Source organism: Bradyrhizobium sp. WSM1417 (genome assembly GCF_000515415.1).
In the GTDB taxonomy this organism is placed as follows: domain Bacteria; phylum Pseudomonadota; class Alphaproteobacteria; order Rhizobiales; family Xanthobacteraceae; genus Bradyrhizobium.
On record NZ_KI911783.1, the window covers coordinates 1956515 to 2013804 of the forward strand.

General features: G+C 58.1%; 50 protein-coding genes and 9 pseudogenes (1 of these 59 cut by a window edge). 42 read left to right on the top strand and 17 right to left on the bottom strand.

Annotated elements, in window-relative coordinates; all coding sequences use genetic code 11:
• Positions 1-364: 364 nt before the first annotated feature.
• Together BRA1417_RS45375 and BRA1417_RS0109430 are read right to left on the bottom strand one after the other, a co-directional pair.
• A pseudogene (locus tag BRA1417_RS45375) lies at positions 365-643 on the bottom strand (transposase); the annotation flags it as partial.
• Between the two features lie 103 nt (positions 644-746).
• A complete protein-coding gene (locus tag BRA1417_RS0109430) occupies positions 747-1337 on the bottom strand; it encodes a hypothetical protein (protein WP_027515609.1) in 591 nt (196 codons plus the stop codon).
• Positions 1338-1608: 271 nt separating this feature from the next.
• Between BRA1417_RS0109430 and BRA1417_RS0109435 the strand changes: the two genes are divergently transcribed.
• From BRA1417_RS0109435 to BRA1417_RS0109450, 5 genes and pseudogenes are all read left to right on the top strand, one after another.
• A complete protein-coding gene (locus BRA1417_RS0109435; protein WP_027515610.1) occupies positions 1609-1929 on the top strand; it encodes an iron-sulfur cluster assembly accessory protein in 321 nt (106 codons plus the stop codon).
• Between the two features lie 183 nt (positions 1930-2112).
• Positions 2113-2235 (top strand): annotated as a pseudogene (locus tag BRA1417_RS43720) (aminotransferase class V-fold PLP-dependent enzyme); the annotation flags it as partial.
• 536 nt (positions 2236-2771) lie between these two features.
• Positions 2772-4046 (top strand): pitrilysin family protein, encoded by a 1275-nt coding sequence (locus BRA1417_RS0109440; protein WP_156948650.1) that lies wholly within the window; start codon positions 2772-2774, stop codon positions 4044-4046.
• Positions 4043-5386 carry a pitrilysin family protein gene (locus BRA1417_RS0109445; protein WP_027515612.1) on the top strand — a complete coding sequence of 448 codons (1344 nt, stop codon included), beginning with the start codon at positions 4043-4045 and terminating at the stop codon, positions 5384-5386. Before BRA1417_RS0109440 ends, BRA1417_RS0109445 begins: the two co-directional genes overlap by 4 nt.
• Before the next feature lie 1294 nt (positions 5387-6680).
• Positions 6681-6872: pseudogene (locus BRA1417_RS0109450) on the top strand (TrbI/VirB10 family protein); the annotation flags it as partial.
• A gap of 47 nt (positions 6873-6919) precedes the next feature.
• On the opposite strand, the gene BRA1417_RS0109455 reads toward BRA1417_RS0109450, so the two are convergent.
• Positions 6920-7510 carry a hypothetical protein gene (locus BRA1417_RS0109455; RefSeq protein ID WP_027515614.1) on the bottom strand — a complete coding sequence of 197 codons (591 nt, stop codon included), beginning with the start codon at positions 7508-7510 and terminating at the stop codon, positions 6920-6922.
• Between the two features lie 271 nt (positions 7511-7781).
• Between BRA1417_RS0109455 and BRA1417_RS0109460 the strand changes: the two genes are divergently transcribed.
• From BRA1417_RS0109460 to BRA1417_RS46170, 10 genes are all read left to right on the top strand, one after another.
• The gene (locus BRA1417_RS0109460) at positions 7782-8102 is read left to right on the top strand and encodes an iron-sulfur cluster assembly accessory protein (RefSeq protein WP_027515615.1); all 321 of its coding nucleotides are present in this window, start codon (positions 7782-7784) and stop codon (positions 8100-8102) included.
• A gap of 347 nt (positions 8103-8449) precedes the next feature.
• Positions 8450-9643, top strand: a complete 1194-nt coding sequence (gene nifS / locus BRA1417_RS0109465) for a cysteine desulfurase NifS (protein WP_027515616.1) — start codon at positions 8450-8452, stop codon at positions 9641-9643.
• Positions 9640-9864 carry a putative nitrogen fixation protein NifT gene (gene nifT, locus BRA1417_RS0109470; protein ID WP_027515617.1) on the top strand — a complete coding sequence of 75 codons (225 nt, stop codon included), beginning with the start codon at positions 9640-9642 and terminating at the stop codon, positions 9862-9864. Before nifS ends, nifT begins: the two co-directional genes overlap by 4 nt.
• Positions 9865-10602: 738 nt before the next feature.
• Positions 10603-12159, top strand: a complete 1557-nt coding sequence (nifB, locus tag BRA1417_RS0109475) for a nitrogenase cofactor biosynthesis protein NifB (protein WP_027515618.1) — start codon at positions 10603-10605, stop codon at positions 12157-12159.
• 15 nt (positions 12160-12174) lie between these two features.
• On the top strand, positions 12175-12399 hold the full coding sequence (locus tag BRA1417_RS42330; protein WP_084462149.1) for a 4Fe-4S binding protein: 225 nt from the start codon (positions 12175-12177) through the stop codon (positions 12397-12399).
• Positions 12400-13476: 1077 nt separating this feature from the next.
• Positions 13477-13797, top strand: a complete 321-nt coding sequence (locus tag BRA1417_RS0109485) for a nitrogen fixation protein NifZ (protein WP_027515620.1) — start codon at positions 13477-13479, stop codon at positions 13795-13797.
• A complete protein-coding gene (locus BRA1417_RS0109490) occupies positions 13794-14048 on the top strand; it encodes a nitrogen fixation protein NifZ (protein WP_027515621.1) in 255 nt (84 codons plus the stop codon). The genes BRA1417_RS0109485 and BRA1417_RS0109490 overlap by 4 nt, the downstream gene beginning before the upstream one ends.
• On the top strand, positions 14045-14404 hold the full coding sequence (locus BRA1417_RS0109495) for a hypothetical protein (protein ID WP_027515622.1): 360 nt from the start codon (positions 14045-14047) through the stop codon (positions 14402-14404). Before BRA1417_RS0109490 ends, BRA1417_RS0109495 begins: the two co-directional genes overlap by 4 nt.
• A gap of 10 nt (positions 14405-14414) precedes the next feature.
• Positions 14415-14681: a DUF6129 family protein gene (locus tag BRA1417_RS0109500; protein ID WP_027515623.1), complete on the top strand. Its 267-nt coding sequence runs from the start codon at positions 14415-14417 to the stop codon at positions 14679-14681.
• A 764-nt stretch (positions 14682-15445) separates the two neighbouring features.
• The gene (locus tag BRA1417_RS46170; protein ID WP_035969187.1) at positions 15446-15634 is read left to right on the top strand and encodes a hypothetical protein; all 189 of its coding nucleotides are present in this window, start codon (positions 15446-15448) and stop codon (positions 15632-15634) included.
• A gap of 567 nt (positions 15635-16201) precedes the next feature.
• Here BRA1417_RS46170 and BRA1417_RS0109510 read toward each other — a convergent pair.
• Positions 16202-16756, bottom strand: coding sequence for a peroxiredoxin (locus tag BRA1417_RS0109510; protein WP_027515625.1), 555 nt, complete (start codon positions 16754-16756; stop codon positions 16202-16204).
• A gap of 513 nt (positions 16757-17269) precedes the next feature.
• Between BRA1417_RS0109510 and nifH the strand changes: the two genes are divergently transcribed.
• From nifH to nifW, 4 genes and pseudogenes are all read left to right on the top strand, one after another.
• Positions 17270-18160, top strand: coding sequence for a nitrogenase iron protein (gene nifH / locus BRA1417_RS0109520; protein WP_027515627.1), 891 nt, complete (start codon positions 17270-17272; stop codon positions 18158-18160).
• Positions 18161-18256: 96 nt separating this feature from the next.
• Positions 18257-18970: a nitrogen fixation protein NifQ gene (locus tag BRA1417_RS0109525; protein WP_084462150.1), complete on the top strand. Its 714-nt coding sequence runs from the start codon at positions 18257-18259 to the stop codon at positions 18968-18970.
• Between the two features lie 575 nt (positions 18971-19545).
• Positions 19546-19707, top strand: a pseudogene (locus BRA1417_RS44680) (homocitrate synthase); the annotation flags it as partial.
• A 9-nt stretch (positions 19708-19716) separates the two neighbouring features.
• Positions 19717-20049, top strand: a complete 333-nt coding sequence (gene nifW / locus BRA1417_RS0109535) for a nitrogenase stabilizing/protective protein NifW (protein ID WP_027515629.1) — start codon at positions 19717-19719, stop codon at positions 20047-20049.
• 294 nt (positions 20050-20343) lie between these two features.
• Here nifW and BRA1417_RS43725 read toward each other — a convergent pair whose 3' ends face one another.
• On the bottom strand, positions 20344-20823 hold the full coding sequence (locus BRA1417_RS43725; RefSeq protein ID WP_156948652.1) for a hypothetical protein: 480 nt from the start codon (positions 20821-20823) through the stop codon (positions 20344-20346).
• 369 nt (positions 20824-21192) lie between these two features.
• Between BRA1417_RS43725 and BRA1417_RS0109545 the strand changes: the two genes are divergently transcribed.
• The 4 genes from BRA1417_RS0109545 to BRA1417_RS0109565 all read left to right on the top strand — a co-directional run bounded on the left by BRA1417_RS0109545 (position 21193) and on the right by BRA1417_RS0109565 (position 25057).
• The gene (locus tag BRA1417_RS0109545; protein WP_371259984.1) at positions 21193-22308 is read left to right on the top strand and encodes an electron transfer flavoprotein subunit alpha/FixB family protein; all 1116 of its coding nucleotides are present in this window, start codon (positions 21193-21195) and stop codon (positions 22306-22308) included.
• 10 nt (positions 22309-22318) lie between these two features.
• Positions 22319-23626, top strand: a complete 1308-nt coding sequence (locus BRA1417_RS0109550; protein ID WP_027515632.1) for an FAD-binding protein — start codon at positions 22319-22321, stop codon at positions 23624-23626.
• Positions 23627-23643: 17 nt separating this feature from the next.
• The gene (locus BRA1417_RS0109555) at positions 23644-23961 is read left to right on the top strand and encodes a ferredoxin family protein (protein WP_371260015.1); all 318 of its coding nucleotides are present in this window, start codon (positions 23644-23646) and stop codon (positions 23959-23961) included.
• A 679-nt stretch (positions 23962-24640) separates the two neighbouring features.
• A complete protein-coding gene (locus BRA1417_RS0109565) occupies positions 24641-25057 on the top strand; it encodes a hypothetical protein (RefSeq protein WP_245286165.1) in 417 nt (138 codons plus the stop codon).
• Positions 25058-25651: 594 nt separating this feature from the next.
• Here BRA1417_RS0109565 and BRA1417_RS42335 read toward each other — a convergent pair.
• The 3 genes and pseudogenes from BRA1417_RS42335 to BRA1417_RS0109580 all read right to left on the bottom strand — a co-directional run.
• Positions 25652-26011: pseudogene (locus BRA1417_RS42335) on the bottom strand (RMD1 family protein); the annotation flags it as partial.
• A gap of 595 nt (positions 26012-26606) precedes the next feature.
• Positions 26607-26922 (bottom strand): annotated as a pseudogene (gene sugE, locus BRA1417_RS39775) (quaternary ammonium compound efflux SMR transporter SugE).
• A 109-nt stretch (positions 26923-27031) separates the two neighbouring features.
• Entirely contained in the window at positions 27032-27895 is an 864-nt protein-coding gene (locus BRA1417_RS0109580; RefSeq protein ID WP_027515637.1) for a radical SAM/SPASM domain-containing protein, read from the bottom strand.
• A 591-nt stretch (positions 27896-28486) separates the two neighbouring features.
• Between BRA1417_RS0109580 and BRA1417_RS42340 the strand changes: the two are divergent.
• The 5 genes and pseudogenes from BRA1417_RS42340 to BRA1417_RS45385 all read left to right on the top strand — a co-directional run bounded on the left by BRA1417_RS42340 (position 28487) and on the right by BRA1417_RS45385 (position 33176).
• A pseudogene (locus BRA1417_RS42340) lies at positions 28487-29261 on the top strand (IS5 family transposase).
• A 73-nt stretch (positions 29262-29334) separates the two neighbouring features.
• Complete coding sequence (locus tag BRA1417_RS0109595; protein WP_027515639.1) at positions 29335-30684, top strand: IS701 family transposase; 1350 nt, start codon at positions 29335-29337, stop codon at positions 30682-30684.
• A gap of 387 nt (positions 30685-31071) precedes the next feature.
• Positions 31072-31446: a DUF4189 domain-containing protein gene (locus tag BRA1417_RS46175; RefSeq protein WP_084462151.1), complete on the top strand. Its 375-nt coding sequence runs from the start codon at positions 31072-31074 to the stop codon at positions 31444-31446.
• A gap of 867 nt (positions 31447-32313) precedes the next feature.
• Entirely contained in the window at positions 32314-32592 is a 279-nt protein-coding gene (locus tag BRA1417_RS45380) for a hypothetical protein (protein WP_245286379.1), read from the top strand.
• Positions 32593-32699: 107 nt separating this feature from the next.
• A complete protein-coding gene (locus BRA1417_RS45385) occupies positions 32700-33176 on the top strand; it encodes an AAA family ATPase (RefSeq protein ID WP_245286344.1) in 477 nt (158 codons plus the stop codon).
• A gap of 641 nt (positions 33177-33817) precedes the next feature.
• On the opposite strand, the gene BRA1417_RS43730 is transcribed toward BRA1417_RS45385, so the two are convergent.
• Entirely contained in the window at positions 33818-33997 is a 180-nt protein-coding gene (locus BRA1417_RS43730) for a hypothetical protein (RefSeq protein WP_027515640.1), read from the bottom strand.
• A gap of 710 nt (positions 33998-34707) precedes the next feature.
• Here BRA1417_RS43730 and BRA1417_RS44685 point away from each other — a divergent pair.
• The 4 genes and pseudogenes from BRA1417_RS44685 to BRA1417_RS0109625 form a co-directional block, all read left to right on the top strand.
• A pseudogene (locus BRA1417_RS44685) lies at positions 34708-34839 on the top strand (Flp family type IVb pilin); the annotation flags it as partial.
• 183 nt (positions 34840-35022) lie between these two features.
• The gene (locus tag BRA1417_RS0109610) at positions 35023-37971 is read left to right on the top strand and encodes an EAL domain-containing protein (RefSeq protein ID WP_084462152.1); all 2949 of its coding nucleotides are present in this window, start codon (positions 35023-35025) and stop codon (positions 37969-37971) included.
• A gap of 379 nt (positions 37972-38350) precedes the next feature.
• The gene (locus BRA1417_RS0109615; RefSeq protein ID WP_027515642.1) at positions 38351-39373 is read left to right on the top strand and encodes a cytochrome-c peroxidase; all 1023 of its coding nucleotides are present in this window, start codon (positions 38351-38353) and stop codon (positions 39371-39373) included.
• Positions 39374-39808: 435 nt separating this feature from the next.
• On the top strand, positions 39809-40870 hold the full coding sequence (locus BRA1417_RS0109625) for a hypothetical protein (protein ID WP_156948653.1): 1062 nt from the start codon (positions 39809-39811) through the stop codon (positions 40868-40870).
• A gap of 5 nt (positions 40871-40875) precedes the next feature.
• Here the strand turns inward: BRA1417_RS0109625 and BRA1417_RS0109630 are convergent, their stop codons facing one another.
• On the bottom strand, positions 40876-41235 hold the full coding sequence (locus BRA1417_RS0109630) for a methylamine utilization protein (protein WP_027515644.1): 360 nt from the start codon (positions 41233-41235) through the stop codon (positions 40876-40878).
• A 553-nt stretch (positions 41236-41788) separates the two neighbouring features.
• Here BRA1417_RS0109630 and BRA1417_RS42360 point away from each other — a divergent pair.
• Positions 41789-42751, top strand: a complete 963-nt coding sequence (locus tag BRA1417_RS42360; RefSeq protein WP_245286166.1) for a Crp/Fnr family transcriptional regulator — start codon at positions 41789-41791, stop codon at positions 42749-42751.
• A gap of 289 nt (positions 42752-43040) precedes the next feature.
• Entirely contained in the window at positions 43041-43355 is a 315-nt protein-coding gene (locus tag BRA1417_RS0109640; protein WP_027515645.1) for a hypothetical protein, read from the top strand.
• A gap of 11 nt (positions 43356-43366) precedes the next feature.
• Here BRA1417_RS0109640 and BRA1417_RS0109645 read toward each other — a convergent pair whose 3' ends face one another.
• From BRA1417_RS0109645 to BRA1417_RS43740, 3 genes are all read right to left on the bottom strand, one after another.
• Positions 43367-43828: an RES family NAD+ phosphorylase gene (locus tag BRA1417_RS0109645; RefSeq protein WP_027515646.1), complete on the bottom strand. Its 462-nt coding sequence runs from the start codon at positions 43826-43828 to the stop codon at positions 43367-43369.
• Positions 43828-44259 (bottom strand): antitoxin Xre/MbcA/ParS toxin-binding domain-containing protein, encoded by a 432-nt coding sequence (locus tag BRA1417_RS0109650; RefSeq protein ID WP_027515647.1) that lies wholly within the window; start codon positions 44257-44259, stop codon positions 43828-43830. The genes BRA1417_RS0109645 and BRA1417_RS0109650 overlap by 1 nt, the downstream gene beginning before the upstream one ends.
• Before the next feature lie 310 nt (positions 44260-44569).
• The gene (locus BRA1417_RS43740; RefSeq protein ID WP_156948654.1) at positions 44570-44929 is read right to left on the bottom strand and encodes a hypothetical protein; all 360 of its coding nucleotides are present in this window, start codon (positions 44927-44929) and stop codon (positions 44570-44572) included.
• A 437-nt stretch (positions 44930-45366) separates the two neighbouring features.
• On the opposite strand from BRA1417_RS43740, the gene BRA1417_RS44690 reads away from it, so the two are divergent.
• The 4 genes from BRA1417_RS44690 to BRA1417_RS39790 all read left to right on the top strand — a co-directional run bounded on the left by BRA1417_RS44690 (position 45367) and on the right by BRA1417_RS39790 (position 48068).
• Positions 45367-46098: a hypothetical protein gene (locus tag BRA1417_RS44690; RefSeq protein WP_198034804.1), complete on the top strand. Its 732-nt coding sequence runs from the start codon at positions 45367-45369 to the stop codon at positions 46096-46098.
• Entirely contained in the window at positions 46088-47218 is a 1131-nt protein-coding gene (locus tag BRA1417_RS0109660) for a pentapeptide repeat-containing protein (protein ID WP_027515649.1), read from the top strand. Before BRA1417_RS44690 ends, BRA1417_RS0109660 begins: the two co-directional genes overlap by 11 nt.
• A 156-nt stretch (positions 47219-47374) precedes the next feature.
• Positions 47375-47605, top strand: a complete 231-nt coding sequence (locus BRA1417_RS0109665) for a hypothetical protein (protein ID WP_027515650.1) — start codon at positions 47375-47377, stop codon at positions 47603-47605.
• Positions 47592-48068, top strand: a complete 477-nt coding sequence (locus tag BRA1417_RS39790) for a hypothetical protein (protein ID WP_245286167.1) — start codon at positions 47592-47594, stop codon at positions 48066-48068. Before BRA1417_RS0109665 ends, BRA1417_RS39790 begins: the two co-directional genes overlap by 14 nt.
• 672 nt (positions 48069-48740) lie before the next feature.
• Here the strand turns inward: BRA1417_RS39790 and BRA1417_RS43745 are convergent.
• Positions 48741-50126, bottom strand: a complete 1386-nt coding sequence (locus BRA1417_RS43745) for a hypothetical protein (protein WP_156948655.1) — start codon at positions 50124-50126, stop codon at positions 48741-48743.
• 672 nt (positions 50127-50798) lie between these two features.
• Between BRA1417_RS43745 and BRA1417_RS41675 the strand changes: the two genes are divergently transcribed.
• Together BRA1417_RS41675 and BRA1417_RS42370 are read left to right on the top strand one after the other, a co-directional pair.
• Positions 50799-51728, top strand: a complete 930-nt coding sequence (locus tag BRA1417_RS41675; protein WP_084462156.1) for a GH25 family lysozyme — start codon at positions 50799-50801, stop codon at positions 51726-51728.
• A 10-nt stretch (positions 51729-51738) separates the two neighbouring features.
• On the top strand, positions 51739-52749 hold the full coding sequence (locus tag BRA1417_RS42370) for a serine protease (RefSeq protein ID WP_084462157.1): 1011 nt from the start codon (positions 51739-51741) through the stop codon (positions 52747-52749).
• Between the two features lie 388 nt (positions 52750-53137).
• Here BRA1417_RS42370 and BRA1417_RS0109680 read toward each other — a convergent pair whose 3' ends face one another.
• Both BRA1417_RS0109680 and BRA1417_RS45390 read right to left on the bottom strand, forming a co-directional pair.
• A complete protein-coding gene (locus BRA1417_RS0109680; RefSeq protein WP_245286168.1) occupies positions 53138-54208 on the bottom strand; it encodes an IS3 family transposase in 1071 nt (356 codons plus the stop codon).
• Positions 54175-54327: pseudogene (locus BRA1417_RS45390) on the bottom strand (transposase); the annotation flags it as partial. The gene BRA1417_RS0109680 and the pseudogene BRA1417_RS45390, both read right to left, overlap by 34 nt.
• Positions 54328-54567: 240 nt before the next feature.
• Here BRA1417_RS45390 and BRA1417_RS0109690 point away from each other — a divergent pair.
• Positions 54568-55710 (top strand): hypothetical protein, encoded by a 1143-nt coding sequence (locus BRA1417_RS0109690; RefSeq protein WP_156948657.1) that lies wholly within the window; start codon positions 54568-54570, stop codon positions 55708-55710.
• A 78-nt stretch (positions 55711-55788) separates the two neighbouring features.
• On the opposite strand, the gene BRA1417_RS0109695 is transcribed toward BRA1417_RS0109690, so the two are convergent.
• The gene (locus BRA1417_RS0109695; protein WP_027515654.1) at positions 55789-56043 is read right to left on the bottom strand and encodes a hypothetical protein; all 255 of its coding nucleotides are present in this window, start codon (positions 56041-56043) and stop codon (positions 55789-55791) included.
• Positions 56044-56299: 256 nt separating this feature from the next.
• Between BRA1417_RS0109695 and BRA1417_RS0109700 the strand changes: the two genes are divergently transcribed.
• Positions 56300-57290, top strand: partial view of a DUF3800 domain-containing protein gene (locus BRA1417_RS0109700; RefSeq protein ID WP_156948658.1) — the 5' portion only. 266 nt of this gene lie beyond the right edge of the window; 991 of the gene's 1257 nt are visible here — the first part of the coding sequence; the start codon lies at positions 56300-56302; its stop codon lies beyond the right edge, outside the window.

A 57290-nucleotide genomic window follows, 5' to 3' on the forward strand; every position in this document is an offset into this window, starting at 1 on the left:
CCGGAGATCGCCTCAAGGTCGGCTCTTTAAAGCCGCCGCGTAACGGCTTGACCTTGACAGGATCGAGCACACCATCAGGCTCGTGTGGTCGGGCGCACGCGGGGCGAACTACTCCTCATCGTCGGCGATCTCAGCGTCCAGCCGGTTCGACAATCTGGTTTGCATGCCAGATCAAACTCACATTCGATCGTCGCGCGATAGCGACAGCACCAACATTCCGCTTGCGGCGGGCAGGATCGAGAGGACGAAACCAGTCTTCGTTGCGGCGTTTTGAAGCCATGCAATCCATCGGTTCGTCCCCCGGACCGTCCAGGGCTGATCGGGTCCCGGCTGATTGGTTGTCAGCTACGGAAGGAGCTTGATCTCAGGCGGTATTCATCACGGCTCCCTCGATCACGACGGCGGCGGTCGCGTACTTTGAGGGCCACGAGCAGCTTGCGCACCAACGCCACAATCGCGCGCTGGCTGTTCGCCTTGAACAACTGGGTCAGAGCCGATTGAGGCTGGTGGCGCACCTACAACCACGCGAGCTGAATTATCGTGGTTCTCAGCCGCAGATTGCCACCCTTCGACACGCCCTGTTTCGCGCTCGACTGCGCCATGGCGTGGCGGCGACGCCGGCATAGGCAACCTGGCGGTGGTTTCCATCGCGAAGGTTTGTGCGAGCCAGTCCCGGGCGAGGCGGGTGCAGTGACTCTCTTTGCGGCACGCTCGTCGGCTGGCGAGAGACCGTCCGAGGCGCTTCCTCAGACGGGACGGTTTTCGCTTCTGTTCTTCACCGGCTGCATTTTAGCCAGGCCGTCCTCGTATGAGATCTCCGTGTATGATCCATCGATGTCCTTGGCCGCGTCGAGCAAGTAGTCGAGTCTACCGGCGGTACCCAGCTTCTTGATGTCATTCTTCTCGACGCCGGCGAGGTCCATCATCTCCTTCCATACAGTCGATTCGTCGCAAGGCAGAATGCGAAAGGTGATGTCGCCTATCTTGGTGCGGTACTTCGCGAGCAGATCAATGTTGTTGCAGAACATGAAATAGCTGCCTTCGGGGCTCAGCCTGCCGTCCAGCACCTTTGCAGCCTCAGGTAGATACGCGAACGAATGCAGATATCCGGCAAGAACTGCAATGGTCGGTTCTCCCTCCTGCGCGATTGCGAGAACTTGTTCGATAGAATAGTCGGGCGGTCGTTTTTCGTCGGCGAGCTGGGCTTGAAATTTCAGCGCGATGTCGCCTCGAAATCCAAATCGTCCCGACTTCGTTGTTTCGCTCTTGAGCACCGCATTCAGCAAGCGCCCTTCCTTGTCCAACGGGCCAAGAGCGGTGTTGTCGATCGACGTCATGGAGCCTCCTCATCAGAGTGTGGTATGCATGCGTCGCCCAATGCGACGTGTCCGCTACCCTTATGCAAGTTGTTTGCCGCCCCGCTAGGTGCCGGCACAATACGAGTTCTGGCCGAACGACGTCCGGACGTGGCAAATCCGCCTGTCGGAAAGCCGACGCGTCGCAAATCGAACGTTGGGCTCCTGCAAAATGAACTGATTCCAGCTGCATCTCAACTGGCATGGGATTTGCGAATTTGGCCTTGCGACAGGAACTGAGAGCGAGCCAGAGATGATCCATCTAACAGATAGCGCCATAAGCGTACTGAAGGCTGCAATCGCCTCGACGACGCAGGCCGCAAGCGGTTTGCGGATTATGGTCGAAGGCGGCGGCTGTCAAGGGTTCACATACAAAATGGATCTTGCTCATGAGCCGAGCTCCGATGAGACCGTGATCGAACAAGGCGGGGTTAAACTCTTCGTCAATAACGCGAGCCAAGCGTATCTCAACGGCACCACGATCGATTTCGTGGTGTCGCTCGAAGGATCAGGGTTTCGCTTCGATAACCCAAATGCCAACTCGAGCTGCTCCTGCGGCAAATCGTTCAGCTAAGCCGCGTTCGGACCATTCCGCAATGGAAGAGCATGGACATGGGCCTTGAGGATGAGCCAACGAAGCAGTCTTTGACTGTTGAGCCTTCGATCGCGAGCGGATTATCCGCGCCGTGCTCGATGAGTGCAGCCCGTCCCGCTCCCCGGCTCCAAAGTAGGACGTTATGTGCAGAGGAGAGAGCCCGTGCGGCCGATCTACCTGGACAACAACGCGACAACCCGTGCAGATCCTTTGGTGGTCGCGGCAATGCTGCCGTTCTTCTCTGCGCAATTCGGTAATGCGTCGTCCGCGCATGCATTCGGCAGTTGGCGCGCCTCCCTGCGACGAGCCGTTCAAGCCTTCGCAAACCAGTCGTGTAGGGGTGCTCAGAAAATTGGGGAAACGGCGAGGCGGCGAGTTGTCTGCGGGTTCGTGTGCAATGTCGTGTTCGCAACATGTTGGCGGACACCAAACAAAGTGCGGGTTGGCTTTCGGAGAGAAGACACGCGTTTGCGGTTCGCTTGCGTGCAGTTGGCCGCGCAGCGGCCCGTGCGCAGAGGTGTCAGGCGATTGGCCCGACATTTGCTCTACTGCTTGCCAACGGCGTGCGGCTCACCTGCTTTGTCGCGATGTCCGCTGCAGAACGTGGATCTCTACTGAAAGGCCATGACATGAAGAATTCCAGGTCCCTGACAATCAAGGTGCTAGGCACGGCCATTTTTGCCTTGGCCTTGATGACGCGTACCGCGCCGGCGGTCGAGTCCAAAACAGAAAATAGCCCGGATCCGAGCTCCCCGTGCGCTCCCGTGAACAGGAGCGTTCTTGCCCAGATCACACCCACCTGGGAACGACCAGCGAGCTTCATGCTTCAGAACGGTCTGCAAGTCGTGGTGATCCCCGACCACCGCACGCCCGTAGTCACGGAGATGATGTGGTACAGCGTCGGCTCGGCCGATGAGACACCGGGCAAGTCCGGGCTCGCCCATTTTCTCGAGCACCTGATGTTCAAGGGCACCGAGAAACACCCGGTCGGTGAGTTCTCCCAGACCGTGCGCCGCGTCGGCGGCCACGAGAACGCCTCGACCTCGGTCGATTACACCAATTACTATCAGCACGTACCGCGCGAGCAGCTGCCGACCATGATGGAGTTCGAGGCCGACCGCATGACCGGCTTGATCCTCAAGGACGAGAACGTGCTGCCCGAGCGCGACGTCGTACTCGAAGAGTACAACATGCGCGTTGCCAACAGCCCAGACGCGCGTCTCAACGAACAGATCATGGCCGCGCTCTATCTCAATCATCCCTATCGCCGGCCGGTGATCGGCTGGCACCAGGAGATCGAGAAGCTCGATCGCGAGGACGCACTCGCCTTCTACCGCCGCTTCTACGCGCCGAACAACGCGATCCTGGTAATCGCCGGCGACGTCGAGGCCGCCGACGTGCGCCCGCTGGTCGAGCGCAATTTCGGCTCAATCCCGGCCCAGCCCGCGATCCCCGCGCGGCGCATCCGCCCGCAGGAGCCGGAGCCGGCCGCACCGCGCACCGTCACGCTGTCCGACCCGCTCGTCGAGCAGCCCAGCATGGAGCGCTCTTACCTGGTGCCCTCGGCCACGACGGCCGCGGCCGGTGAGAGCGCGGCACTCGACGTGCTGGCGCAGTTGATGGGCGGCGGCAGCAACTCCTATCTCTACCGCGCGCTTGTCGTCGACAAGCCACTCGCGGTCTTCGCCAACGCCAGGTATTCGAGCATTTCGCTCGATCCGACGCAGTTCTCGATCTTGGCCGCGCCGAAATCCGGCGTCAGCTTCGCAGAGGTCGAGCAGGTGATCGACGGTGTCATAGCCGATGTGGTGCAGAACCCGATCCGCGCCGAGGATCTGGAGCGGGTCAAGAGCCGGCTGATCGCGGAAGCGATCTACGCCCAGGACGACCAGGCGGAGCTGGCAGGCTGGTATGGCGGCGGGCTCAGCACAGGCCTGTCGATCGAGGATATTCAAAGTTGGCCCGACCGCATCCGCGCGGTCACCGCCGAACAGGTTCGCGCCGTCGCACAGAAATGCCTCGAGAAGAAGCGTTCTGTGACGGGCCATCTGATCAAAGACACTGCCACCACCAAGCGCGAGGAGAAGCGTTCGTGACCCATCCATTCAGTCGCTTGCGGCGCGCCGCATTTTCCGTTGCAACCGGCGCGGTGCTCGTGCTGGCTACGATTTGGCCGTCACAAGCGGCCGCAAAGATCCAGCACCTGGTCTCGCCGGGCGGCATCGAGGCCTGGTTCGTCCAGGACGCGACCGTGCCGTTGATCGCGATGGAATATTCCTTCGCCGGCGGCTCGGCGCAGGATCCCCATGACAAGCCCGGCGTAGCCAATCTCGTTGGGAACCTGCTCGACGAGGGCTCCGGCGATCTCGACTCCAAAACCTTCCACGAACGCCTCGACCGCCGCGCCATCGAGCTCTCGTTCGGTGCCGACCCCGACACCTTCCGCGGCAGTCTGCGCATGCTGCGCGACAACAAGGACGAAGCGTTCGACCTGTTGCGGATGGCGCTGACCTCGCCGCATTTCGACACCGCCGACGTCGAGCGCATCCGCTCGCACGTCATGTCGGGCCTGCGCCGCGACACCACGAAGCCGACGTCGCTGGCGAGCCGGAAATTCCTGGAGATCGCCTTCGGCGAGCATCCCTATGGCCGGCAGACCAACGGTACCCTCGACAGCGTGCCGACCATCACGGTCGCCGACATGAAGGATTATGTCGGCCGCGTGCTTGCCAGGGATGGGCTGAAGGTCGCAGTCGTCGGCGACGTGGATCCGGACACGCTCGGCAAGCTGCTCGACCACACGTTCGGCGCCCTACCCACCAATGGCAAACTCGTCCCGGTCCCCGAAATCGGTGCCGCCAAGCCGCCGCAGGTCGCCTTCGTGCCGCTCGACGTGCCGCAAACGGTGATCACCTTCGGCGGCCCTGGCGTCAAGCGCAGCGATCCGAACTTCATGGCGGCCTATCTCGTCAATCACATCCTGGGCGGCGGCGGATTGTCCTCGCGACTCCATCGCGAGGTCCGCGAGAAGCGCGGGCTTGCCTACTCGGTATCCGAGTCGCTGCGCTGGATGGAGCACTCGGCGGTCTTCATCGGCAACACCGGCTCGCGCGCCGACCGCGCCCGCGACACCATGGAGGTGATCCAGAAGGAGGTGTGCCGCATTGCCAAGGAGGGTCCCACCCAGAAGGAGCTCGATGAGGCCAAGTCCTACCTCAAGGGCTCCCAGATGCTGGCGCTCGACACCTCCTCCAAGCTTGCGCAGGCGCTGCTGCAAAATCAGCAGGACAAGCTGCCGATCGACTATATCGAGAAGCGCAACGCCATCGTCGACGCGGTGACGCTGGACGACGTCAAGGCCGCCGCCAAGCGGCTGTGGGGCCAGGGGCTCCTCACCGTCATTGTCGGCCGCTCTCCACGAGCGGCAGCCGAGTAGACCAGCGCGCCATCGGCCGCGAAGCCGCAAGTAGCTCGGGGCGGCATAGCCCCGAGTCCGGCTTGCCCTGTCCCCCGTTTGCACTGTTCGCGCTGGCCGTGTGGTTGTTCCTGGAGAGCTTGGCACGCTCCTCGCGCACCCAGCTCTGCAGCTCGATAATCAAGAGGCGGCGACGCTCGTGAAAGGCGCCCAGGCGCTCCCGCGAGCTCTCCAGAACGAGTTCAGCTTCTCGTGCTTGGACCAGCGTCGTCGGCAACCCGTCTCAACGGCTTCGAGTCGCCCCCCACTTGGGCCCTGAGCTTACCTCCTATCCATAATGACGGTCTGCGGAAATTTCTTGAGCCCGCCCGTTTTCCGTCGCCTATATGCGTCCGGCTCCCTCGAAGAGGCGCGGGTTCGAGCGGCGAACATGACGCAGTTTCGATCCGCACGTGATCGAGGCCATTCGCTCAACGATGCCGGGCGCCGGGACTGCGTCCAACCCTTTCTTCACGAAGCCAAGAAGTCCAAATGCGGTGCCGTCACTCCAGAATGCCGGTCCGGCGCTCATTTCCGTTCAATACGCTTATAGCCGGCCCGCTCAGGAATCTCGCTCCAAAACTGTACTTGATCGTTATCGAGCGAGCCTGCGCCCACTGACGCCCGCCTGCACACCCTCTGCCGCGGCCTGCACACCGATCAATGCTAAACGTTCTACCCCACGGGCGCTTCTCCTTCGCCGCAGTCGGGAATCTTGGTCAAACCGACTGATGGCGGCTCAAACGTCCCGATTGCCCGAATCTCGGCAATGCGCCCGTCAGAAGGTGCGGCGAAAGGCAACACGCGGCTTCAACGATTGTGCCGACTTAGATTCAGCTTGTGTTTGTTTTGGCATACGCCAATCCGCTTTTTGCTCGCTCGATGACGTCGCCGAAGTGGAGCAGCTCAAAATAGGCCTCGCCCAACTACGAGGGCCCAAACGGAGGCTAAATTGAACCATCCCGCGACTGAAAAACGTGTCCACGACCCGCTCAAGGGCAGCGGATTGACCATGTCGCGATAAGATAACTGTAAAATTGCCTCGGCCCGCCTCCCGATTTCGCCGCAAGCAAATGAGCGTACTCTGAAAGGTCGCTGACATGTTCGTCATCGACACTCCGGAGACCTTGAATTCGATCATAATGGCTGAGCCTTCTTTGCTGAACAGAGCAATGTCTGGCCGCTTGTCGCCATCGCCCGCTTGGCAAGCAGCTTTTGGAACTCCTGGTCGATGGTCACTTTGGAAGATTTTTTGCTGTCATCCCATGACCGCACCCGGATCACCGCGCAGCTTACTCATGCCGTCTATGTTGGTCCGTCCGGAAAATATCTGTTGATTCGTCAGGGTGCGAAGCTGATCGGCAAAGACGACAGCTCTGTCGCGTTCGGCCAGAGCCGCATCCTCTTGGGGTACCCGCGTCGTCAGCCCGGCGGCAACTCGATTGTGCTGGAACGCCAACCCGGCGCCTGCGGCAGCAGCCGCTGAGCTGGCGAGAGAGGGTCTGAGGCGCTTCCTCAGACGGGGCGGTTTTCGCTTCTATTCTTCACCGGCTGCATTTTAGCCAGGCCGTCCTCGTATGGGATGTCCGTGTATGATCCATCGATATCCTTGGCCGCGTCAAGCAAGTAGTCGAGTCTACCGGCGGTACCCAGCTTCTTGATGTCATTCTTCTCGACGCCGGCGAGGTCCATCATCTCTTTCCACACCGTTGATTCGTCGCAAGGCAGAATGCGGAAGGTGATGTCGCCTATCTTGGTGCGGTACTTCGCGAGCAGATCAATGTTGTTGCAGAACATGAAATAGTTGCCTTCGGGGCTCAGCCTGCCGTCCAGCACCTTTGCGGCCTCAGGTAGATACGCAAACGAATGCAGATATCCGGCAAGAACTGCGATGGTCGGTTCGCCCTCCTGCGCGATTGCGAGAACTTGTTCGATAGAATAGTCAGGCGGTCGTTTTTCGTCGGCGAGCTGGGCTTGAAATTTCAGCGCGATGTCGCCTCGAAATCCAAATCGTCCCGACTTCGTTGTTTCGCTCTTAAGAACCGCATTCAGCAAGCGTCCCTCCCTGTCCAACGGGCCAAGAGCGGTGTTGTCGATCGACGTCATGGAGCCTCCTCATCAGAGTGTGGTATGCATGCGTCGCCCAATGCGACGTGTCCGCTACCCCTATGCAAGTTGTTTGCCGTCCCGCTAGGTGCCGGCACAATACGAGTTCTGGCCGAACGACGTCCGGACGTGGCAAATCCGCCTGTCGGAAAGCCGACGCGTCGCAAATCGAACGTTGGGCTCCTGCAAAATGAACTGATTCCAGCTGCATCTCAACTGGCATGGGATTTGCGAATTTGGCCTTGCGACAGGAACTGAGAGCGAGCCAGAGATGATCAATCTAACGGATAGCGCCATAAGCGTACTGAAGGCTGCAATCGCCTCGACGACGCAGGCCGCAAGCGGTTTGCGGATTATGGTCGAAGGCGGCGGCTGTCAAGGGTTCACATACAAAATGGATCTTGCTCATGAGCCGAGCTCCGATGAGACCGTGATCGAACAAGGCGGGGTTAAACTCTTCGTCAATAACGCGAGCCAAGCGTATCTCAACGGCACCACGATCGATTTCGTGGTGTCGCTCGAAGGATCAGGGTTTCGCTTCGATAACCCAAATGCCAACTCGAGCTGCTCCTGCGGCAAATCGTTCAGCTAAGCTGCGTTGGGACCATTTAGCGATGGAAGAGCATCAAACGTGGGCCTGAAGGCTAAGCCAACGAAGCACCCTTTGACTGTCGAGGCTTCCGATCGCGAGCTGAATATCCGCGCCGTGCTCGATGAGATTCGGCCGAGCCTCAGGCGTGATCGCGGATGTTGTGAGCTGTCAAAAATCGACGCAACAAGATCGTGATCAGGCTCACCGAATTCTGCGTGTTGTGTAAGCTTGCCGGCAGGACGGTGGCCGCCATTCGGGCGCGCCTGATCGAGCGGCGCGCAGTGTTCGTCCACCTGATCCCGCTTCCAGGCTCCAAAGTAGGACGTTAAGTGCAGAGGGGAGAGCCCGTGCGACCGATCTACCTGGACAACAACGCGACGACCCGTGCGGATCCTTTGGTGGTCGCGGCAATGCTGCCGTTCTTCTCTGCGCAATTCGGCAATGCGTCGTCCGCGCATGCATTCGGCACTGAGGTTGCGCCCGCATTGAAACAGGCGCGCCGGAAGCTGCAGGGCCTGATTGGCGCCGCATTCGATCATGAGATCGTCTTCACCTCGGGCGCGACTGAATCCGACAACACAGCGATCCTATCCGCGCTCGCCGTGCAGGAGGGACGCGACGAGATCGTCACGACGGCCGTTGAGCATCCGTCCGTGCTGTCCCTTATCAAGGAACTGGGCCGACGCGGAATCAAAACCCATCTGATTCCGGTCGATGCAAGCGGCAGATTGGACATCGAGACTTATCGCAACGCATTGTCAAAGCGCACGTCGATCGTCTCGGTCATGTGGGCCAATAACGAAACCGGTACCATTTTTCCGGTGAAATCCCTCGCCAAGATGGCGCGCTCGGTCGGCGCGCTCTTTCACACCGACGCCGTCCAAGCGGTCGGGCGGATTCCGATCAACCTGAAGACTACGGACATCGACATGCTTTCGCTCTCGGGCCATAAGTTCCATGGCCCGAAGGGAATCGGCGCCCTGTACGTGCGCAAGGGAGTCGAGTTACGGCCGTTGATCTTCGGCGGCCCACAGGAGCGGCGTCGCCGCGCTGGTACCCAGAACGTTCCGGGGATAGTTGGGCTGGGCAAGGCGGCGGAACTCGCTGCGGCACACCTCAAAAAAGAGCAGATGAATATTGGCGCCCTTCGCGATCAGCTGGAGCAAGGCATTCTTGCTCTCGGTTGTTGCATGGTGCTTGGTGAAATCAAGAACCGTTTGCCAAATACGTCGAACATTGCCTTTGAGCATCTCGAAGCAGAGGCTATCGTGCACCAGCTCAACCGCAACGGAATTGCCGTCTCACTCGGTTCGGCCTGCGCGTCCGGCTCGATGGAGCCGTCCCATGTGCTGCGCGCCATGGGCGTACCACCGGCCTTTGTCCGCGGTGCGGTTCGCTTCTCGCTCTCGCACGAGACCGCGCCGGATGAGATCGATCGTGTCCTGCAAGTTCTGCCGGAGATCACTGCCAAACAGAGAGCCTTGTGGCGTGCGTGTCAGGAGCGCGCGGACGCGAGTTCGCAACCTGCGGAGCTCCTATGAAAGTCATGATTCGTCGTTCGCCGGAAACGGGTCTTTCGATTTATGTACCTAAGAAAGATCTTGAGGAGCCGATTGTCGAGTGGGAGCACGAAACGCTGTGGGGTGGTTGGATCAGGATCGCGAACGGTTGGGTGCTCGACCTACCCGCTATGGCGAGTGACACCAGGCTACCAATCACCATCAACGCCAAGAAGCGCGGAGGCGAAGCAACTGAAGAATGAATGCTGCGATTCTATGGAACCTCGTCAAACGGGGGGATATCCAGGGAAGTTTTGGCGGGGTGCGGTCCGAGCATGCCGGTCCCCCTCGCAAGCGCTTGCAGCCTTCTGCTGGCTCGATGAGACATCAGCGACATAGCGTTTGAGCGGCAGTTCGTGCGATGTCGACCGAGGCGGCTGCAGCTTCTGAATCTGATCGGCATCCACAACCGCACGACCTAGAGCTGCCCACCGAGGCGCGGGACGGACGGTCGAATTCGTGCGCGTCGGTACCTGGCGCGGGGTTATTGATAGTTCTTCCGGAATGTCACCCAGCGGCCCCCTGATCTTCCACGGCGTAGCTCGCTAACCGGGCTGCTTGGTCTGCGTCTACGAAGAATCTCAGGCGTCCTTCAAAGCGTCTGGAAAGTCTTTTGCAGATCGTGCTTTGCAGAGCGTCACATTGTGGCGAGAAGATCAACTTTCAACGCTCGCCACCCGCTCTGCTCTTTGCCAGCGGCATAGGTGAAGCAACCTACCCGTCGTCAAAACCACGTTGCCAACGCTCTTGTGATCGCAACCTCTGTCAGGTTTCCAACATGACTTGATAAAACTGACATTCGAGCAAGCATTGCCTAACTGCTTGAAGCCAATCAAAAAAGTCATTTTTGGCAGGCATGGCACGCCAGTTGCTCTTGGCTTTCAGAAACGACTCTGGGGATGCCTGCCGAAAGGGTTCGGTTTGCGAAGAGAATTGGAACGATGAGTACTTCAGCGCAACACCAGGTCTCCTGCGGATGCGGCGAGATCCGCGAGACTCTGCAAGTCACGGGTAAGCAGCAGGGCTGCGGTACAATCGGCGGCAGCGGGAAGGCGGGCTGCGGATCTCAGGCGGACATCGGCAATTTGCCAAATGAGGTCTGGGAAAAGGTCAAGAACCATCCCTGCTACAGCGAGGAGGCGCACCACCATTATGCCCGCATGCATGTCGCGGTCGCACCCGCTTGCAATATCCAGTGCAATTACTGCAATCGTAAATATGATTGCGCCAACGAATCGCGCCCGGGCATTGCCAGCGAAAAGTTGACGCCGGAGCAGGCCGCCAAGAAGGTGCTAGCGGTCGCCTCCGCGATCCCTCAGATGAGCGTCGTCGGGGTTGCCGGCCCTGGCGACCCCCTGGCGAATCCAGACAAGACATTCAGGACGTTCGAGCTCATCGACAAGCTCGCGCCAGATATCAAGCTCTGCCTCTCCACGAACGGTCTTGCGCTAGCCGATCATGTCGACACGATCGCAAGACTCAAGGTGGATCACGTGACGATCACGATCAACATGATCGATCCCGAAATTGGTGCAAAGATCTATCCCTGGATCTTTTACCGCCACAAGCGCTACACCGGCATCGAAGCGGCAAGCATCCTCAGCACTCGGCAGCTGCAGGGCCTGGAGATGCTCACCGCCCGCGGCATCCTGTGCAAAGTCAACTCGGTGATGATTCCCGGGATTAACGATGAGCATCTGGTTGAGGTCAATAGGGCTGTGAAGTCACGCGGTGCCTTCCTGCACAACGTGACGCCGCTGATATCGTCGCCCGAGCACGGGACCGTGTTTGGCCTCAGCGGGCAACGCAGCCCGACGGCACAGGAAGTGACAGCGCTACAGGATAGCTGCGAAAGCGAGATGAACATGATGCGTCACTGTCGCCAGTGCCGGGCCGACGCCGTCGGACTGCTCGGCGAGGACCGCGGCGCGGAGTTCACGATGGAAAAGATCATGACGATGGACATCAAGTACGACGAGCAGCCCCGAAAGGAGTATCAGGCCAAAATCGAGAAGGCGCGCATTACAAAGTTCGCGGCTACGCAGCAGGAGCTGGCCGGGCTCGCCAGCGCTTCCAGCGAAATCAAGGTACTGGTGGCGGTTGCAACCAGAGGCTCGGGATTAATCAACCAGCACTTCGGTCATGCCACGGAGTTCCAGATCTACGAGCTCTCGACTTCAGGCGCAAAATTCGTCGGCCATCGTCCTATCCAGCCCTATTGCCAGGGCGGCCATGGCGAGGAGAGCAAGCTCGAAATCGCCATCGGCGCGATAGAGGATTGCCACGCCGTATTTGTGTCAAAGATCGGCGGCTGCCCCAAAGCCGAATTGATCGAGGCCGGCATCGAGCCGGTCGATCAGTACGCCTGCGAGTTCATCGATGCCTCCGCGATCGCCTGGTTCAAACTCTATCTCGAAAAAGTCAATGAAGGGAAGATCAAGCACGTTGAACGGGTCGATCCGGCAGCCCGCCACAACGCCGTGATTTCCGCCGCCTGAGGATGGGCACAGATAATGCCGTTCAAGATCATCGCCTCGCAGTGCACGGGCTGTTCAGCTTGCGAAACGCAATGCCCAAATCTTGCTATTTCCGAGGTAGCCGGCGCTTTCCTGATCGATTCGGAGCAATGCACCGAGTGCGCCGGCTACTTTGACGAACCGCAATGCGTGGCGGTTTGTCCGGTTGACAACACATGCGTGCTCGACACAGCACTGCCACGCTATCGGGCGCCCCCTTGAGGACCACAACATGGATGTCACCACCACACGAACGGCTCAGAAACTCGCGTGGATGATGCTCGGCATAGACGAAAGGCCCGGCCGCGGCTTACGCCTTCTCAGACCGGGTGGACGGTTCGGTCGTCGAGTTTTTCGCGAGCTACCAAGGCATATTCTAGCGACGCGATCGTCGACGGAACGCGTCCGGCTATGCTGCCGAGCCGAAGGCCGCCGTCTTGAGCGTCGAGGATCGATTTCGCCGATGGGTCTACCAAGAGCGGACTCGTCTTCCGCGACACCAATCCAATCACCTGGCGATCATTGAACGAGCAACATTCATGCCCGAGGCCTTCTTCAGTCCGCCATCCGAAAGCCGAGTCCTGTGTTGCTCGCGCGTTGTGGAGGCGGTCGAGCATCATCCCAGCGCGGCAGAACCAGCCTATCACCTCGATGACGTTGCCGACAATGCAGCTGCGCCAAGCAAAGGCGTTCGCACCCGATTACATTCTGGGAGACGAACTTCCTGGCGTCCGGCGCGGTCGGCGCCAAGAAGCCCGAACTCGGCTGCCATGAGAGCACCTCGCGGGGCCATTCCTGTTGTCATTGAAGAAGAAGTTGGAGATACCTCTCCGTCAACTCAAGCAAGGACGGCGGCTGTCGAAGAACTGCCGAGGCTCGGTCCCGCGCACAAGATCGGGGCCTCGGGGTAGTCAGGCACGCTCGAGCGTATGGGCCGGATCGTGAGTGATGACGTCCGCGATGCCCTCAGTTGCCGGAGTAATCAAGTCGGCTCTGGGGCTGTGTGCATCCCGCGCTGAAGCGCGCGGCTCGCTGCGAGCTCAGGCACGCCTCCGTCGGTGCCGCGTCAAGTGCTTCTTCAACATCAACCATTGGCTCACGAATGTTTATCTCGAGCATGTTGAGTTTAAGTTGCAGGGCTTGATGTTGCCGCACGGGATCCCGGCACCGTTATGAAACGCCTGATTGCAAGCCGCGCGCGGTGCGGGCGATGGGTTGATCGAGGATTGTGATGGGCGCCGGTAAGGTCGGGCGCTCGCGAGGCGCGGTACAGTTGAAGCACGGAACGGGGACGACAGCATGAGCAACATCGCCCGGGATAGTGAAATCGTCGAGTTGACGGACCCGCCCTTCTTTGATTATGGCGACAAGGTGCGGGCCAACCGCACCATCCGCAACGACGGCACTTACGTGGGTAAGGAGATCGGTGAGGTTTTGGTCAAGAAAGGGGAGCTTGGCTATGTCGTCTCGATCGGCACGTTCCTGCAACAGTTTTATATCTATGGGGTCGAATTCCTCGACTCGGGCTATCGCGTCGGCATGAAATGCAAGGAGCTCGATCTAGTAAGACGACTCCCTGGAGGCGAGGAGCCTTTTGTACCAGGAGCGGCACGCCGATGATCGAGATAAGATTGCCAAAATATCGCTCAGGCCAACGTGTCAAGGCGGCAATCGATCTGCTCAACGACGGTTCCTTTCCCGACGCGTCGGCGGAAGAGTGTCTGGTCAGCGTCGGACAGATTGGTGAGATCGTCCAGGTCGGTCGCCATACGGAAGCGAACCGACCCATCTATATGGTCGACTTCGGCAAGCAGTTGGTGGTTGGCTGCCTCGAGGCAGAGATCTCCTCAGTCCACGACATCGCGCAATGAACGCCGCCATCATCAGACGCCATCATTCCGGATTGCCTGCGCATCCCAACGAGCTCGACCGGTGGCGGATCGTGCGCGCGCTGACGAGGCGCGAGCGCTACCGATATGTCTCGCCAAAGGTGACAGCGGTTGCTGGCGGCTATGTTGTCGAGAGCCCGTGCTGCTCAGGCAATATCGATGCGGAGGGAGGCCTCGTCGAGGTCGCGTTGCTGCACCACGATAGGACCGGGGCGGCATGGCAGCTGTTCCGCAAAGATCACGGCAAGGGCGTCTGGGAGTGGCATTCGACCCATCAACGGCTTTGCGCGGCGACAGCGGTTCTGAACGCCGACCCTGAACGTTTGTTCTGGCAGTAAGGATCCAGAGATGGTGCTCGAAGGCGAATTGACGAATATCGAGCGGACGCTCGCCGCCATTGATACGGCCTCTGAGCCCTGCCTGACGCTCCGGCAGAATTTTCCACATCTCGCCTGGATTAGTTGCGACGCCTCCGACATAACGCAGACTCCTTGCCGCCGCCTCGGACAGTTCGAGCTGCATCTGCTCGACACTAGCGGTCACTGTGCACAGATCACGAATGATCCGCAGCGCGCCACAGGCATTGTGCTGGCCAAGCGCTCTGGCAGCTCATGATCAAGCAATCGCGCGCCGGTACCAGGCTCACACAGGACGGCAAGGCGCGCAGGATGTTTGCCATGCTGTAGCGCCCGGCCCTGGCAATATCGCGATCAGGTCGCTCGCTCGTTCGTCCGCTCCATGACACGGGCCGGCGATGGTCTCGCAGAAATGTTCGCTGACGGCAGGTCGCCTAGATATCTCAACGTGGCTTATGAAATCAAGGATCCTGCGGTAGATCAAATTAGGAACGGGCGAGCCGTGTTCGATCGGCTGACGAGGCGCAACGCTCAGGCATCGCAAGAGTCGCCTTCATGGGTACGCGCTCGAAGCCGCAGGACTTCATAAATTAGAAGACGGCGTTTCTTCTTCGCGTGGTAACCCCGTGCAATCGCCGCGGAGCCGTGCAAGTGACGAGTATAAGTGCCGCGGCCGATCCAGCGGTGCGCGGATCAACAGCGGATCAACACTGGAAATGTCTTGGTGAGTTGATGTCGCGGCGTTCAAATCAAGAAGGGCTCCTCGACGCGCCTTTCGAAGATGCTTCCAGCGTCCCTCTGCTATCGTTTGCTTCCATGTTGAAGCTGGGTCACGTGCATGTCCAGAATCGGTTTGTTGCGTGGATCGAAATCCAGGGGGTAGGACAAATTCCCGTGTAGTTCCATTCTTATCTCGAATAGAAAAATGCGCTTGAACAGTTGTCGATGACCATTGATATGGTAATGGGAAGCAGTTGCGTCTTCGCCAAAAACAAGGCGCTACAGGCAAGTGTGCAAAGCGAAATGGGAGAACTTCACGTAGCCAAAAGCACCAAGCGCAAAGAGTATAGTAAAGATGACGTCAAGCTGCTCAAAGCGCACTCAAAGGCCCGCACCCCTGTAGCTAGGGTCTCAAAGCTTATGAAGCGATCCGAGGGCTCTCTAAGACAGAAAGCACGTAACTTGGGGATCGGCTTGGGTCACCAGCGCTGAGATGTGATTCAAATTTCGAAAATCGACCGGCGTGATCCGGCCAGCCGGTTTACGGCCGCTGGCCAGCCGATCGTTTCGGGTCTCTGTCCCCGCAGGTCAGCTCGTCGTCAACGAGCTGACCGCTTTTCCGATCGGTCGGCTCACTTGGCCTAAACCTCGTCGATTGTCATGGTTTCAATCAGCCCTGATAATGCCACTCGTCCGCCCATTGTGCGGATTGCATCTGTCAGTATTTACTCAGTCCGGAAATACGGTCCGCGAGCGTGCCGGCGGATCATGAGCTCGGTCGGCAGAACCATTCGGCGCTGAGCTGGGTCCCGCTGCCGCCTAGCCTTCTGGAGACGCGCGACTGCAACCTAGAGTGGCTCCAAGAGGCGCTTGGCACCGTCCGCAGGCGCCAGCATCGTCGGCCTACCGCATATCGTGAGAGCCGGCCTGCGGCTGACGCAGATCACCCTGACGCTGCAGTCGAGTAAGCCGCAGAAAGGCGAATAGCCGCGGTCCGACCTCCTTCGAATGCGGGAGCTGCTCTCGCTGCTCTTTCAATTACACGATCGACATGTTGCTTCAGCCGATTTTAAGCGTGTCGCCGCCGATTTCGCGGTTGCAAGGGCAGAGCTCATCAGTCTGTATCGCATCCAGAACGCGGAGCGTGTCCCTCGGATTGCGGCCGACGTTGAGGCTTGTCGCATAGACATGCTGGATCGTGTTCTCAGGATCGATGATGAAGGTGTAGCGATGAGCGATGCCGTCACGTGAACGTACTCCAAGGCCATCGACCAGCGCGCCCTTTGTGTCGGAAAACTGCCAGATCGCTAGACGGTGCAAGTCCTTGTGCTCACGCCGCCAGGCGAGCTTGCAGAACTCGTTATCGGTTGAGCCACCAAGCACGATTGCATCGCGATCGGCGAAATCCTTGGACAGGCGGGCAAACTCAACGATTTCCGTTGGGCAGACGAATGTGAAGTCCTTAGGATAAAAGAAGATGACTTTCCATTTGCCGGGGAAACTCCTCTCAGTCAGCGTCTCGAAGGCATTGTTCCCGTTCTCCTCTTGCAGGTGAAAGCCGGGCTTCACGCCTGTGATGTCGAACGACGGCAGCTTACTTCCAATTCCAAGCATATTGTCCTCACAGATCGCGTCACGCGGAAACAGCGTTCTGCACAAGCAAAGCAAGCGATATGCCACCCGATCTGGCGCCAAGTACCAACCGCGCCGATCATCAAACATTCGCCCTTGACGATGGCTCTGATCCTCGAAAGCGATCTGCACCGTGTGGTCTCTCGGGCTAAGGCCAGGCTGTCCCGTTTCGCGCTCTTTCGCCTGACACTTGTAGTGGAAACCACGCGCCGCCGCTTTGTCCGGTTTCTGTCAGAGCTCTTGAGGCTGTCGGTGCGCCATAGCATGGCCGGAGTTATTTTGTCTAACTTGATCAGACGCTTAATGCGCGTGCGAACGAAATGGCACGCCAGTTGCTAACCCGATGCAGCAACAACGAGCAAGGGCTGAGGGCACGCCGACGCCGATGGGCGAGCGATGGCCTCCTTCCCGAAACTCGTGTGCACACGTTTCTCAGAGAGAAACGGCCTCGCGCGTTCGGCGCGAAAAATTGGCAATCGGTTGATGGAGAGCAACATGTCTTCACTGAGACAAATCGCGTTTTACGGCAAGGGTGGCATCGGCAAATCGACAACGTCACAAAATACGCTGGCGGCCCTTGCTGAGCTGGGCCAAAGGATTCTGATCGTCGGCTGTGATCCCAAAGCGGACTCGACCCGCCTCATCCTGCACGCCAAGGCGCAGGACACCATTCTCAGCCTGGCGGCTAATGCCGGCAGCGTCGAGGACCTCGAAATCGAGGACGTCATCAAGCTCGGCTACAAGGACATTCGATGCGTCGAGTCCGGCGGTCCGGAGCCGGGGGTCGGATGCGCCGGAAGAGGCGTCATCACTTCCATCAACTTTTTGGAGGAGAATGGCGCCTATGAGGACATCGACTACGTCTCTTACGACGTGCTCGGCGACGTCGTTTGCGGTGGCTTCGCGATGCCTATCCGCGAGAATAAGGCACAGGAAATCTACATCGTGATGTCCGGTGAGATGATGGCGATGTATGCCGCCAACAACATCTCCAAGGGCATTCTGAAGTATGCCAATTCCGGCGGCGTGCGCCTTGGCGGGCTGATCTGCAACGAGCGGCAAACCGACAAGGAGCTGGAGCTTGCAGATGCGCTTGCCAAGAAGCTCGGAAGCAAGCTGATCTACTTTGTGCCGCGCGACAATGTGGTGCAGCACGCGGAGCTGCGCCGCATGACGGTGCTGGAATACGCGCCGGAGTCCAAGCAGGCGGATCATTATCGCAATCTTGCGACTAAGATCCACAATAATGCTGGACAAGGCGCTATCCCGACGCCAATCAGCATGGACGAGCTCGAGGACATGCTCATGGAGCACGGCATCATCAAGCCGGTCGACGAGAGCCTAGTCGGCAAGTCTGCCGCCGAGCTCGCCGCTGTTTCGGCATAGCTCATGTTGTCGGCCTTCTCGACCGGGAAGGCCGACATCGTCCACTCAGAAGCAAGCGGACCTTCATGATCGGCACACAAGAGGATTGGTGATACGATGTCGCCTCTTGTATCGGCAGTTCACGTCGCCGACCAGCGCGATGCGAGCGAACTCTACGGCCTTCTGACGGGGCGCCATCCAACAGAAGTCGACATCGACGACATTGACGGTTTCGATCGCCATGTACTCGCTTGCGGTCTCGCCGCAGCCGCTATGGATGGCGGCGAACTTCCCGAACGGGCTGGCTTGACCAACCAGGAGCTCAATTCGCTCTTGGTGCAATACTTCCCATCCACCCCGGTCAGGAGCTGGACCTGGGGCGAACAGTCCGCATTACCGGTTCCTGACGAGAGGATTATGGTGCGCGACCTCCTGCTTGCGCAACGTTCCACCCATGGCGAGGTCGGCGGCTGGCTGGCAGCGATGATCGCGCGGCGCGCTATGGAGCCTAATCACTTGTGGGAAGATCTCGGTCTGCGGACGCGGGACGAATTGTCCTGCCTCCTGGCGCGCCATTTCGGGCCGCTGGCGGCTCGCAACACCAAGAACATGCGCTGGAAGCGCTTCTTCTATCGCATGCTATGCGAAGATGACGGCTTGGTGATGTGTACCACGCCGGTTTGTACGGAATGCAATGATTTTGATATTTGCTTCGGCGAGGAGAGCGAGGAGAGCGAGGAGAGCGGGGAGAGCCGGATGGCCGGACGCCGGCGGGATCATCTGCGTCGTCTCGATAACTCCGTCCAAGCCATCCCAGGTTCTCAAGACTGAGCTCATAATGATGCACCCTCCTCGGCGCCATTTCCGGTATATCGGCGAGTTTCGGCCAGCTCTCACGCGAGAACACTGAGGGTTTGAAAGGACACCGGGGGCAAACGATTGCGCGCAGCGAGCCTACGGCCGCCGCGGCTGTACCTGACGGTCGCGGGTTGATGTTTGGCGGGGGTGACGGTCACATTTGCCGCCCAAATGCTCCTTCTTGACGTGCGAGCGAGGCCAACATGCGCCTGATGATCGCGCCGACTGAACTTGCTACGAACGCGGAGCTGTGATTGGACAAACCGGCGGTTCAAACTACTTCTTCACGCATCCAGAGTGCACCCACCTTCCACGAAGTGCTGCAGCTTGAGCTGATGCTCGAACCGGCGCCTGGCTAGGAAGCTTGCAGCCTCGGCGCCTGCCGTCAACTCGGTCGCGAGCACACCGAACCTGACGCTCCGCCGTTTTTAACCGTCGGGTTTGCGACACACTCGGGTAAGCTAAAATACTCATTCAGAGGTTCTTGGGAATCGGACAAGTTGGCACGGCAGTTGCTGAAGCTCCCGGAACAACATACGGAGCCGCTGATGGCGTTCGTTGCCGCCACGACCATTGCCGACGAACATCGATTCAGATCCATAGTTCTCAACGACACGACCTTGCGCGACGGCGAACAGGCACCCGGCATGACCTTCACGACCACGGAAAAGGTCTCGATCGCGCGTGCGCTGGCGGGGGCCGGGATCACGGAGATGACAATGACGACGGACGGGATTCTTGCGCGATTGAATAAGGCCTCGGCGGCAGAGGAGTTTTTTGAGCTGCTCGGCGTCGAGTACGAGGCGAAAATCGTCAACGTGGCGCGGCTGCACATTCTGCGTCGCATGGGTCAATACCTCGCGTGCGAGACGTTGAGCGGTGCATCCGATCCCGACATCGCCTTGCGCTGCAAAGCCACGCTTGAGCGCGCCTATGCCGACTTCGTCACGTCTTCCCCCATCGAACAACGCGTATTCAAGGTCCTGAAGGATGCGGCCGCACAACGACCCAACAAGCATCGAGCATTGGTTCAGCTCGGTTCCTTGGAATGAATTGAGCTTACCGGTCGTGCTCTCGCCCGTGTAAGTTCACGGAGCCTGCCGCCACGCAGGCCATCGATTCAAGCCGAAGTTGAAGCTACGGCCGGCGGATCCGCAGATGTTACTCTCGGCTCCTTAACGGCCAATCACGGCTTAGCCCGCTTATTTCCAGCGTTTGAAGCTGGTGGCCAGGGTGCACCTATCTCCTGTGACCGTACGCCGGCGGGGGGCACACATTGGGCAAGGAAAGCGCATCAACGTTCGGATGACCGCCTTCTGTCGCCTTCCGGACATGCGTCAGCACCGTTATCGAATGTTCCCATCCTCGCCAGAGGCTGCCAAGCCGATTTCCTTCAGCAAGATTCTGTACTGGCGGCCAATTTTCATCGCATGCGCATTTGGTACGACATTTGCTGACATAAGCTCCGCTAGTCTGGAGAAGCGCATGCACATCTTGATCCGCATCGAGCTCGTTTTTGACGCCGCGCAGGTTTGCGCGCGATGATGCGTCGCCATGCCAAAGTGATTGTCGCATGTCCGGCTGAGCTGAAAGCTGCGCTTGATCCGCGCCAAAGGTTCGTCGACGAAATCACCGCCGTTCGCCGATCCCTGGCCGAAGTGTGGCGGCGGCAGCCCTTGCTGCCCAGCGCCACCCGTGTGGCACCGTTGACGGGCGGCTTGACCGCCGGCGCTCGTGCCCTCGGCAAGAGTTGTTGGCCTCTCGCTGCAATCGGCAGGATCTCGAGGCCATTCGGAGCAGTGGATCGCGTTTTCACCAGCAAGCACGCGTCCCACAACGATACCAGCCGAGCTTCTGGCAGGGTCCTCGATCCGTTCCAGCTCGGTTGCATCTCGACGATGAGGGGGACCCATCCATCGGATCACGGGACCGCGCGCTTAGATGCCGCTCCAGCGCCTATTGCCAAATGGTGCCCCAGAATGCCGAACCCCGGAAAGAACCCGAAACGCGCTTCCGGGGTCATCCACACATTGACCGATGTCTGTCTTGGCCCGCGCTGCTGCCAGGCGGTGCTGGCACAATGACGGCGGGCATCCGGTTGAAAATTTAACTGAGATCTTCAAGCGCGAAGTCGAAGCTCAAAGGCGGAGCACGCTTCGCTGGCGAGCCGCTACTGAACACGGATGGGAGTACACATGATGAGCACCGCACCCAAAAGCGCAGCTCCGGCCGCGGGTGGTGGTCGCGCGGCGACCAAGAGGGAGCTGCCCGAACGATTTAAGGCCTATAGGCACGTCTGGGTCTTCATCGAGCAGGAACGCGGGGTTGTGCACCCCGTCTCCTGGGAGCTGATGGGAGCCGGCCGCCGACTCGCCGATAAGCTCAACGTCGATCTCGCCGCGGTCGTCATTGGCCCGGTCGGGGAGACAACGCAGCAGGCTGTCGCCGAATCCTTCTGCTACGGCGGCGACCTCGCCTATATCGTCGCGGACAATCTCTTGGCCGATTATCGCAACGAGCCCTATACCAAGGCCCTGTCTGAGCTGGTCAACATTTACAAGCCGGAAATCCTACTCCTAGGGGCAACTACACTCGGCCGCGACCTCGCCGGCTCAGTGGCCACCACACTGCTCACCGGGCTTACCGCCGACTGCACCGAGCTCGATGTCGATGCCGACGGCTCGCTTGCAGCGACCCGGCCGACGTTTGGCGGCTCACTGTTGTGCACGATCTATACACTCAATTATCGTCCACAGATGGCAACCGTCCGCCCGCGGGTGATGCCAATGCCCGCGCGCGTGACGGGCGCCGTCTCGCGCGTGATCTCGCATCCGCTCGGGCTCGTAGAAGAGGATATCGTCACAAAAGTCCTGTCGTTCCTGCCCGACCGCGATTCTACGAAGTCCAACCTTGCCTATGCCGACGTGGTCGTCGCTGGAGGGCTTGGTCTGGGATCGCCCGAGAACTTCCAACTCGTACAGCAGCTTGCAGACGTGCTTGGCGCCGAATATGGCTGCTCGCGGCCGCTGGTCCAGAAGGGCTGGGTCACCTCGGACCGGCAAATCGGCCAGACCGGGAAAACCATTCGGCCAAAGCTTTATATCGCGGCCGGTATTTCCGGGGCGATCCAGCATCGCGTCGGCGTAGAGGGGGGCGACCTCATCGTTGCGATCAATACCGACAAGAACGCCCCGATCTTCGACTTCGCCCATATCGGCATCGTCACCGACGCCATTCGACTGTTGCCGGCATTGACCTCTGCATTCCGCGCGCGGCTCTCGCCGCACTCGCACGACCGCATCGCCGGCTAGGGAGCTTGTTATGATCGAGGAAAAATTCGACGCGATCGTCGTCGGTGCTGGCATGGGCGGGAATGCGGCGGCGCTTACCATGGCCGAGCGGGGCCTCAAAGTGCTGCAGCTGGAGCGCGGCGAGTATTCGGGGTCCAAGAACGTGCAGGGCGCCATCCTTTATGCCGACATGCTGGAGAAGCTGATCCCGAATTTCCGAGAAGATGCGCCGCTTGAGCGGCATCTGGTCGAGCAACGCTTCTGGATCGTGGACGAGCGTTCGCACACGGGGCTTCACTATCGCTCCGATGATTTCAATGAGGAGAAGCCGAACCGCTACACCATCATCCGGGCCCAATTCGATAAATGGTTCTCGCAGAAGGTTCGCGAGGCCGGCGCCACGGTGCTCTGCGAGACCACGGTGACCGAGCTCCTCCGGGATTCCCATGGGAGGGTCGTCGGGGTGCGCACAGACCGCGAGGGGGGAGAAATCCATGCAGATGTCGTCGTGCTGGCGGAGGGGGTGAACGGGGTGCTCGGGACGCGTGCAGGCTTAAGAGGGCGGCCGAAAGCGGATAAGGTGGCACTCGCGGTCAAGGAAATGCACTTCCTGTCGCGCGAGACAATCGATGCTCGCTTCAATCTCAAGGGCGACGAGGGGCTCGTCATCGAAGCCGCCGGAACCATCTCCCGCGGCATGACCGGTATGGGTTTCATCTATGCCAACAAGGAATGCATCTCGCTGGGTATTGGGTGTCTCGTTGCCGACTTCCAGCGTACCGGCGAGACGCCCTACGGCCTGCTGGAGAACTTCAAGCGTCACCCCTCGGTCGCGCCGCTGATCGAGGGTTCGGAAGTAAAGGAATATTCCGCGCATTTGATCCCCGAAGGTGGGTACAAGGCCATCCCGCAGCTTTGTGGGGAGGGCTGGCTCGTCGTTGGAGACGCCGCCCAGCTCAACAACGCCATCCATCGCGAGGGGTCCAACCTGGCGATGACCTCCGGCCGTATCGCGGCGGAAGCGATATGTCTCATCAAATCGCGAAAAGCTCCAATGACGGCCAAAAACCTTTCACTTTACAACAAAATGCTGAACGATTCCTTCGTGATCAAGGACCTGAAGAAGTACAAGGATATGCCGGCACTGTTGCATACCCACTCCCAGAACTTCTTTCTCACATATCCGCAACTCTTCTCGAAGGCGATGCAGGACTACGTGCGCGTCGACGGCACACCAAAGCTCGAGAAGGAGAAGCTAATGCTGAAGTCGTTCATCAAGGCGCGGTCATGGAGTGGACTGTTCAGCGATGCCCTGCGCATTGCGCGCGCCTGGCGCTGATGACAAAGCAGATGACGATGAACGAAGGAGCCAAAAACGTGCCGAGCGAGCCATCCGGACGTGTCGAGGACAAACTATTCTACAACCGTTATCTCGTTGATTCCGGCCCCGCCCATATCAAGGTGCGGCCGCACACCACGCCATCGCCGCGGCTCCTATCGATGCTGAAGGCCTGCCCTGCGCGGTGCTACGAGCTCAACGATAAAGGCCATGTTGAGGTTACAGTCGACGGGTGTATCGAGTGCGGCACCTGCCGGGTAATCTGCGAAGAAGGCGGTGATATCGAGTGGAGCTACCCACGCGGTGGTTACGGTGTTCTATTCAAATTTGGCTGAAGGTCCAGGGAAGGACCTGACGTTGGCCCGATCCAGCGTTCTCGATGCAAGAGATCAGCGCGACATCGAGATTTCACCCGGGCACATTTACGGGTCGTAATCTTTCCATCTACCGGGCGGGCCCTTGCGTGCTGGACAACCGCAGCTTGTCACGTTTCGCGATAGTATGCCCGAAGATAACCAAAGCGAGCGGATCAAAAAGGGGGCCGCGCATTTGTAAGATTCGATCGTCCATCTCGTATCTGGTCGACGGATCTTGTTTCTCTTGCCAAACTCTCTGGTCGGTTTGGTCCTCTTTGGAAGGGCTGGCGGCGATCCGCCTGCTGCGACCGCCTCGCGGCGCTGCCCAACACCTGCGTACGAAATGCTCGAAGCTTGACTTCGCTCGCCCACAGCCGCCGTCCGACAGCTGAGAAAAGCAAGAGCAGATCACGGAATTTGCGCCATCCAGAGTCCTTTGCGCGACCGCAGGCTCCGCGATCGTCAGGCGGGCTGCGCACATGCGGCACACAATTTTGCACTTTCATTCGGCTGTATCGGCGGGATATATCGTCGGCCGGAGAGCATAGCCATGGTTCGAGTACAAAAGAGCAGGGCAGCCGCTAACGCGCGGCGAGCAGAGGCACGTCGTCAGAGTTCGGCTGGTGACATCCAGGCGCGCATAGCCGAACTGAGAGGTTTGCCGCGCGAGGAGCTCGCGGATGCGGTGTTCATGCTCTCGATGAATGCAAGACGGCAGGGCGAGTTGACACGGCAGGCGATGGACAAGCGCGCCGAGTTCGACCTCGACTTTGACCCGCCGGCGAATGCCGATTTGGCGACCTATCTCGCGAATGATATGGTCTCGATTCTACGCCGCCACGCTGCCAAGCTTCCGAGCTTGCTGGATGTCTTGGTTCAGCGAGCGCCTGACGTCTGCTTCACCGTCCATCGGGAGGAGGCTGTTTCGCTGCTTGCCGCAACCCTTCGCGAACAGCGGCTCGAAGGAGTCCTTGAAGGTCTCAGGCTCGCCGGGCTCTTGAGTACGCCAGCGAAGGATCGCCATGCCGGGATCGGTTCGGCAGCGGATTTGGGTGGAGCTGCCGACCGCGCGTGAATGTCCAGGGCGCTCGCGGGGACACTCCCTGCAGTCGGAATGTCCACTGGGAACGGGATCTCAGAAATCTCGGCGCCTGCTTGCGAGGCCAAGACCGCGTCGAAAGTCGCGGCGCAGTTCCTTTGTTGCGCCAGAGCGGCGAAACGCGCCGCTCAACTCGGCGAGGCGCTCTGGTTGAAATCGGCCGTTCCGCGAGTCGCTGGGTGCACGCTGGTGGAGGACCCAGGAAGGTCAAGCAAATGTTCCCCGACCCAGTCGATAATAGCAGACAAGCTCAGTGGCGGTCCGCTGCAAACCGGGCAAAGGACCATCTCGCGTAGCGCTGGATCGCCGAGATGAACGCTCCGCCACGCGTCTGCCATACACCCATTATTTTTATACCGAGAAAATGCGCCGAACTCGCCTCGGCTATTCGCTGGATTCGCGAGCCGCACAGACATCGCCGAACCTCGCGACACGACACGGCGAAGACCTGGCCGAAACTTGCGGCTGAGTGCGGCGGAGCGGCGCGTCGCGCGCCAATGCCGGCCAGGTCGGTCAACAAGCCCGCTCAAAGCTCACGCAAGCGCCTTGCATGCTACGAGTAGCGGCACTTCAGTGAGCTGCTGTAATAAGTTGAAAGCATCCGATCCCAACTTCCATCACGATCAGCACGACTATAACCCACTCAAGACGCAACGAGCGCCGTGTGTCGACGATGTCCGTCAGTGCGTTAGCCGTTCCGGAGATGGCCGACAGCTTGCGGTCAAGCATCTCAAGACGCTCCTTCAGTTCGTATTCGTCTTTCAGACGCGAATTGAGCCGCTCGAGCTCCGGCTTCTCTCAGAGTGCGTCGGGCTTTTCGGCAATTGCGACGCGGCCCGCGACGCGCTGCTGAACCAGGAGCGCATTGCCGATCACTTGGAGAATGCCCGTGCGCCCCCGCGGCGTCCGGCCGCCTTCGGCTAGTTCACCGTCCCCGCCGTCGGTCCACTGGTAGATTCCCTTTTTTGCCAGAGCGGACCGGTGTGCACTCAGCCTTCGCTCCGTCTGCGACATTTCGACAGCAAGAGCTATGCCAGAAGAACGCCGTGCCTGGATATGATCGTCGTGTTGGCCATGCTTGCACTGTGCACCATCGTCTGACTCCGGCAAGCGAGCTTTCGTGGCCGCCGGGAGCATCAGCCGCACAGCTGGCGGCGCATTGCTGTTCCGTTCGCACGGCGATCTCGGCAGCGAATTGTTCGTGCCATTCCGGGTGTGCTATCGTGCCAGACGCGATGGCCGGGCAAGCCGATTGGCGACTGGCGTATCGTCCGCACCCTGGGCTTCCGCATTGCGACACTGAGGGTCGCGGCCAGCAGGTCTCGGCCCAGAGGGCTTGCATCGGCACCTGGTTCACGGCGACTTTTCTGGCCACACCATCACCCCGCCATTCTCGGCGCCGTATCCTCGGCGGTGCGCTGGGAACGCGGCCAGCTCAATTGTCTATGCCTGGACAATCACGGTGCCGGCCTCGGCGATTGTTGCGGCGCTGACCTGGTGGGCGTCAATGCTTTCCATGTTCTCGTCAGGACACGAACTTCAGCCCGACAATGCCGGCGACAATCAGTCCCATGCTGGCAACGCGAAAACGCTGCGGCTGGCTTCCCGAAGAGGATAATGCCGAGCGCTGCGGGCCCGACCGCACCAATGCCGGTCCAGACCGCATAGGCAGTTCCAATGGGCAGCGTCTTCAGGGCAACGCCGAGCAGGATCACGCCGCCGGCCATTGCCGCGAGCGTGAGCACGGACGGAAAGAGCTTGCTGAAGCCGTCGGTGTATTTGAGGCCGATTGCGCAGCCGACCTCCAGCAGGCCCGCGACCAACAAAATGCTCCAGGCCATGGCGACCCTCCCTTCATGGCAGGGTCGTCCCCGCGGCTGATGATGAGCTGGCCGTCCTCGCCAAAGCTTGCGAACGCTTCGATCGGGCAGGGTCAACTTCTCTCAAACATCAGCATTGCGACGTTATGGCCTCGGCGAATTCACACGATCGACAAAGCAGAAAGCCGTCCGCTCCGTTCATGCGATCGGAAATCTCGCAAAAACTCGCCCCTTCGAAGAGATCCTTGTACGTGTCGCGGAGGAGGTTGCCCAAAACATGTCGTCGCTCAAAGTCCATGCAGCAGAAAGTAACGTCGCCGTTTGGGAGAAGAACATTGCGATACTGCCGTTCGTCAGGACACGCCAGTGCTCCGACGAGTGGCTGTCGTGCTCCAACCACCTTGAGCTCGCCGCTGCCAGCGCTGCTGTGGGGCGGACGCGAGCGGACCAGCACTTCCTCAGGAATGATGTCGACAAGTTCTGGATGAACCTCGCCCCTAACTATGAAGAGCAATGATGAAATGTCGGAATCGACAAGTTGGCGCATCAAATCAACATAGTTGCGCCTGACGAGACTACTATCCATGTGTGTGCCGTCATCAAAAACATGCACCAGGAAAACGCGGAACTGCAGCGCACGCAAGCGTCGTAGATCCTGGCCGTTCATTCCTACCAGGCTTGTTAAAATCCGGATGCCATGGCCACACGCGTAGGCGTGCTCAACCATTTCGGTGCAAGCCGGATTGAGCCAAGGCTCGGAGTAGCCGGAAAAGCTGATGTCGACAGCGGCTGGTACGCGCGCTAGGCACCGCTTGAAATCTTGGAGAGAGAGATCCTTCACCTCGGATATTTCTCTCTGGCGTTCGGCAAACTTGTCCTGCGGGCAATAAGAACATCCGACGACACAGCCCGTTGTCGTAGTTATCTCCAAAATCCTGCCGCCAGTGATTGCAGAACGCAGTTCCTGTCGAGCCATCGCGTCTATATTGTCCACTTTCCGCGCTCCACTGTTTGGAAGAAAGAGATCTTGAGGGGAGGTCGATTTGAATCCCTCATGCCGGATTGCTCACGCATCATTCTCGATGCGCCGCTGATCGTCGCTATGCGGCACGGTCACAAACTCGGCCGCGACAGATAAAGACAGCACCGCGGCTCTCCCCCGTTACCGCCGTCGACCAGCAGGGTCGGGCGGCTGCCGAGTGCACATGCATGGGTGGGTTGATCTAACGTCTCGTTTATTCCAACAAGCATCACTCATGCCATTGGCGCTATTGTGTCCACAAGTCGAACGTCCGTGAAAATGTCGTCACAACTGCGCGATAGGAGGCGTAACTCTACCCGACCGATATCGTACAATGTGACGCTACGTGCGATTCAAGCTCTCTGGAAATGAGTGAAGGCAGCCTTATGAAATCTAAGGTACTGCCGCCACCTCAAGCACGTCGGGATGTAATGGCATCACAGGGTCGGAGACGGCGGGAGGCGGTGCATTGACACCTCTGGTACGTGGTTTGTTTCTCGAGGCGAGTGGTATCGTGCGTCGGGCTCACCTCGAGCGCCGCGTGTTTCTCTTGCGTCCGTGTTCTTGATTCGGGGGCAAGAGAATGCTCGCAGGTTTGTTTTGGCTGAATGACAGGTAATGGGGTCGTATCCAACCTCATCTGTCGACGGGAACGACGGGGCCGGATCGGGACGACGATCGGCGCATCATCAGCGGTATTGTTCACCTGCTGCAATCGGGGGCGGCATGGCGTGATTGTCCGCGCCAATACGGTCCTTACACGACGACCTACAATCGCTTCAATCGCTGGGCCAAGCGCGAACGATGGTGCCCAATCTTTCAAGCACCGGCCAAACCGGGCAAAGATGCCGTCGTGCTGTCGCTCGACTCGACTTCGATCAAAGCTCATCGGTGTGCCTCCGGCGGAAAAGGGGGGAGCACAATCAGGCAATCGGCCGCTCGCGGGGAGGCCGTACGACAAAAATCCATGCGCTGAGCGATCAGCATCGCCGACCGATCGTCCTGCTGACCCAGGTCAGGATGCCGACATCGCTGCCGCGCCCGATGTTCTGGCGCTCGCACCACCCTGAGCGCGCTTCTCGCAGACTAAAGGGTAGCACGGGGACAACCTTCGCGCCGAAATCGCTGGTCGCGGCGCCAGGCCCGTCATCCCAATAAATCCAACCGTGTCGTCATTCATCGCTTCAACAAATGCGTCTACAGAGGCCGAAATGTCATCGGACGCTGCTTTTGCCGGCTCAATGACTTGCGCCGCATCGCCACACGATATGACAAGCTCGGCCGGAATTTCTTGGCCGCTGTTCAGCTCGCCGCGCTCGTCACACATTGGCTCAATTGAGTCTGGACCCTAGCACTACTTTGGCAGATTCCCAGTTTTGCCTGCTTTATAGGATTCCCGAATCAATTTTTCAATGATTCATGGGTGGTCGGCTCTTGGAGGGCTGACCATGCCGGGATGGGAAGACGAACTCGAACGATGGCTGATGCCGTTCTTGGACCGACTGGGTCATAAGACCCGGCAGCGGATGTGTCCCCTGTATGTTGCGGGGTTGATCGGTCCGGGCGATCGCAAGCGCGTTCAGCCGATGGCGGAACGCCTTGCCACGAGCAACTACGACCAGTTGCACCATTTCATTGCGGACGGTGTCTGGGACGCGACGCCGCTGGAAACAGAGCTTCTCAACCAGGCAGACCGACTTGTCGGCGGCCGCGATGCGGTGCTGGTTATTGATGATACCTCACTGCCGAAGAAGGGTGAGCGCTCGGTCGGTGTTGCGGCACAATACGCGTCGGCTCTCGGTAAAACGGCAAATTGCCAAACGCTGGTGTCTTTAACGCTTGCGCGCGGTGAAGTGCCAGTGATGGTCGCGTTACGTCTCTTTCTGCCTGACAGTTGGACAAGCGACGTGTCTCGTTTGAAGCGCGCTCGCGTGCCCCTCGAACACCGAACGCCACGGTCCAAGCCGGAGATTGCTTTGGCCGAGATTGACCGGGTGATGGCAGCCAACGTGCGCTTTGGATGTGTGCTGGCGGATGCAGGATACGGCCTCAGCGCACCGTTTCGACAAGGACTAACAGAGCGCGGGCTGGCCTGGGCCGTCGGCATCCCTCGGCACCTGAAGGTGTATCCGGTCGATGTGAAGCTCATTTGGCCGATCACCAAAGTCCGTGGGAAACCACGAAAGCACCACGTGCCCGATATCTTATCAATTGCGGCAGAACAAATGCTGGCCAGCGCCAAATGGAAAACCGTGAGTTGGCGCAGCGGGACCAAAGGTCGGCTGAAAGCCCGATTTGCTGCTGTCCGTGTCCGCACCGCCGACGGACCTCCGCAGCGGATATGGGATAAGGGTCAGCAGCATCTCCCGGGCGACGAAGCCTGGCTCATTGGCGAGCAACGTGCCTCAGGGGAGAAGAAATACTATCTCGCCAACCTGCCTGCGGCGACCGATCTGCGCACACTCGCCGCCACCATCAAGGCACGCTGGATTTGCGAGCAGGCGCATCAGCAGCTGAAAGAGGAGCTTGGACTTGATCACTTCGAAGGGCGATCATGGCAAGGTCTTCATCGCCACGCTCTAATGACCATGATCGCCTATACCTTCTTGCAACACCGTCGCCTCGCATCCGCGGGGCGGAAAAAAAAGAATCAACGGGCCTCCGCCTCAGCCAACCATGCCCGCGGTACGTCACGCTATCGTCGATCTCATCCTTCGGCCGCCGTCTCAGCAGTGCCCCTACTGCCGAAAACAAATCCCTGAAAAACACTGCGCAAATAGATTCTGCCAAAGTAGTGCTAGTTTGCTGTAACGCGGCTTGGACCGTGAAATCCTCTCGCAGGAGTTGGCGGTAGCGCACCGCAAGTTTCCCAGGGCGCCGCGCGCATTGCCAAAAAGGAATTGCCTTCAACCCAGATCAAGTCCGTGGGCAAGGTCCGGATGCGTCAGACCCCTCGATCCTTGTCCGCTTTCTGACAGCGGTGCACAAAGCTGTCAGATTCAAAACACGGTGCGCCGTTTGCGCATCGCGAACTGTTTCAAAGCACAATCAGGCGCTTAATGCGCGCCAGGAGCGCTGGCACGGCCCTTGCTCTATTCCGCCGTAGGGCAATAGCGGTGCGATGCTCAAATCCAAATGGAGGAAAGTGAATGCGTAAACTAATAATCGGCGCCCTCGCGCTGTTCATTTCAAACACTACCGCGTTCGCCGGCTCCGGGGCCATCGCATACTCCAAACCAGATGACGTGGTCGGTTTCTCGTACGGATCTGGATCACAACGGCACGCTAGATGGTGGGCCCTGCTTAACTGTCGCGGCAACGGCGGCTCGGATTGCCGAATCGCAGCTTACGAAAATAACGCTTGCGCCGCCGTTGCCATAGGCAGGGGACGCGGGGTGGGACGTGCGTGGTCGTCCCACCCAATTGGTGAATTGGAAGAGGAGCGATCGCAACAAGGCGCGCTGATCAGATGCGATGAGACCGGCGACGAGGACTGCAAAGTCCGGGCCTTGGTTTGCCACTAACTCGCCGCGAATGAATCCCGGACGTAGTTGCCATAGTTTCGGTCAACGGCTCTAGGGCGGCGCGTCCGGCGAACCGGACCGGCTTTTGTGAACCGAGCCCGGACGGTCTCGGCCTTTCGTCTTCAATCCTCGCGCTCATTTAAGCGTTCCTTGCCGGAGGCACTCGCGCGAAGGGCTCGTCGTTTCGCGGCGATGGCTAGCACTGCCTGTCGCGCGGGTGCCTTGTTAACCGGTCTCGCAACTGCACGCGCTGTCAAGGGCCGCCGTTCCGGCGTCGCTATCACTGCCCCTAAAGCGGGGTGCCATCCTTTCCGCCTCCATTGCGCTTCGGCCGTCATTTAATTACGCCGGATGGACGTGTACCAAGGCCGCCTATGCCGCCGCCTTGTCTTCGGGCCCGCGCATGACGATCTTCACCGGGCCAGGTACTCGGCAAAGCGATTCGCCAGCACGAGGCAATGGTTCTCTGGCTTTAGCCTGCCGCGCCAAGCTCTGGACCTTGCGAAGGTGATCGTGTCGCGAAGACTGGACGAGGTCTATGGCAGCCTTCACTCATCCCAATCCAGCTCGGCGCCCAATCAAGGGTCGGGCACACGAATTCCAATCCCCGACGGCCCGAGCTGACGATCGCTTGTTCCTGTGTTGTTCGCAATTGGCGCGGACTCGCTGTATACATCTGTACTTGCCGCGCCAGGGCCGGATCGCCGGGCCTCGCTAAGGCCGCCCGGCCGAACCGCCGCCGTTAGCCTGCATCTGGCTGTGGTTGACGTGGCTTTGACGGCTGAAAGGCATGGTGGGGACCGACGATCCAAACTATGTTTGTCGCCAGAATAAATGAGTGGACCGCTAATGGCTCGCGGCGAGTTGATGAAAAAGCTGTTGGCGAGTTACGGCCGGGACGACGAGTTCCGGGCTGTCGCCGAACAGATCATTCTGGAGGAGGAGCAGAAGAACAACCGCGTTCTGGCGCGGTCGCTCCGCCAGACCCTCGACCATGCCTCGAATCGCGCGCCACCCCCGCGGGCGCTGGCGCCACTCATTCCGTTCCCGGATGCGGCCAACGACTTCGTCGAGCGCGTCGAGCCGGAGCATACCAAGAGCGACATCGTTCTCAGCAAGGCCAACATCCGGATTTTTCCGGACTGATCCAGGAATTCCGCCGCGCCGATGACATCCGCCGCAGCGGACTGCCGGTACGATCGAAGCTCCTGTTCTGTGGACCTCCGGGCTGCGGAAAGACTCTTTGTACCGAGATCTTCGCAGGTGAGCTCGGGCTTCCGTTGTTCGTGGTCAAGATCGACCGCCTGATCTCGTCTTATCTCGGCGAAACCGCGACCAACGTTCGCAAGATTTTCGAGTTCGCGCGCAAGCAGCCCTGCGTCCTTTTTCTCGACGAATTCGATGCCCTGGCGCGCTCGCGTGACGATACGAGCGAGCACAACGAGCTGCGGCGCGTGGTCAACAGCCTTTTGATCTTCATCGACCGGATCAAGCCGAAGGGCTTTTTGGTCGCGGCGACCAATCTCGACCAGTCTCTCGACGCTGCGGTCTGGCGTCGCTTCGACGAGGTCATCTGGTTCGAAAAGCCTGACCGGGAGATGACCGAGCATTTCTTGGCGCTGAAATTCAAGAATATCAAAACAGCTTTCGATCCGACGTCCCAGGTCGGTTCGCTGGAAGGCTATTCTTTCGCCGAGATTGAACGCATTTGTGTGCAGGCGATCAAGTGAGCCAGCCAAGGGCAGCGCCAATGGCGGCGCCCGGCAGGTTCGTCTGATAGCTATCATGAGGTGTTTCCAGCCGTCGAATTCATAGCTCCCCGGACTGGCGAGTCTGCGAGGGGATTGACGGCGCGATTGCCGGTTCGATCAGATGTGATGGAGATATTCGGATTGACGCCCGCTCAGACTCGGCTCGCTTATGGTAGAAGGAAGAGCGCTGCAGGAAATTGCCTTCGATATGAAGATTTCGTCGGGGACGGCACGGAACCATTTCGAGGCCTCTTTGGCGAGCCGGGACTAGGCGGCAAGCGGGGTTGGTATCTCTATTGTCCCGTTTCCGATAAGTCTCGGTCGAGGCTCCGGATGCATTCGTCGGCTGTTGCAGTCTAACTATGCTCTGCGCCGTAATCGACTCAATCGGCAATAGTTGTCCTGTACGCTTTTCCTGCGAATGTCCGGTGTCCGATCAACCAGAGGAGCCGAGCCATCTGAACCCTCAAAAGGGTTTCGCCTAGAAAATAGGAGCCCCACCCTATGGAGATAAGGGGGGCTGCTCCCTGACCCCCGGCGGGAGCCACGGTGCCAAACAGCGCGCTACGAGGCAACGTTCGTTTCCCTCCGGGCCGGTCGTTCGGTGGCCCGCCAGAGATTCACGCGCGCTCCGATCTTCGATCCTCGGCCTCTCTTACGACGTTGCGCAACGCAATTTCAGAAAGGCGCACAACCAGCTGTTTGAGGCGAGCAATCTGTTGCTTGCAGTGCGCCAGCTCGAGCTGTTCGTCCGTCATCAGCGATACTTCATGGCGATTTCCGTTGTCGTCGTAATTCATATCGAACCTTTCCGAGCATGTGAGTGCGAAGGAAGAGTTTTGCTTTGCTCGCTAACTATTAATAGCGAAATCTGGGCGGAGCGCCGACAATACAGCACCGGACGTACGAACGGTGCCTTTACTCGCCCGAGCGTGTTGCTCCGGCCACAGATTGGAACGTTACGTACAAAAATCCTCCGCTCGGTTATGACCCTAATGCTTTGCGCAGCGATCACATCGCGTGCTTCCCATTAGAAGCTCGGGATCGTGCCCTGCCCCTTGTCAGGTTATTGCAGGACTATCTCCTATTACAAAATGCATCGACATCAAACCCGGGGGGCCCAGCCCAGCACTTAACATTGGCCTCCGATCGATCGCCTCCGCCCTCTCTCAACGGGTCGGATCACTCCATCGGCTAGTCGGGGCTGCGGACGGGATGATCGCGGGTGATGAGGGAGGGTAAGACCCTCTGTCCGCATCTGCCAGTGAGGTGGCTTGCCCTACACTGAGCCTCCGAGGGTTGCTCGGGCGGTCCGAGCCAATCCTGGCGAGAAGTTCACCGCGACCTTGCAGAGTGTGCGCGCATTTGTACGTTCCGTACAAAGTTTTGGCGCCACACCAAGCGGAATCTCGAATGAGATTCTGCCGGCTTTAACAAATTGCCGGTAAATCCCGAGCGTTAAATCTTGGAAAGGCACGCACCGTGAAAGCGCTAGTTCACTTTTCACGCGAAGAGTGGGGCTACCGCCACAGAATATGGGCTGATAGCGGCGGGTATCTCGCTTGCAATCATCGCAGTCGTGAATGGGCTAGGCACTAAACTCAATACGAAATTCGCCTCGATCAGCAGCTCTCTGAAATAATCAAAGGCCGCCCGCCTCTCTTGGCGGCCTCGTTTTCTCCACCGCATGTGCAAGAACGGCTCCAGTCCGAGGCGAGCTACGCCGCTTGGATTCGACGGAACTTGACAAGTGTTGCAGCGAGGGGGTGAACGGATCGTCTCAATGCGGCTGCTCGGAAATTCTTGTTTAGCGAAAGACACCTGGATGAGTCTTTTCGTCGTCGGCAGATTTGCCAATCAATCGAAAGTGGTCCTTGAAGCCTTTCAGTCCGTGACAGCCTGTTTCTCGCGCTTTGTCTCGGCTCGAGGGTCGATCCGAATCGCGATCTCGTGCTTTTGTCTTGCGATGAGCGCGATTGCGGTGGGCCTCGGAGGGTATTCCGTCCTTGGTATCCGGCACGCAGGCGACTTGGTTGCGCGGACCTTCGATGAGTCCTTGATGTCGATCAATTACGCACGTGCGGCTGGTGCCGATTTTGCCGCGATGCGCGTCGCGTCTTCACACGTCACAAGGCATCCGTCTGCCCGTGTTCGACTGGATGATGAAATCGACCAGCTGGCGAAGACGCTTTCGGAAGATGTGACCATAGCGGCTGAACGGTCGCAATCAGCGAGAGCTGCGAAGGCAGCCGCCAAAGTTAAAGAAGCGGCAAACGCCTGGGTCGCGATTCATCGCCGTCCCCTTCAAGCGTCTACTGATGGCACTGGGAGCGATGAAGCGAGCGCTCGGGAAATCGACGATGTTGACCAGCTTTCCAACATCGTAAATCAGCAGATTGAATTGCTGGTGAACTATACGGCCGGGGATGGTTTTCTATTCCGTCAGCGAGCGCTTGCTGCGATCAAACGGGATCTGCAACTGAATGTGGTGGCGCTGACCGTTGCGCTCCTTCTGTCCGGGTTCTTTTCGTGGTTGTTGGCACGGCGGATTATCGGACCTGTCGCCATTGCGTCGAAAGCGGCAAGGAGTATTGCGGATGGCGACTTGAACGCAGACATTCCAAGAGGCAGCAGTGACGAGCTAGGCTCGCTACTCGCAGCCATGAGGAAGATGCGGGACAACATCAGGGAGATGGTCGATCGAGAGGTGGCGCAACGTCGCTCCGCGCAGGCGCGGCTTTCCGATGCGCTTGAAAATTCTCGAGAAGGCATCGTGCTCCTGGACGCGAACGGGCACATAGCATTGGTCAATTCCAGAGCCACCGAATTCATCGGCTGCTCCTCGCAGCTTGTTCATCCGGATCTTTTTCGAGGCGAGCGGGTGCCGAGCGATGAATCAACCGGAGCGGAAATCACGCAACGAGAGGTCTCTCACGACGTCGAAGGATTGGCGAGCGAAGCCCGCCTCCCAGATGGACGGTGGCTGCGAGTTAGCCGCAGCCCGACCCAAGAGGGGGGTGTTATCCTCGTTTATAGCGATATCACCGGGTTGAAGCGTCAGAAAGCCGAGTTGCATGCGACGAATCTGAGACTGGATGCGGCGCTGACACACATGTCTCAGGGCCTCTGCCTCTACGATAGTGAGGCACGGCTGCAAGTCGTAAACCGACGCTTCTGTGAGATCTTTGATCTTTCGCCTGAACTCGTCGCTCCGGGCATGACTTTCGAGGAAGTACTCGGTTTGAGTGTTGCCGCTGGAAATCATGGGCGCCAGACGGTGGCCGATCTGCTGGCGGAGCGGGAGAAATGCTTGGCTCACCACGAGAGCGGCAACTACCTCCAGCGCCTTAACGACGGACGCGTCGTCTGTATTGGGCATCGCTCCACTTCTGATGGCGGCTGGCTCATCAGTTGCGAAGATGTGACCGACCAACAGAGAGCCCAATCTCAAATTACCTTCATGGCGCGGCATGATGATCTGACCCGACTACCTAATCGCTCATTGTTCGCCGAGCGCATTGAACACGCCGTCGCCGAGGCCGGCCGGGGTTCTGGCTTTGCGGTGTTCTGCCTGGATCTGGACAATTTCAAACAGATCAATGACACCTTGGGCCATCCGGTGGGTGATGGGCTGCTTTGCGCGGTCGCCGACCGATTGAGCGCGTGCGTCCGCGAGATTGATACCGTCGCCCGGTTGGGTGGCGACGAGTTTGCGATCATACAATCTGATGTCCAAAACGCTGAAGATGCCGAACGTCTCGCCCGCCGCGTGGTGGAATGTATCGGAGCGCCTTATGAGCTAAATGGGCATCGCGTCATCGTCGGGTGCAGCGTCGGAATTGCACTCGCGCCCGGTGACGGCACGACACGTGAAATGCTCCTGAAAAATGCGGACATGGCGTTATACCGGTCCAAGGCGGGCGGCAGGGGAACATGGCGGTTTTTCGAACCGGCGATGGACGCAAGTTTGCAGAGCCGCCGCGCGCTCGAACTCGATCTTCGCGAGGCCATGGACAAGGACGAATTCACTCTGTTCTATCAACCCATTTATGACTTGTGGATGGACCGGATCAGCGGCTTCGAAGCACTATTGCGCTGGCCTCATCCGAAGCGTGGGCTGGTGCCACCTGACCAATTCATTCCCATTGCAGAAGACATTGGTCTCATCACTCCGCTGGGTGAATGGGTTCTCAACCGCGCCTGCGAGCAGGCGGCCGGTTGGCCGAGCGAGCTCAAGATTGCGGTCAATGTCTCGGCGACTCAGATTCGCGATCCAAGATTTGCGGAGGTTATCGCAAACGCGCTTGATGCTTCAACGCTGGCCCCGCAACGGCTCGAATTGGAAATCACGGAGTCTGGTCTCCTTGGAAACAGCGCCGAGACGATTGCAACACTGCACAAGTTGAAGGCGCAGGGGCTGAGCATCGCTTTAGATGATTTTGGTACTGGATACTCCTCGCTAAGCTATCTGCGCAGCTTCCCCTTTGACAAGCTCAAAATCGATCAGTCATTCGTCCGTGACGCAACAGCGACAAATGGATCTAAATTAATCGTAAGAGCCATCACCAGTCTCGGAAAAGGTCTCGGCATAACAACAACGGCGGAGGGGGTCGAGACGATTGAACAGTTGAATCAGATAAAAGCGGAAGGGTGCAACGAGGCGCAGGGATTCCTATTCAGCCGCCCGGTCCCTGCTACCGAAATAGCATCAACGATCCTGAATCTGAGAGGCGGCCTCGCAAAGCGTCAGTTGAGCAGTGCGATGACCGGCTAAGACGAACCAAGACTTTTTGTTCAGTCCTGAGTGCGCTCTCGCCGTTGCGTTTCAATGCGTTCCGGATCCGCATCGTGCGTAGCATGTTAGCGACCGGGGCTACAAAGACTCCGATCGTCGGGCGCGATCACAATCAGCGGCGCTATCAGCGCGCTGCAGCTCCAGCCTGCGGTTTTGTTGAGCGCTGTGAAATGAAACTCATCGAGGCTTCCATTATAATTTCACACGGATCCGCTGCACCAATTGTTGGCGCGCCCTAATCGTGGAGGGCAAAGGTTTTATGAAGGAGATTTCGCTTAATCGGCAGCACCCGATACTTGCTATTAAGGCTTTGTTTCCAGGGGGGCCATATAGAAGGCGATGTATCGTCGAGGAGCCGATGAGGGTCTGGGTCAGCTTAGCTTTGCTCGCGGCCTTTTTTCCGCCGGGCCAGCCGTTTGCCTCGGTAGCGGCGGAGACATCAGCCGATACCACTGCGCGCGCCAGCTATCGTCGGCCGGCGGCGATCCCTTTTCCCGATCGTAATCCCTACACGGTGCCGAAAGCTGCTCTCGGGGAAAGACTCTTCTTCGATGCGCTGCTCTCGAAGTCCCGCACCCGTTCCTGCGCGACATGCCACAATCCGTCGCTTTCCTGGGGGGATGGCCTTGCGCGTGCGATCGGCGAGGATCCCAGGGGCCTGCCATTGCGTGCGCCGACCCTGATCGATGTGGCGTTCACCGAACCGTTGGGGTGGGACGGCAAATTCAAGACTCTCGAAGCCGTCACGTTCGGGCCGATCACAGGCCGGGCCAACATGAATTTGACGGAATCAGAATTGATCGCGCGTCTCTCCGCTATCCCGGCCTATACTGACGCATTCGCAGCCGCATTCGGGGATGATGCGATCACGCGACCCAGGATCGAAGCCGCCTTGGCTACTTTTGAACGAACCATCGTTGCTGGCGAATCTCCATTCGACCTATGGATCATGGGAGACGAAACAGCGATCAGCGCGGCGGCAAAACGCGGCTTTGAGAGTTTCAACGGCAAAGCCCATTGCTCAAACTGCCACGGTGGAGCATCTTTTACTGACGGATCGTTTCACGATATTGGCGTCGCAAAGAACGACGACGTTGGACGCGGCCGGCTGTTTCCGACGTCGCAAAAGCTGCGGTACGCATTCAAAACGCCGACATTGCGCGATGTCGCGCGGCGTGCTCCCTACATGCATGATGGATCGGTCGCAACCCTCGAAGGGGTCATCGAACTCTATGACAAGGGTGGGAGTGACCGTCCGAGTCGCTCGCCTTCAATAAGGCCTCTATCTCTTACGGAAAGCGAAAAGGCGGATTTGATCGCTTTTCTTCAGACGCTCACCGCATCCTCGAAGGATACGCCTTTTCCCAAGTTAGCGCGGTGACCGGCGCCCCGATCGCGCGGCCGGGGAGGCTCTTAGGGAAAGTGCGGCAATGCCGCTCCCAGCAAGCCAAACACGAGGATGAGGAAACCGCCCGCCCACGTCTCCAGGGTTTCACTGCATGCTGTGAGCCGCTTTGCGGTGCGGGCCAGCGCCGAGCCCACGGGCACTCTCTTCGTACGAAACGCACCGAACATGGACTACTCCAGACATCCGTTTTTGTCTTACATTCAGTACGACACTTGCATTGAAGGCCCGTCGTCAAAATCGGTAAAGTTGAAGGGACTTGCGATAGTCTCGCCGCACAAATCCTTGTCGGCGTGTCCCCATTTACCCAGCGAACAACCTTCGGATGCAGGCTCCGTCACATCCTTAAGAGTTATGCTAAGTTGAATACATCGTCAGAGGCGGGCGCTTTTCCAGAGGGGTAGTTTTTTTATGTTCAGGTCTCTGACGCGGGATGCCATTGCGGCATTCCGGGGAAGCCCCCTTTTTGCAAAGTCCATCGCGGGACTTTCTTTCTGGTTCTTGGGGACACAAGGTGCCAGTGCCCATGTCAAGTGGTTCTGTGCCTATGACGCTGCCGGCCAGCCCCGAAGCCTCGAAAACGTGCTGTGCCAGGATTTTGAACTGCTGTTGGCTCTTGCCCTGCTCTGGTTTTTTTCCGGCTGCATGGTTGAGCGGACGTCTTTGGGTGAGCTGACGGCCCGCTCCCTCAACCGCTTCACGGACCGATTGCGGCTACACACCGAGGAAATGATCCGTGCTGTCTGCGGATTTTTCTTCATCTCGCTTTGGGCGGTGGGCGGTATCTTGCTGACTCCGGAATTGAAAACGACTTCGCCAATGGTTGGGCCTTTGCAGCTCGCCATCGCCACAGGCCTGCTATCGCGCCGCACTATGCCCTTTTCCGCGGCGGGGATCGCGGTGCTGTTCGCGCTCGCCGTTCGAGACTACGGAACGTTTCATCTGGCTGATTATCCGATCTTTCTGGGCCTTGCGGCCTACCTCGCGCTCACTGGCTTGCAAAAAGATCTGTTCGGCGTTCCGCCGCTCGATGTCGTTCGCTACGCAACCGCCGTCACGTTGATGTGGGCCTCGGTGGAAAAGTGGGCCTACCCGGAATGGAGCTTCCCACTTCTGATCGAGCACCCCGGCATGACGCTTGGGTTCGACAGTGAGTTCTATATGCGTGCCGCTGGTATGGTCGAATTCACGCTCGCGTTTGCCCTAGCTTGGACGCCACTGGTCCGGCGCGTTGCAGCTGCCATACTGCTTGGAATGTTCATCAGCGCGTGCTTCGAATTCGGCAAGGTTGATTTGATCGGGCACTCGGCGATCATCGTCGTCCTGGTCGCGATACTTTCCGATAACCAGCCGAGGGAGGCCGACTATCGCGCTCCCTGGCTCGCTCCGGCCGGCCTATGTGCGGCGCTGACGGGTACGCTCTGCGCCTACTATGTCGCTCATGCAGTGATCTTCAATACCTCAATTCTGTAGGCGCGCTACTTTTTGACATGCACGCCAAGCTTCATCTTGGGATGAATGCCGCACAACACAGCGTAATCACCAGCCACAGAAAAGAGGACGTCGAATTGGCTGCCCGGCTGTTGATCGCCGGAATCGAATTCGAAGGTGTCTGAGCTCAAATAGGCGTGATGCAAGAGCTCGCCATCGTCGTTGATGAACCGTAGAGTCTCGCCGCGCTTTATTATGATTTCCTTGGGTCTGAATTCTCGATCTTTTTGCGAGATTACATAGGGGTTGGCGCCTAGAGCGGCTCCAGCGAGGAGCCCTCCCACTATTGCGGCGGTGATCTGGAAACCGAACTTGCTTGTGCGCGAAGGTATCAACTTTGTCCTCATTCCAACCTCATTGAAAGCTAAATCCTATAAAAAATGCGACCTTACCGCGGACCGCCGCACCCCGGGACTACTGCGACACTTATCAGAGATTGATTTTAATTTTTCAGAGATTGACTAATGTTGCGCGTCGGTTCCAGTCATTATTAGAGAAAAAGGTGGGGCGTGGATAGGCAGCCGGCTGTGTCCGCGCAGCATGTTTGCGTTTTGGCGATGCGAGGATATAGCCGGTCGTCGCCACGTCCCTGCGGGGAGACAAACAGTGGAGCCTCATGGCATCAGCTGCTGAGTAAAGATTGTTTGATTGCCCGCAGGGCATCAGAACAAATCCGCGTAGCAAATAATGAACTTCGGCACATAGGGAGCATGATTGAACGCTCGCCTGGCGTCAGCATGTTCTCTGCGAAGCCTTAATGGCGCTGTGTTCGGCTCACGCAGTGGAATGCGCAACCCTGGCCAGGCGCAAACGGCGTCTCGCGCGTCTGACGGCGTTCCGCGCGAAGGCGCTGACGAATCCAAGGCGAGTGCTCCGCACCACCATCGGCCCGGTCAATCGTTGAAAATCATCAAAGAAGTCCTCCAAGCGCCGGATTTGTGCTCATCGCGCTTCTCATTGCAGGAATCCAGATCGGTATTGGGCTACGTTTCCAGCAGATATCCACGCTATGAGACGGACCGCACTATGACCAATCAGGTGCCAGCCGTCCTTGAACCGCTGGAAAGCTCGGGAGACCCCGCTCTCGCAGGAGTTACTGGCACACAGCCGACGCTTTGTCGGCTCGATAGCTTGCGTCCTAATACGCGGCCCCCTGTGAGAAATGCTATCCTGTCCAAAATTTCTCTGGAAGGCCTCGCGGCACTAGGAGATTGCCTTGAGCCGATCGTCCTAAAAGAACGTATGGTTCTGCAAGAGCCGAAAAGGCATGTAGAGCACGTTTACTTCGTGGAGTCGGGCCTGGTCTCGCTAAGAGTTGTCGCGGCGGGGAGCATGCTTGAAACGGCCGTCATAGGATATCGAGGTGTGGTCGGTGCTTCGTTCTTGTGGGGAGGACATCTTTCGACGCATCAATCTGTGGTGTTCTTTCCCGGAAGCGCGCACAGGATCCGTGTTGAGGAATTGCGCCGGCTAGTAAAGGAGCGTCCTGAGATCCGAGAACATCTCTTTGAGTACGTTCAAGCGCTGGCATTTCAGTGCGTTCAGACAGGATTGTGCGGGGTTCGGCACGATCGTGAACAGAGGCTCGCGAGCTGGCTTTGTTTGGCGAGTGATGCTGCTGACGTTCGTGTGCTGCCAGTTACCCATGACTACCTTTCGTCTGTCTTGGGACTTCGTCGCGCTGGAGTAACGCAGACTCTAAGCCGATTCGAAGAACGAGGGCTGATCCGCAAGATGCGCGGTGTCTTGCAGATTGATGAACCCAAGTGCCTTGAGCAAAGGGCATGTTGTTGTTACAAGCTCATTTCAGGCGCCTATGCCTCGTCTCAGTCCGCGATTCCAGCAAAAGAGCTGATGGGGTAGCCGACATCTTCCGTAAGTCTCGTTTCCGTTACGGTCGGCTCGCGACCGAGCTGTAAGGACCGAAGACTCGATCCGAGCTCCGGGTTATCAAGGCAGGCAACCGTATCGGGTGCATGAGCCGATCGAGTGAAGTCAACGACCTCCGGCCCGACAGCCGCGTAAGATCAGGTCGAAGTTTACAGAGGCTGCTCGCGTACGCGCAAACAAGCGACACCTGGCGTTCGCGTCATGATCGGTCTAGCCACGCGATATCGAAAGCACAGGGGCTCTCACTCCTGATAGTGCCCCGATGATCACGGTTGTGGTGCTTCATGCCGCCGAGATTTGCAACGATACTGAGCTAAGAGGGGCGTACGTTGCTAAACCTCGAGCACACCAGGTGAAGAAGAGCGAATGCGAGCCAGTCATTCGTCATTTGCTTCACAAGTGCCGCACCGACAGCGGGCTCGACGATGTTCCCGAAGCCGACTTGAGCTTTTCACAATTCTATTCGTGGATGGAGCAGAACGACTCGAGTTTTCTGGCGTTCAGAACCGCGACGTCCGTGAGATTCGTTGTTGAAATGTGGTTCGACCAGGAGTTCAAGCTGACCTGGCGTCGGTAGCGCTATCCGACTCAAAACAGGCGCGGATCAAGGACGAATGGCTCGACGGAGACAACGGAGACGCGGGCCGCGTCCTTGTGAGCGTGGTTGATTAAGATGTTGACGTCGGGAGACTGATCTAGAGGGACGATGGCAGAGGGAACGCGGAGCAGGGGTGTCGCGAGCGAGGCGTGCCATTGATCGCCCCGTTGCTGGGTCCAAACTTCCTGGCGTCGCCAATCGGCGGGCAGATCGTTTAAGCCCAGCGTCTCGACGCCAAGGTCATCTGGCACATCGTAGCGCACCATCATAAGTGCGGGCATAAGGGTCGGATCCTCGATGTGGACCAGCTTTTCCAGCACGCACAGCGCAGGGGACGTGCTGCAGTAGGTGACAGGCCGCCCGACCGTATTCCAGCGTCCATCAAAGAGCAGGCCATAGCCACCATCGAATGCCTTGGCATGCTGCACACCTGACAAACGCCAAAGCAGCATTAGGCGGCGGCGCCCCACGCGATCTTGCCCAGTATGGTCTCGACGACGCGTGCGCCAGTTTCGGTCTGCGCTACCGCCAACGGCGTCTCGCCATGAAGTTCTGCTAGCGAACGGCGGAGCCAAATATTCGCCTTTTCGACATCGCCGAAGGTGTCCTCGGCAAGTGTCTGCACGCGCAGCAATCGCACTGCTCGATCGGATTCTTCCACGGTGAGCGGTTGCTTTTTCTCTGCTCGATGCCGGCGCGTACGTTGCGGGATGACGAACAACTCGATTTCCTGATCACTAAGTCCGGCCTTTGCCAACCCATGCAGCGCGGTCAGGGGAAGCCGCTTTCGCACCGCCAGGGCTAGGTCCGCCTGAGAGCGGATGACCCCGCCAAGGACCGAGCGTCCGCCTAGCTTCCTAGCTACGATTTCGACAATGGACACGGAGGCCTCCTTGATTGGGGCGGCAATGTGCCGTATACATAGCGGCATATTGCCGAATTTGCAAGAGGTTCGCACAGGCGCCGCCTGCGACGAGCCAGACTGGGGGACCGTCGTGGGGCAGGGACTTTCGATCCAGGGCCGTGTTGGCACCGCTGGGAACCGCATGTCCACGCGCCAGGAACTGTCCTGAACGACCAGTTCAGGGGCGCAGATCGCTGGAACGACTATCTCACCGCGCTTGAGAGCCGAACTCCGGTCATTCGAGCGCTCGGGATCACGGACTATTACAACCTCACGACCTATCGGCGCGTTATCGAAGAGAAAGGCAAAGGCCGTCTTCCGCAATGCGATCTGATTTTCCCCAACTAGAGCTGAGGCTGAAGCTTGGCACCGTAAATTGTCGGGCCGAGGCGCGCGGTATGCTTGCGATCTTGGGAGCAAGGCCCGCGCCCTTTTTGATGTCATGACTGATCCCAACTGTCCCATCTGCTTCGGCTTGGGGTTTGTCAGCGAGAACCACCCGAACCGAGCCTGGAGCGCAGAGCTCGGCTGCCAATGTGGTGCCGGTGATCCGTGCGTCTGCAACAGGTCGCTTGACATAGACGCAGGAATTGAAAAGCCGGATGCCAGCCATATCATTGAAGACGCAGGCGTGAAGAAGCGCCGCCATTGACGGTCAAACAGCGAGCGAAGTGGATCACTTAGCGGCTTGCACCCGAACACAAGCCAGCCTGTCGACACGTTCGATTGCTCGGACCGTTGACTTCATGCGCTTCTGATCGCGGACACGCAGCAGTCTCGCCAGATTGGTGCGGCCGTTGAGAGTCTTCGGAACGTGGTCGCGGATGTGAAAGGCTAGATGCCCGTGGGAGGGAATGAGCAGGCCTGAAGGTAATCGGAGGGTGAGTGTCTACCATCGGGTTGGTTCTCCCCACTTTCCGGCCGATTGCTGCCTGCAGCCTATTGCGCTCAGCCTGCGGTTGTCGAACATACGAGTCGCGCGCGACCCATGACGGCATTCGCCGGTGAAAAGCTCGCATATTGGCTGGCAAGGAGAAATACTAGTCGCGAAGGGCACGTAAACGCGATCGATCAAAGGAATTGAGAGTGGGCTTTTCTGATAAAAATTCGATCCCTGACCTAGTTGAACTCATTGTTCGCTGTACCCCCAGCGCTGCCGTTGAGGGGCAAAACGAAATTCGCTCGGAGCTTAGGGTGCAGCCGGCAATGTTGGAGGCTTCTAGTAAGTTGCGCTTCTCCGTCGGTCTGAAGAGATTGATGCTCAGCCTTGATCTAAGCGGGCTTCACGCCGTTCCGGGATCGCGTCACGGCGAGCCTATAAAGGAGAGTCAAGAGACGCGAGAGCGTACGGTTTCAACCGAGATTTCGGTGGAGAGAAAAAGGACGGGCGGACTCGGCCTTAAGTTGGCATTGAATTCGGAGCTTTCGGCGAAGACAGACGATTCTCAAGCGATAGCCGAGAAGGGCACCGTGTCGACCACAGAAAAGCAGACCCACTATCGTGTAAGAGCGCGTGGAAATTTGACGTGGGAGATTTCAGAACCGCCATGGGAGATGCCGATCCTCGACGGGACCTATCTTAATGATGCTCTCCTGTTGCGTACATCTTGCCAAGATCGAGCAAATACAAAACGGATCGACTTAACGGCCTACGCCAAGCAAAAGGACATTGTGTTCACGCCGGAGAAGGTGGGCGTTTTTAGAGGTACCAACGAAAGAAAGCTCCTGCAGGTCCTGCTTTCCAAAGCGTTGGCCGGAAGCGATTCGTTTGCCGGACTGGTGGCTTTCTCTAGATCGGAAATCGACGTTGAAGACTGAAGACACGCTTCAAGCAAGTATCCCCGTTGACGTTCTGCAGTTGGCGGAACGGTTTCTTGATTCTGATCTTGGAAACTTTGCGGATCAAGTGCGGTTCTTGAATCTCAACCCCGCCCGCGACCTTAGGCATGCTGACCTCGCTGATGTCGACTTGTCAAACTCAGATCTCCGTGGGTTTGACTTCACAGATGCAGACTTGCGCGGCGCATTTGGAGTCAATGTGGTGTGGGACGCGAGTACATGCTTCGAGGGCGCACACACAGAAAATTCAGTGTTTAGCTACCTTCTATCCAAAAAAGAGTTCCTTGAAGCAAATCCCGACTACGCTGATCGAGTAGAACGGCTGCGGAACGAGCACTGGGCGAACGTGATTTTGGCTGTGGAGGGAATGCTTCGCGCCGATAGAGAATCCGGCAATGCGCTCAAAATTGCAAAAGCCGTCTTTGATGACAGTACAAATCTCACGGTAAAGGCTGAAATACTACTCTATTTAGGCCTCGCTGTAGACACTAAGGAGGAACACAAGGCGTTTATCTACCATACGCTGGCACAATTTGAGCAGAAGCCCAGCGTGTTACGCTCATGCATACGAACGCTTCGTTCTCTCTACGTGCATGATCTCGATGCATTCAATGTTATGACGCGTTTCATCGGCCATTCGGACGAAAAGATAAGCCGGGAGGCCGCGACTGGTGTGCTTTCCTCAAAACACCTGCTTGACGCTCCGGAGCGCGTTCGGAAAGCTCTGCTGTCGTCTGAGTTTTCCCTAACGCGCCGTGCTTACGTTGAGAGAGTAGCAAAAATCGAACTCCGCCAGAGCTGCGAGTTGTTGCTAGACACTACCGTCAACGGGTATTTGGACTTCGTCAAACCGATCTCGAACGATACGATATTGCGGATGTCTCGCCGTTCGCTGATGAATCCATCTTTGGATGGGCTGGAGGCACGGCGTACAATTGCTTCAATGGTGGATCCCAGACCGCAAGGGTTTTTAAGCGTGGCGCATGATAGCGTTCTTCTCAGGGCACGCTTGATAAAGAAAGTGTTGGGGACCATTCGAGGCAAATACGGCGTTCCGTTTCAAACGGAGCAGGCGGCGTTGCCGGATGAGATAATCTAGAAAGGCGCTCCGCTCGAACTCGGCAGACGTTTCGATACTGGCGACATAAGCGGTCAGAAGATTAGCTATTTGAGCGACATCTCTGATGTTGTTTGGCGACTTTTCTTCGATCAATCTGTTTCATGCCGATTCCGGCAGGCATAGGGGCAACCGACAATGCAAAGCATCACCACGCAACTAGCTGCGAAGGAAGATCTGCTCTCTGGTCTAATACAGGAAGGACGGATCAACGTGCCGACTGCCGCCGCCCACATGATGGATGCGGAGAGATTGGGAGCAAGCGGAATAGTTCTGGAGCTGCAAGTTCTGGAGCTGCAAGCCAAGCCGCAGCCTCTTCTTGAATTCAAGATTGAGCTGAGCGGGATTCTGAGCCTTGAGCCTGCATAACATGGATGATCGCGATCATTGGGAGGAACCACATACAAATTATCCGAAGGACGAACTCAAGGATGGCTGCGTCGCGCTGTATCAGTCAGAAAAGGCATGCGGTACTGAGATGCGCGCAATCATTGGAGCGCTGCAGGAGCACATCGAGCGCGAGGAAGAGAGGCTTAGACACGAGCAGGAGCAAAACTATCGGCGCTGGAGAGAGGAGGAACGGGTCAAACTGGAACTGCGGTTTCTCTCGGGTGCGGATTGTAGTTGGACCCAAATCGATAAATCCGAAGCGTTCTATTGTCGCCGCAATGGCCGTACGTTCCGCATCGCACAGGGCAAAGACAAGCGCTGGACGCTGTATCGTGTTGAAGAGATCGGCGACAAGGGTGAGTTGCTCGGCACTTATCAAGGTCGCGGTGATGCGAACAAGGCACTGAAGACGATTGCTTACGCTCCCGAGCCACAACGTTGACCAGCGAGGCGGCTCAACACCATGGTAGGCAGATTCGAGCGCCGTTTATCGATCCAACCTGGATAGAAGGGGGAGCGTTGTTAGCCAGGAACTTAACCACTTCGAGGGGCACATTTATCACTTGGCCGACCACCGTGTCGGAGTGAATGTCCTGTCCGAGGACATTACGAAAGAACTTACGTATCTCGTTGTTCTCCCCAAAACAGCGACCGGATCCGAATTTGTCAGATTGGCACTGCTGGAACTCCTTGAACACCAGCAATCCGCCCGTGCATACTGCATAAGAGGACAAGTCAACGCTCCGTGTTGCACACTGAACCGCAATCCGCTGTTCAGGGGTCAATCCATCTCCGGCCATGCATGTCGCGGTGCCGAGATTGAATCCACCATTTGCAGCAGCACAGGTTGCCAGCTTGCCTGCGTCCCCAGGAAGGTTCACGGCGCTTTTACCAGCGACGCAAGCTCCGAACGATTGCCAACTATCGCTAGCGTTCGCGGCGCAAGAAATTCCATTCTTGAGAGCGGGAGGGATGGCCTTCTTTCCATCGGCGAAGCACAAAAAAGAGTCCGCCCAGTTGCCTCGATTTTGCTGGACACAGGCGAGGGCGGCAGCCTGGTCAGCGTTACCAGATGGAAAGCACTTAGCAAGCGACGCGTTCTGTGGATCTGTTCTCAATCGGTAAAAACATTGGAAGGTGCTCGACACCCCTCGGTGGCAGGACGTTCACCGAAGTGCACGCGACAATTTCTTTCGGGGTCTTTCCAGCATTTAACACGCACTCGGTTTGTTGTTTGACGCGGCTGTCTGAAATTCCATCGAGAAGGCACTTTTTCATCTCGACTTCGAGAATTCCCTGATGCCTTCGCGGCCCTTAGGCAATCAATCATCTTCGCATTTGCGGGATTGGCATTCGCTCTCACAACGCAAAGCGACGCCTCGCTTGGGTCATTCCGATTTTGGCTGAGGCAAGTACCTGCGATCTGCTCAAAATCACCCATTGTGGTGGTGACCGCAACCGCAAATTTTGGCAGCGCAAGTGCACGCTGTTCGACCTCTTCGGCATTATACCTGATCATGCTCGCAATCGAAGCAAACGCCTTTTCCGATGGGTCGGCTAGACATCGTTTACCCATCAAGCAATCTTGAACAACCTGCGCGGACGAAGCATCAAGCTTGTACCCAGCGCAACCACCGATGAGAGTTGGATCTCCGGTTCCTCGAAACCGAGCGCATTCGGTTATACGTGCGCGCGCGATATCGTCCGACCATTGCTTGAAGCTCGCTAGCGGTCTTTTGATGGTTTGGACTGTGGACCGGACCGCCCCAGACGCATCTGTCGTGAAGCTCGCAAATTCAAGCTGGTCTGTATTACGAAGTTGAGCTAGCGCTCGACCGGGCGCAGCGGTGGCCGCGAGTACCTGCCGCCCTTGAGCCATGGATAGCCTCATCATGGAGGGGGCAACGTAAGTTATGTTCGGTTTCTTGCGATTGGCTAAGGCTAACGATTCAAATTGAGTCAGCAAAACGTCTGCTGTCGGCTCATTAGGCCACAACTGTTTACCACTGTAGGCTTCGAGCAGATTTGCATCAGCGGGTATGGCCTGCCCGGTATCGTCAAGCGCCTCCCAACGATTGACAATTGCAGGGTTAGTTCGAGACAGCCATTCAAACAATTTTTCGAATCGAGTTGTATCGCCTGCGCTGTCTGTTTCGCACCCGTGCTGATTTCCGTTACAAACTCGCAACGTAAAGACGATGCTGAAGCCCGGCGCGGGAGGCTGGTACTCTCGCAAGCAAATCCTCATTCGAAACTTGAATTGGTCCTGCGCGAATTTGATAGTGGCAGAAAGACGGTCATTCAAATATTTGACGCGTTGCTCGATGGTTGAGCGATTCACTTCTCGGTTCTGGCCGATAGGAAGTAGTCGAATCTGATCCTCAATGGTGGAAAAAGGTTGGATATCGTCGTCAAATGTTTCGGTGATTACCTTTGCTGCTTCATTAAGTGACGCTGAGACGCACGACGTTACGCTTTCGGCAATCGAAACGGGAAGCACGGGCCCTACGCCTGCAATTACCCCACTCTGTAAGCGGGTGATCGCGTTTCTGTCAGACCGACGACGGCCCGGGTCAGCGTCTTTTCTTGCCATACTTGAACAGCAGCATAAACGTCACTTGATGAGAGAAAAAATGCGCTGACAAGAACGATAAATAAAACCAGGGAAACCGTAGGGTTCCGGCGTCCGAATAAAAGACGTTTCATTGAAATGCGCCCCTGCCTTCCGTCTACCTTAGGTTGGCGAAAAAATTGATGTCAAGAGACTCCCTCGAAATACGGTCATTTCGCTGGGGCGAAACTTTCGGCTTGGGAGACCAGCCCACTCTCATTTCTCGCGGCAAAAGAAGAGATGCGGGGTGAACGGCGAGAGTTGCTGCCTGCCAAGTCAGTGCCCGATATGCGATGCCATCTCCATAGCTCATTGCGCCCACCCGAGCCGCCCAGGGCTGGTGAGGCTCAACGTTTTTCGCAACGTCTATTGACGGGAGAAAAATGGCTCGCTTACAATGAAAGGTAGTTTATCTTGGACGGCATCGATTGGTGCGCCTCGCGCTGCTGCTGAAGGACTGTTCAGCCGCAGAGATCGGATCGTGCGGTTGTCCGCCAACTCCGTAGCTTGGAGTGATGTTATCAAGTAGGTTTTTGTTCAGAACGTTGTGAGGGGGAGAATATGAAAACGCAGCTCACAATTTGTTTGGCTTGGGTTGCAGCGTGCACGGCTGCCAGCACTCCGTGTTCTGCGGAGGAAGAGTTTTCCAGACAACAACTCTTCTCTGTAATTAGGAACGTGGAAGCGAACATCGACCCCTTCAGCTTGCCGTCCAAATTCAAATTTCCTGACAATGCCAGGGCAAGCTCAACATTTGGAGTGGATTTCTCACATCACCAAGAAGACGCCTGCAAATGCGAGTACGACTGGGGTGGCATTTACGATCAAAAGGTGCAGTTTGTGTATTTAAAAGCGACACAGGGTCTTTCATATGTTGATCCTTCGCTGAAGACAAATCTTCCCAGGGTACAGAAAACACGTATAGAAGCTGGCGCTTATCACTTCCTCTCGTCGGCGGACGATGCGACGGCGCAAGCAGACTTCTTCTTGAAAACCGTTCAACCATTTGGGGCGTTAAAGCTTCCGTCGAGCTTGGATCTCGAATGGGATGCCGGTCCGATGCGAGACGATTGCCCTAATGACGCTGTGATCAAGATTCGAAAAGCCGCGGACGAGGTCGTGCTTAGGTGCGATAAATGGAGCTTCTTGTCGGCAGACGAGATTATTGAGCGGGTCAACCGGTGGCTAGATAAAGTTAAGTTAAGTGAAAAGCGCGATCCGGTGCTCTACACTTCGGCCGCATGGTGGCGCGCGCGAATAGGGAAGCGAGACCGAGCGAAAGAAATTAGTACGCCGATCTTTTGGGTTGCCGACTATTCAGGTAACGGTTTGGCGACCGAGAAACCAGGAACGCCGCCTGGTGCTGAATGGACCTTATGGCAATTTACGGATGCCGCCGCTTTGCCTCAAGTAAGATCGACAATTCACATAGATGCATCGATCTTTGATGGTTCAATCGACAAATTGCATTCAGTGCTTCACGTAAATTGACGGACGGCAAATGCGCAAAAGACCTTTCTTTTCGTGCGAGTGTGTCAGGCGTTTGATCGCATTGATAGTCTTGGCTTGGTCCGGTGCTATCCCCGGCAGCGCAAAAGCTGACCTCACAGACCTGTCTGCTAAAGCAGCCAGGACTACGGTCTACATCTCCACCACCTTTGTTGATCAAAAGACAGGGGACACCAAAACAGAAATCGGTAGTGGGTTTTTAGTTTCTGCCGAAGGAGACATTCTGACCGACTATCATGTCATTGCGGATTGGCTGGCGGGAACTGATGCGCAAAAGGAGAAGTATCCACTGAAGATCCGGATCGGCAGCAAATTCAGCGCTGAGATCCCTGCGGTATTTGAAACGGGTGACCCGCGCGACGATTTCGCGCTTTTACGTGCTCTTGGTCTAAGTGAACCACCGTTCGCACCGATATGCTTCAACCCAAATGTGCAGTCAGGTTCATTCATCTTTGCCTTTGGTTATCCCAATGACCGCGAGCTCGCGCCGATTCCTGGCACTTTTAACAACCTCAACGGCGACAAGAACCGGTGGTTAGCAACTATCCCGGTGGCGAGAGGAATGAGCGGTGGTCCAGTTTACAACGAAAAAGGGTTCGTGATCGGGCTGATAAACGGAGGAGCCGATCCGACGACGAGCTTGATAACACCTATTCGTTGGGCAAAGTCGGCAATCGAAAACAGAACGACTGCTCGCCCTGCGTGCTATCGCTTCTGTAGAACTCCCGAGAATGGAGTGGAAGGGTGGGGAAACACAAGCCCCTGGTCTGGTACCACCGAATGGCTTTCGGGCGGGCATAATCAAACTGAAGCGTGCGGCAGGCTACAGCAACAATACATCGCATCGCATCCTGGCCAGGCGCTGGATATCGTTCAAACCTCTGAGACTAGCCAGAAAGACTTTCTCGGCCATGTGACCTATCAATATATTTGCAATGGAGTGGTGAAATTGAATCCGGTCTATGCGCTAAAGGATTCGCCAGCGTGTGGACTGGAGCAATAGACGGGAGGATCGACATCCAGTCGACTGCAACCAGTTTAGTGTATTTGTAGCGAGTTGGCACGTGCACATAACCCCAAGAATTAATTGCCCGGCTTGCCCTCTCCTTTTATCTCGACCGCAACCCTCCTGTTACGCCGATGTGTGAGCGCTTGGGTTGTTTCTAACTACCGTGTTGGGACCAGCGACGGCTCCCATTTCGCACTGCCTTGCTCGCCTGCGATTGCATGAAACGTGATGCTGATTTGTACATCTACCGATCTCGCCCTTTCCTCATTACGCTAATATTAACCACGTCGAGTTCGCCTCAAGCCACCCCTCGCTCGTCGGCCTAGGAGAACAGAATTGCGAACGAAGTTAAAGATGTATTGGTTGACCTTGCCCCCAGGTTTTATCCAGTCCTGAGTTCGCCCGTGCCGTTGGATTTGCCCGGTTGGGCGGTGGCAGCGACGGGAGCTGGCGCGGAGCCTTCGGCATAGCGCAGCGCCAGATCCCGGCGCGGGTGGCAGGTCATCGCGAACTCGGACGGGGTTCTCCATCCGAGCTGCGAGTGTGGTCTTGTGTCGTTGTAATCGGCCCGCCAGCATCCAAGTATGACGCGGGCTTGTGCCAGTGACGTGAACAACGTCTCGTTCAACAGCTCATCCCGCAGCCGGCCGTTGAAGCTCTCGATGAAGGCGTTCTGCATGGGTTTGCCCGGCGCGATGTAGTGCCATTCGACACGGCTTTGGTCGGCCCACACCAGGATGGCGTTGCTTGTGAGTTCGCTGCCGTTATCGCTGACCACCATCCTGGGCTTGCCGCGCTCGATCATCAGCCGGTCCAGTTCCCGCGCCACGCGGATGCCGGAGAGCGAGGTATCGGCCACCAGCGCCAGGCACTCACGGGTACAATCATCGACGACGGTCAGGATGCGGAAGCGGCGGCCGCAGGTCAGTTGGTCCGACACAAAGTCGAGCGACCACCGGTCGTTCGGCGTCATCGGAACCAGCATCGGCGCCCTGGTCCCGATCGCCCGCTTGCGGCCACCACGGCGGCGCACCGTTAGCTTCTCTTCCTGATAGAGCCGGAACAGCTTTTTATGATTGATCAAATACCCCTCCCGCCTGAGCAGAACATGCAGCCGCCGATAGCCGAAGCGGCGGCGCTCCTGGGCGATCGCCCTCATGCGTTGGCGAAGGCTGGTATCGTCAGCCTGGGTCGTCCGGTATCTCATGGTCATACGGCAGCAGCCGATGGCTTTACACGCCCGCCGTTCGCTCATCCCATGGGCATCCACCAGATGAGCGACAGCTTTCCGCTTCCCCGCGGGCGTCACCACTTCTTTCCCACGAGATCCTTCAGCGCCGCATTGTCCAACATGGCGTCTGCCAGAAGCCGCTTCAGCTTCGTGTTCTCGTCTTCCAGCGACCGCAGTCGCTTGGCCTCCGAGACGTCCATCCCGCCGAACCTGGCCTTCCATTTGTAGATGCTGGCATCGCTGACACCATGCTTTCGGCAGAGATCGGCGACCGGAACCCCCGCTTCGTGCTCCTTCAAAATCCCGATGATCTGTTCTTCCGTAAACCGCTTGCGCTTCATGCTCTGGTCCTCGGCTTGGGCCAGAACGAACTTCAAACTGGATTAAGCCCAAGGGGCAAGGTCAGAGGTTGCGTGGCCCCGCTTCTACCGCAACGCCATCGAAGGTGCGGTCACCCAGATCAACGGGCCAACAACTGGATTACCCGATACTCGGGGCGGATATTCCTCGACCCGGCCTGCACGCAGAAACTGCCCATCGATTTGCCGCCCGCAGCGACCAGACGGGTGCATGGGGTCGTTGTGGCGACCGGTGCTCACAAGGCGATCCAGAAGATACTCGACGATCGAAGCGGCTCATTCGTCATCATGCCCGCGCTCAAAGGCCGCGACGCCATCGATTTCAGCCGGCGGGATTTCATGCCGTTCGCCGTCGGCGACGTGAACCCCGGTCGATTGTTCGTCCACGTCTTCGACGATGTCGGCATCAAACGCGTCCTTGAGCACTTGAATACGATTTCCGACTTCGTCGGCTATCTGAACAAGCGCGCCGAATATATCCGCTCGAGCAGATTTTGGATGGCTCACGGAGAGGAAGAGCTTCTTGCCGGCTACCTTAGGGTGGGCATCGTCACCAACGGATATTACGACTTCGAGTTGCCGGGTGCCGAGGCGCCGAAGAAAGGTCAGCTCAAGATGACCAAGCAGGGCCTTTCGAGCGATTACATATTGTCAGAGACGCATTTCCAGAAGGCGCTCGCCGACGATAAATCGCGGGTGTGGGACGATCTCATCACGCGGTTCAGCGACAACCTGCTCGCCGGTGCCACGGGCGCCTTCTTGGGTCGGAAAACCACCATCGCTGGCGCCGAGCCCGCCTTGCGTCTCATGGCGATGGAGAACAGGTTTAGCCGCCGAGTCTACGGCGAGGCGGTCCAGGGCGCGATATTGAAAGCCATGGACTCGAAGGAAGACTGGTCCGCGCGCGTGATATTGCCGAACCAGCCGAGCGAAAACCCGAAGGTGGCGTACGTCGTCATGATCATGTCCTATCCGGCATTCGCTCGCGAACGCGGCGACACGGATAACGGATACGACCAGTACCGCGAGTATCGTATGAGGGTAATGGAAGCATATTGCCTGGCAGTCCTGTTAGACAACCGTAAGCTCGACACCGTTGTCGCGATTGGAATGGACGCGGACTCGTCCGTAACCGGGCAAGAGGGCGGATCGGAGGACTTGTTCTCCATAAGGGTCGATGAATGGACGCCCTCACTCGAATCTTCTGCTTTGAAACTCAGGGAACACTACGATGTTTTGCGCCACGAACGCGTAGCGCGGCAGGATATCTCTCGCGAAGAGTACCCGCCGACCGAAAGCTTGACGGGCGCGCGTCGTCAACGCAAGAACAAGCCTTCTCGTCTCAGATTCAAGAAGAAAAGGTAAGCGCCTCGAACGCGACGATGGCTGCGGGCAGCTCAAAAGATTCGCGGAGCTCGGGGCCAAGGCAATGGCGGGTCACGCCTAGCACTCCGGACAGGTGTCGCCGATCCCGTCCAGGACATCGCGAACTTCCGATATGGCCGCTTGGGGCGATACGTCGGCCGGCGGATCCTGACGTGCGATGTCGAAGGCCCGTTCGCGGGCATGTGGGTCGGCTCGATCCTGCATCCACCCGTGCTTCTCGCACTGGCGGATGACGCCGGCGTCCTGCAGTGCCGAGATCGCCCAGCCGCGCAGCGTTCGGATCGCCGGTCGTCTCTCCTTCGTCATCAACATCGAGATCGCTCCTGCCGGACGAATCCTTGACGTCCGCCCGCAGTTCCGGCCGGTTAACACAGGCCAGGGATTCGAAATCGCCGAGGCTCGCGCTTTTCCACCTGTACTCGGCTGTGCAGCAACTCGATGGGCCGTCCTAGCGCCCTCGTTCGGCTGCATCGGTTCGTCCTTGGGGCCCGTCCGCTCGGCGAACTCGCCGTTCCGCGATGGGGCAAGGCATCGACGGGAACTGGTTCCCGGGTGGTGGTGCACCTATATGCAATGGATTGAGCGGGCCCGTGAATGCTGTTTTCCGGCGGACACGAAGACACGCCGGCGCACCGACGCGGAAAGCGTCAAAACATCGACGGGTGGATTCATGTCCGAATTGCTATCGCCGCGCTTAATTTCCTGCGACGAAGCCGGGTTTACCGGCAACAACCTGCTGAATCCCGACCAGCCGCTGTTCAGCTACGCATCGCACGATCTCACCCTCGCTGAAGCGGATTCCTTGATACAACGTGTCCGGGCGAAGCATCCGGTTCAGATGCCGGAATTGAAGGCGGCAAAGCTGTTGAAGACGCCTCGCGGGAGGGCTTTGATCGGAGATGTACTTCGCGAGCTCGACGGGCGCTACATCGTCACGCTTTACGACAAGCGCTACAGTCTGGCCGCGAAGCTGTTCGAGTATCTTTTCGAGCCGGTTCTGCAGTCGAATAACGCGCTGTTCTATCGACATAATTTTCATCGTTTCGTCGCCATGTTCTTCTTCATGCTGATGCGCGACAAGTCGATCGAGGGGCTCGCCCACGAATTCGAGGCGTTCATGCGGTCCCTCGATCCGGCTGACGCACCGAGCCTGTTCGGCTCGCGCGGCTCCAATCCCATGATCGAGCAGATCCTGCGCTTCGTTCGCGGCTACAACGTGATCATCGCGCGGGAAACCCGCGATCTGCGAGGGTTGAGCAGCGGCAAGTGGATCTTGGACCTGACGGGGTCCGCAATACCCAGTCACTTGGCCGCTTGGGGCGAGCGTCATCCGTTGCTCGAAGTTGTTTGCGACGACTCCAAGCCGCTGCGAGCTCTGGCTGACGGTTTCGATGTAATGATCAACCGTCCCGATACGGTCCGCATCGAGATGATCGGCAAGCAGCGCACTCTGACCTGGAACATGTCCAAGCCGATCGCCTTCGCTTCGTCCGCCGGCCATGCCGGTGTGCAGGTCGCCGACCTTCTCGCAGGAGTGACCGCGGCCATTCCCGGCGGTG

What these genes read in the sequence shown, in the direction of transcription:
- BRA1417_RS0109430 (WP_027515609.1), bottom strand. Translation starts at nt 1,337, where the DNA reads ATGACGTCGATCGACAACACCGCTCTTGGCCCGTTGGACAAGGAAGGG.
- BRA1417_RS0109435 (WP_027515610.1), top strand. Translation starts at nt 1,609, where the DNA reads ATGATCCATCTAACAGATAGCGCCATAAGCGTACTGAAGGCTGCAATC.
- BRA1417_RS0109440 (WP_156948650.1), top strand. Translation starts at nt 2,772, where the DNA reads ATGCTTCAGAACGGTCTGCAAGTCGTGGTGATCCCCGACCACCGCACG.
- BRA1417_RS0109455 (WP_027515614.1), bottom strand. Translation starts at nt 7,510, where the DNA reads ATGACGTCGATCGACAACACCGCTCTTGGCCCGTTGGACAGGGAGGGA.
- BRA1417_RS0109460 (WP_027515615.1), top strand. Translation starts at nt 7,782, where the DNA reads ATGATCAATCTAACGGATAGCGCCATAAGCGTACTGAAGGCTGCAATC.
- nifT (WP_027515617.1), top strand. Translation starts at nt 9,640, where the DNA reads ATGAAAGTCATGATTCGTCGTTCGCCGGAAACGGGTCTTTCGATTTAT.
- nifB (WP_027515618.1), top strand. Translation starts at nt 10,603, where the DNA reads ATGAGTACTTCAGCGCAACACCAGGTCTCCTGCGGATGCGGCGAGATC.
- BRA1417_RS42330 (WP_084462149.1), top strand. Translation starts at nt 12,175, where the DNA reads ATGCCGTTCAAGATCATCGCCTCGCAGTGCACGGGCTGTTCAGCTTGC.
- BRA1417_RS0109485 (WP_027515620.1), top strand. Translation starts at nt 13,477, where the DNA reads ATGAGCAACATCGCCCGGGATAGTGAAATCGTCGAGTTGACGGACCCG.
- BRA1417_RS0109490 (WP_027515621.1), top strand. Translation starts at nt 13,794, where the DNA reads ATGATCGAGATAAGATTGCCAAAATATCGCTCAGGCCAACGTGTCAAG.
- BRA1417_RS0109495 (WP_027515622.1), top strand. Translation starts at nt 14,045, where the DNA reads ATGAACGCCGCCATCATCAGACGCCATCATTCCGGATTGCCTGCGCAT.
- BRA1417_RS0109500 (WP_027515623.1), top strand. Translation starts at nt 14,415, where the DNA reads ATGGTGCTCGAAGGCGAATTGACGAATATCGAGCGGACGCTCGCCGCC.
- BRA1417_RS46170 (WP_035969187.1), top strand. Translation starts at nt 15,446, where the DNA reads ATGGGAGAACTTCACGTAGCCAAAAGCACCAAGCGCAAAGAGTATAGT.
- BRA1417_RS0109510 (WP_027515625.1), bottom strand. Translation starts at nt 16,756, where the DNA reads ATGCTTGGAATTGGAAGTAAGCTGCCGTCGTTCGACATCACAGGCGTG.
- nifH (WP_027515627.1), top strand. Translation starts at nt 17,270, where the DNA reads ATGTCTTCACTGAGACAAATCGCGTTTTACGGCAAGGGTGGCATCGGC.
- BRA1417_RS0109525 (WP_084462150.1), top strand. Translation starts at nt 18,257, where the DNA reads ATGTCGCCTCTTGTATCGGCAGTTCACGTCGCCGACCAGCGCGATGCG.
- nifW (WP_027515629.1), top strand. Translation starts at nt 19,717, where the DNA reads ATGACGACGGACGGGATTCTTGCGCGATTGAATAAGGCCTCGGCGGCA.
- BRA1417_RS0109545 (WP_371259984.1), top strand. Translation starts at nt 21,193, where the DNA reads ATGATGAGCACCGCACCCAAAAGCGCAGCTCCGGCCGCGGGTGGTGGT.
- BRA1417_RS0109550 (WP_027515632.1), top strand. Translation starts at nt 22,319, where the DNA reads ATGATCGAGGAAAAATTCGACGCGATCGTCGTCGGTGCTGGCATGGGC.
- BRA1417_RS0109555 (WP_371260015.1), top strand. Translation starts at nt 23,644, where the DNA reads ATGAACGAAGGAGCCAAAAACGTGCCGAGCGAGCCATCCGGACGTGTC.
- BRA1417_RS0109595 (WP_027515639.1), top strand. Translation starts at nt 29,335, where the DNA reads ATGATTCATGGGTGGTCGGCTCTTGGAGGGCTGACCATGCCGGGATGG.
- BRA1417_RS46175 (WP_084462151.1), top strand. Translation starts at nt 31,072, where the DNA reads ATGCGTAAACTAATAATCGGCGCCCTCGCGCTGTTCATTTCAAACACT.
- BRA1417_RS45380 (WP_245286379.1), top strand. Translation starts at nt 32,314, where the DNA reads ATGAAAAAGCTGTTGGCGAGTTACGGCCGGGACGACGAGTTCCGGGCT.
- BRA1417_RS43730 (WP_027515640.1), bottom strand. Translation starts at nt 33,997, where the DNA reads ATGAATTACGACGACAACGGAAATCGCCATGAAGTATCGCTGATGACG.
- BRA1417_RS0109610 (WP_084462152.1), top strand. Translation starts at nt 35,023, where the DNA reads ATGAGTCTTTTCGTCGTCGGCAGATTTGCCAATCAATCGAAAGTGGTC.
- BRA1417_RS0109615 (WP_027515642.1), top strand. Translation starts at nt 38,351, where the DNA reads ATGAGGGTCTGGGTCAGCTTAGCTTTGCTCGCGGCCTTTTTTCCGCCG.
- BRA1417_RS0109625 (WP_156948653.1), top strand. Translation starts at nt 39,809, where the DNA reads ATGTTCAGGTCTCTGACGCGGGATGCCATTGCGGCATTCCGGGGAAGC.
- BRA1417_RS0109630 (WP_027515644.1), bottom strand. Translation starts at nt 41,235, where the DNA reads ATGAGGACAAAGTTGATACCTTCGCGCACAAGCAAGTTCGGTTTCCAG.
- BRA1417_RS0109640 (WP_027515645.1), top strand. Translation starts at nt 43,041, where the DNA reads ATGATCACGGTTGTGGTGCTTCATGCCGCCGAGATTTGCAACGATACT.
- BRA1417_RS0109645 (WP_027515646.1), bottom strand. Translation starts at nt 43,828, where the DNA reads ATGCTGCTTTGGCGTTTGTCAGGTGTGCAGCATGCCAAGGCATTCGAT.
- BRA1417_RS43740 (WP_156948654.1), bottom strand. Translation starts at nt 44,929, where the DNA reads ATGGCGGCGCTTCTTCACGCCTGCGTCTTCAATGATATGGCTGGCATC.
- BRA1417_RS0109665 (WP_027515650.1), top strand. Translation starts at nt 47,375, where the DNA reads ATGCAAAGCATCACCACGCAACTAGCTGCGAAGGAAGATCTGCTCTCT.
- BRA1417_RS41675 (WP_084462156.1), top strand. Translation starts at nt 50,799, where the DNA reads ATGAAAACGCAGCTCACAATTTGTTTGGCTTGGGTTGCAGCGTGCACG.
- BRA1417_RS42370 (WP_084462157.1), top strand. Translation starts at nt 51,739, where the DNA reads ATGCGCAAAAGACCTTTCTTTTCGTGCGAGTGTGTCAGGCGTTTGATC.
- BRA1417_RS0109680 (WP_245286168.1), bottom strand. Translation starts at nt 54,208, where the DNA reads ATGGAAGGCCAGGTTCGGCGGGATGGACGTCTCGGAGGCCAAGCGACT.
- BRA1417_RS0109695 (WP_027515654.1), bottom strand. Translation starts at nt 56,043, where the DNA reads ATGTTGATGACGAAGGAGAGACGACCGGCGATCCGAACGCTGCGCGGC.